The sequence below is a fragment of the Microbacterium sp. genome (assembly GCF_017305435.1).
Lineage (GTDB): Bacteria > Actinomycetota > Actinomycetes > Actinomycetales > Microbacteriaceae > Microbacterium.
Window position 1 is genome coordinate 1 of record NZ_JAFKIP010000009.1, and the last position, 56,939, is coordinate 56,939.

57 protein-coding genes, 1 tRNA gene and 1 pseudogene (1 of these 59 running past the window's edge) are annotated in these 56,939 nt (G+C 68.9%); 39 read left to right on the plus strand and 20 right to left on the minus strand.

Translation table 11 applies throughout. The features are described from left to right. Positions 1–570: 570 nt before the first annotated feature. The 3 genes from J0I43_RS15560 to J0I43_RS15570 form a co-directional block, all read right to left on the minus strand. Positions 571–1,023, minus strand: a complete 453-nt coding sequence (locus tag J0I43_RS15560) for a DUF2269 family protein (protein ID WP_292865981.1) — start codon at positions 1,021–1,023, stop codon at positions 571–573. A 51-nt stretch (positions 1,024–1,074) separates the two neighbouring features. Then, positions 1,075–1,818 (minus strand): VIT family protein, encoded by a 744-nt coding sequence (locus J0I43_RS15565; RefSeq protein WP_292865984.1) that lies wholly within the window; start codon positions 1,816–1,818, stop codon positions 1,075–1,077. Between the two features lie 126 nt (positions 1,819–1,944). Beyond that, positions 1,945–3,792, minus strand: a complete 1,848-nt coding sequence (locus J0I43_RS15570) for a heavy metal translocating P-type ATPase (RefSeq protein WP_292865987.1) — start codon at positions 3,790–3,792, stop codon at positions 1,945–1,947. 308 nt (positions 3,793–4,100) lie between these two features. Here J0I43_RS15570 and J0I43_RS15575 point away from each other — a divergent pair, with 308 nt between their 5' ends. The 3 genes from J0I43_RS15575 to J0I43_RS15585 are packed head-to-tail and all read left to right on the plus strand — an operon-like array spanning position 4,101 to position 6,908. Then, the gene (locus tag J0I43_RS15575; RefSeq protein ID WP_292865990.1) at positions 4,101–5,519 is read left to right on the plus strand and encodes a ferredoxin reductase family protein; all 1,419 of its coding nucleotides are present in this window, start codon (positions 4,101–4,103) and stop codon (positions 5,517–5,519) included. Positions 5,520–5,529: 10 nt separating this feature from the next. Continuing rightward, a complete protein-coding gene (locus J0I43_RS15580; RefSeq protein ID WP_292865993.1) occupies positions 5,530–6,054 on the plus strand; it encodes an FMN-binding protein in 525 nt (174 codons plus the stop codon). A 5-nt stretch (positions 6,055–6,059) separates the two neighbouring features. After that, positions 6,060–6,908, plus strand: coding sequence for an FAD:protein FMN transferase (locus J0I43_RS15585; RefSeq protein ID WP_292865995.1), 849 nt, complete (start codon positions 6,060–6,062; stop codon positions 6,906–6,908). 7 nt (positions 6,909–6,915) lie between these two features. Here J0I43_RS15585 and J0I43_RS15590 read toward each other — a convergent pair whose 3' ends face one another. The 4 genes from J0I43_RS15590 to J0I43_RS15605 form a co-directional block, all read right to left on the minus strand. Further along, positions 6,916–7,896, minus strand: coding sequence for a sensor histidine kinase KdpD (locus J0I43_RS15590; protein WP_292865998.1), 981 nt, complete (start codon positions 7,894–7,896; stop codon positions 6,916–6,918). Then, positions 7,893–8,561: a response regulator transcription factor gene (locus tag J0I43_RS15595; protein ID WP_292866382.1), complete on the minus strand. Its 669-nt coding sequence runs from the start codon at positions 8,559–8,561 to the stop codon at positions 7,893–7,895. The genes J0I43_RS15590 and J0I43_RS15595 overlap by 4 nt, the downstream gene beginning before the upstream one ends. Before the next feature lie 382 nt (positions 8,562–8,943). After that, positions 8,944–10,209, minus strand: a complete 1,266-nt coding sequence (locus tag J0I43_RS15600; protein WP_292866001.1) for an APC family permease — start codon at positions 10,207–10,209, stop codon at positions 8,944–8,946. Beyond that, positions 10,199–10,531 carry a PadR family transcriptional regulator gene (locus tag J0I43_RS15605; RefSeq protein ID WP_292866004.1) on the minus strand — a complete coding sequence of 111 codons (333 nt, stop codon included), beginning with the start codon at positions 10,529–10,531 and terminating at the stop codon, positions 10,199–10,201. The genes J0I43_RS15600 and J0I43_RS15605 overlap by 11 nt, the downstream gene beginning before the upstream one ends. Positions 10,532–10,755: 224 nt before the next feature. Between J0I43_RS15605 and J0I43_RS15610 the strand changes: the two genes are divergently transcribed. From J0I43_RS15610 to J0I43_RS15690, 18 genes are all read left to right on the plus strand, one after another. Then, entirely contained in the window at positions 10,756–11,607 is an 852-nt protein-coding gene (locus tag J0I43_RS15610) for an undecaprenyl-diphosphate phosphatase (RefSeq protein WP_292866385.1), read from the plus strand. Positions 11,608–11,684: 77 nt separating this feature from the next. Next, a complete protein-coding gene (locus J0I43_RS15615) occupies positions 11,685–12,170 on the plus strand; it encodes a hypothetical protein (protein ID WP_292866007.1) in 486 nt (161 codons plus the stop codon). A gap of 188 nt (positions 12,171–12,358) precedes the next feature. After that, a complete protein-coding gene (locus J0I43_RS15620; RefSeq protein ID WP_292866010.1) occupies positions 12,359–12,529 on the plus strand; it encodes a hypothetical protein in 171 nt (56 codons plus the stop codon). Positions 12,530–13,235: 706 nt separating this feature from the next. After that, entirely contained in the window at positions 13,236–13,640 is a 405-nt protein-coding gene (locus J0I43_RS16460) for a helix-turn-helix transcriptional regulator (protein ID WP_367267560.1), read from the plus strand. Between the two features lie 172 nt (positions 13,641–13,812). Further along, entirely contained in the window at positions 13,813–14,886 is a 1,074-nt protein-coding gene (locus J0I43_RS15625; protein WP_292866012.1) for an ImmA/IrrE family metallo-endopeptidase, read from the plus strand. Then, positions 14,886–15,797 carry a bifunctional DNA primase/polymerase gene (locus J0I43_RS15630; RefSeq protein WP_292866014.1) on the plus strand — a complete coding sequence of 304 codons (912 nt, stop codon included), beginning with the start codon at positions 14,886–14,888 and terminating at the stop codon, positions 15,795–15,797. The genes J0I43_RS15625 and J0I43_RS15630 overlap by 1 nt, the downstream gene beginning before the upstream one ends. A gap of 32 nt (positions 15,798–15,829) precedes the next feature. Then, positions 15,830–16,483, plus strand: a complete 654-nt coding sequence (locus J0I43_RS15635; RefSeq protein ID WP_292866017.1) for a DUF2637 domain-containing protein — start codon at positions 15,830–15,832, stop codon at positions 16,481–16,483. Continuing rightward, entirely contained in the window at positions 16,480–16,641 is a 162-nt protein-coding gene (locus J0I43_RS15640) for a hypothetical protein (RefSeq protein WP_292866020.1), read from the plus strand. Before J0I43_RS15635 ends, J0I43_RS15640 begins: the two co-directional genes overlap by 4 nt. 318 nt (positions 16,642–16,959) lie before the next feature. Then, positions 16,960–17,805: a hypothetical protein gene (locus J0I43_RS15645; protein ID WP_292866023.1), complete on the plus strand. Its 846-nt coding sequence runs from the start codon at positions 16,960–16,962 to the stop codon at positions 17,803–17,805. Then, positions 17,798–18,865 (plus strand): ParB N-terminal domain-containing protein, encoded by a 1,068-nt coding sequence (locus tag J0I43_RS15650; protein WP_292866026.1) that lies wholly within the window; start codon positions 17,798–17,800, stop codon positions 18,863–18,865. Before J0I43_RS15645 ends, J0I43_RS15650 begins: the two co-directional genes overlap by 8 nt. 72 nt (positions 18,866–18,937) lie before the next feature. Next, positions 18,938–19,624: a hypothetical protein gene (locus tag J0I43_RS15655; protein WP_292866388.1), complete on the plus strand. Its 687-nt coding sequence runs from the start codon at positions 18,938–18,940 to the stop codon at positions 19,622–19,624. Between the two features lie 12 nt (positions 19,625–19,636). Next, complete coding sequence (locus J0I43_RS15660) at positions 19,637–20,830, plus strand: M23 family metallopeptidase (RefSeq protein ID WP_292866028.1); 1,194 nt, start codon at positions 19,637–19,639, stop codon at positions 20,828–20,830. Next, positions 20,830–21,096 carry a DUF6112 family protein gene (locus J0I43_RS15665; protein WP_292866031.1) on the plus strand — a complete coding sequence of 89 codons (267 nt, stop codon included), beginning with the start codon at positions 20,830–20,832 and terminating at the stop codon, positions 21,094–21,096. Before J0I43_RS15660 ends, J0I43_RS15665 begins: the two co-directional genes overlap by 1 nt. A gap of 68 nt (positions 21,097–21,164) precedes the next feature. Then, positions 21,165–21,434: a DUF6112 family protein gene (locus tag J0I43_RS15670; protein ID WP_292866033.1), complete on the plus strand. Its 270-nt coding sequence runs from the start codon at positions 21,165–21,167 to the stop codon at positions 21,432–21,434. A gap of 40 nt (positions 21,435–21,474) precedes the next feature. Next, entirely contained in the window at positions 21,475–22,878 is a 1,404-nt protein-coding gene (locus J0I43_RS15675) for a conjugal transfer protein TrbL (RefSeq protein WP_292866036.1), read from the plus strand. Between the two features lie 3 nt (positions 22,879–22,881). Continuing rightward, complete coding sequence (locus J0I43_RS15680; protein WP_292866039.1) at positions 22,882–24,345, plus strand: SCO6880 family protein; 1,464 nt, start codon at positions 22,882–22,884, stop codon at positions 24,343–24,345. A 70-nt stretch (positions 24,346–24,415) separates the two neighbouring features. Beyond that, positions 24,416–25,222: a hypothetical protein gene (locus J0I43_RS15685; RefSeq protein WP_292866042.1), complete on the plus strand. Its 807-nt coding sequence runs from the start codon at positions 24,416–24,418 to the stop codon at positions 25,220–25,222. Then, the gene (locus tag J0I43_RS15690; RefSeq protein ID WP_292866045.1) at positions 25,219–26,709 is read left to right on the plus strand and encodes an ATP-binding protein; all 1,491 of its coding nucleotides are present in this window, start codon (positions 25,219–25,221) and stop codon (positions 26,707–26,709) included. The genes J0I43_RS15685 and J0I43_RS15690 overlap by 4 nt, the downstream gene beginning before the upstream one ends. An 83-nt stretch (positions 26,710–26,792) precedes the next feature. Here J0I43_RS15690 and J0I43_RS15695 read toward each other — a convergent pair whose 3' ends face one another. Next, complete coding sequence (locus tag J0I43_RS15695) at positions 26,793–28,181, minus strand: FAD-dependent oxidoreductase (RefSeq protein WP_292866047.1); 1,389 nt, start codon at positions 28,179–28,181, stop codon at positions 26,793–26,795. Continuing rightward, positions 28,178–28,882, minus strand: coding sequence for an MIP/aquaporin family protein (locus J0I43_RS15700; protein ID WP_292866050.1), 705 nt, complete (start codon positions 28,880–28,882; stop codon positions 28,178–28,180). Before J0I43_RS15700 ends, J0I43_RS15695 begins: the two co-directional genes overlap by 4 nt. A 48-nt stretch (positions 28,883–28,930) precedes the next feature. On the opposite strand from J0I43_RS15700, the gene J0I43_RS15705 reads away from it, so the two are divergent. Both J0I43_RS15705 and J0I43_RS15710 read left to right on the plus strand, forming a co-directional pair. Next, positions 28,931–29,611 carry a helix-turn-helix domain-containing protein gene (locus J0I43_RS15705; protein WP_292866053.1) on the plus strand — a complete coding sequence of 227 codons (681 nt, stop codon included), beginning with the start codon at positions 28,931–28,933 and terminating at the stop codon, positions 29,609–29,611. Between the two features lie 5 nt (positions 29,612–29,616). Continuing rightward, positions 29,617–29,985: a three-helix bundle dimerization domain-containing protein gene (locus J0I43_RS15710; RefSeq protein ID WP_292866055.1), complete on the plus strand. Its 369-nt coding sequence runs from the start codon at positions 29,617–29,619 to the stop codon at positions 29,983–29,985. Here J0I43_RS15710 and J0I43_RS15715 read toward each other — a convergent pair. Beyond that, entirely contained in the window at positions 29,911–31,008 is a 1,098-nt protein-coding gene (locus J0I43_RS15715) for a cation diffusion facilitator family transporter (RefSeq protein ID WP_292866058.1), read from the minus strand. The two genes, J0I43_RS15710 and J0I43_RS15715, sit on opposite strands and share 75 nt — an antisense overlap. Then, a complete protein-coding gene (locus tag J0I43_RS15720; protein ID WP_292866061.1) occupies positions 31,005–31,370 on the minus strand; it encodes a metalloregulator ArsR/SmtB family transcription factor in 366 nt (121 codons plus the stop codon). The genes J0I43_RS15715 and J0I43_RS15720 overlap by 4 nt, the downstream gene beginning before the upstream one ends. Positions 31,371–31,659: 289 nt before the next feature. Here J0I43_RS15720 and J0I43_RS15725 point away from each other — a divergent pair, with 289 nt between their 5' ends. The 9 genes and pseudogenes from J0I43_RS15725 to J0I43_RS16465 form a co-directional block, all read left to right on the plus strand. Further along, on the plus strand, positions 31,660–31,935 hold the full coding sequence (locus J0I43_RS15725) for a hypothetical protein (RefSeq protein WP_292866064.1): 276 nt from the start codon (positions 31,660–31,662) through the stop codon (positions 31,933–31,935). Continuing rightward, entirely contained in the window at positions 31,932–33,230 is a 1,299-nt protein-coding gene (locus J0I43_RS15730) for a hypothetical protein (protein ID WP_292866067.1), read from the plus strand. The genes J0I43_RS15725 and J0I43_RS15730 overlap by 4 nt, the downstream gene beginning before the upstream one ends. A gap of 14 nt (positions 33,231–33,244) precedes the next feature. Further along, a complete protein-coding gene (locus J0I43_RS15735; RefSeq protein WP_292866069.1) occupies positions 33,245–34,555 on the plus strand; it encodes a hypothetical protein in 1,311 nt (436 codons plus the stop codon). A gap of 243 nt (positions 34,556–34,798) precedes the next feature. Continuing rightward, positions 34,799–35,353 (plus strand): hypothetical protein, encoded by a 555-nt coding sequence (locus tag J0I43_RS15740; RefSeq protein WP_292866072.1) that lies wholly within the window; start codon positions 34,799–34,801, stop codon positions 35,351–35,353. Next, positions 35,350–37,122, plus strand: coding sequence for a TraM recognition domain-containing protein (locus J0I43_RS15745; protein ID WP_292866075.1), 1,773 nt, complete (start codon positions 35,350–35,352; stop codon positions 37,120–37,122). The genes J0I43_RS15740 and J0I43_RS15745 overlap by 4 nt, the downstream gene beginning before the upstream one ends. A 75-nt stretch (positions 37,123–37,197) precedes the next feature. Further along, positions 37,198–37,629 (plus strand): single-stranded DNA-binding protein, encoded by a 432-nt coding sequence (locus tag J0I43_RS15750; protein ID WP_292866078.1) that lies wholly within the window; start codon positions 37,198–37,200, stop codon positions 37,627–37,629. 16 nt (positions 37,630–37,645) lie between these two features. After that, positions 37,646–38,218, plus strand: a complete 573-nt coding sequence (locus J0I43_RS15755) for a hypothetical protein (RefSeq protein WP_292866081.1) — start codon at positions 37,646–37,648, stop codon at positions 38,216–38,218. A gap of 53 nt (positions 38,219–38,271) precedes the next feature. Continuing rightward, entirely contained in the window at positions 38,272–38,424 is a 153-nt protein-coding gene (locus J0I43_RS15760) for a hypothetical protein (protein WP_292866084.1), read from the plus strand. 168 nt (positions 38,425–38,592) lie between these two features. Next, positions 38,593–39,636: pseudogene (locus J0I43_RS16465) on the plus strand (recombinase family protein); the annotation flags it as partial. A gap of 616 nt (positions 39,637–40,252) precedes the next feature. Here the strand turns inward: J0I43_RS16465 and J0I43_RS15775 are convergent. Together J0I43_RS15775 and J0I43_RS15780 are read right to left on the minus strand one after the other, a co-directional pair. Next, positions 40,253–40,325: transfer RNA gene (locus J0I43_RS15775), tRNA-Lys, on the minus strand. A 117-nt stretch (positions 40,326–40,442) separates the two neighbouring features. Then, a complete protein-coding gene (locus J0I43_RS15780; RefSeq protein WP_292866091.1) occupies positions 40,443–41,105 on the minus strand; it encodes a fasciclin domain-containing protein in 663 nt (220 codons plus the stop codon). Between the two features lie 198 nt (positions 41,106–41,303). Between J0I43_RS15780 and sigK the strand changes: the two genes are divergently transcribed. The 4 genes from sigK (at position 41,304) to J0I43_RS15800 (ending at position 44,547) form a co-directional block, all read left to right on the plus strand. Continuing rightward, positions 41,304–41,918: an ECF RNA polymerase sigma factor SigK gene (gene sigK / locus J0I43_RS15785; RefSeq protein WP_292866094.1), complete on the plus strand. Its 615-nt coding sequence runs from the start codon at positions 41,304–41,306 to the stop codon at positions 41,916–41,918. Further along, complete coding sequence (locus tag J0I43_RS15790; RefSeq protein ID WP_292866097.1) at positions 41,908–42,729, plus strand: anti-sigma factor; 822 nt, start codon at positions 41,908–41,910, stop codon at positions 42,727–42,729. Before sigK ends, J0I43_RS15790 begins: the two co-directional genes overlap by 11 nt. Before the next feature lie 75 nt (positions 42,730–42,804). Further along, positions 42,805–43,446: a DNA-directed RNA polymerase subunit beta gene (locus J0I43_RS15795; RefSeq protein ID WP_292866100.1), complete on the plus strand. Its 642-nt coding sequence runs from the start codon at positions 42,805–42,807 to the stop codon at positions 43,444–43,446. A gap of 216 nt (positions 43,447–43,662) precedes the next feature. After that, a complete protein-coding gene (locus J0I43_RS15800) occupies positions 43,663–44,547 on the plus strand; it encodes an aminodeoxychorismate lyase (RefSeq protein WP_292866103.1) in 885 nt (294 codons plus the stop codon). 144 nt (positions 44,548–44,691) lie between these two features. On the opposite strand, the gene pstB is transcribed toward J0I43_RS15800, so the two are convergent. The 4 genes from pstB to J0I43_RS15820 form a co-directional block, all read right to left on the minus strand. Continuing rightward, positions 44,692–45,471, minus strand: coding sequence for a phosphate ABC transporter ATP-binding protein PstB (gene pstB, locus J0I43_RS15805; RefSeq protein WP_292866106.1), 780 nt, complete (start codon positions 45,469–45,471; stop codon positions 44,692–44,694). 16 nt (positions 45,472–45,487) lie between these two features. Then, positions 45,488–46,585: a phosphate ABC transporter permease PstA gene (pstA, locus tag J0I43_RS15810; protein WP_292866109.1), complete on the minus strand. Its 1,098-nt coding sequence runs from the start codon at positions 46,583–46,585 to the stop codon at positions 45,488–45,490. Beyond that, complete coding sequence (pstC, locus tag J0I43_RS15815; RefSeq protein ID WP_292866112.1) at positions 46,582–47,580, minus strand: phosphate ABC transporter permease subunit PstC; 999 nt, start codon at positions 47,578–47,580, stop codon at positions 46,582–46,584. The genes pstA and pstC overlap by 4 nt, the downstream gene beginning before the upstream one ends. A 171-nt stretch (positions 47,581–47,751) precedes the next feature. Beyond that, positions 47,752–48,873 (minus strand): phosphate ABC transporter substrate-binding protein PstS, encoded by a 1,122-nt coding sequence (locus J0I43_RS15820; RefSeq protein ID WP_292866115.1) that lies wholly within the window; start codon positions 48,871–48,873, stop codon positions 47,752–47,754. Positions 48,874–49,066: 193 nt separating this feature from the next. On the opposite strand from J0I43_RS15820, the gene J0I43_RS15825 reads away from it, so the two are divergent. The 3 genes from J0I43_RS15825 to J0I43_RS15835 are packed head-to-tail and all read left to right on the plus strand — an operon-like array spanning position 49,067 to position 54,922. After that, the gene (locus J0I43_RS15825; protein WP_292866118.1) at positions 49,067–49,663 is read left to right on the plus strand and encodes a hypothetical protein; all 597 of its coding nucleotides are present in this window, start codon (positions 49,067–49,069) and stop codon (positions 49,661–49,663) included. 1 nt (position 49,664) lies between these two features. Continuing rightward, entirely contained in the window at positions 49,665–53,618 is a 3,954-nt protein-coding gene (locus J0I43_RS15830; protein ID WP_292866121.1) for a Pls/PosA family non-ribosomal peptide synthetase, read from the plus strand. Further along, on the plus strand, positions 53,615–54,922 hold the full coding sequence (locus J0I43_RS15835; RefSeq protein ID WP_292866124.1) for a M1 family metallopeptidase: 1,308 nt from the start codon (positions 53,615–53,617) through the stop codon (positions 54,920–54,922). Before J0I43_RS15830 ends, J0I43_RS15835 begins: the two co-directional genes overlap by 4 nt. On the opposite strand, the gene J0I43_RS15840 is transcribed toward J0I43_RS15835, so the two are convergent. The 3 genes from J0I43_RS15840 to J0I43_RS15850 form a co-directional block, all read right to left on the minus strand. Then, the gene (locus J0I43_RS15840) at positions 54,858–55,370 is read right to left on the minus strand and encodes a chemotaxis protein CheY (protein WP_292866127.1); all 513 of its coding nucleotides are present in this window, start codon (positions 55,368–55,370) and stop codon (positions 54,858–54,860) included. The genes J0I43_RS15835 and J0I43_RS15840 overlap by 65 nt on opposite strands. A 76-nt stretch (positions 55,371–55,446) precedes the next feature. Continuing rightward, positions 55,447–56,385 (minus strand): NUDIX domain-containing protein, encoded by a 939-nt coding sequence (locus J0I43_RS15845; protein ID WP_292866130.1) that lies wholly within the window; start codon positions 56,383–56,385, stop codon positions 55,447–55,449. Next, positions 56,382–56,939 carry the 3' end of an RNA degradosome polyphosphate kinase gene (locus J0I43_RS15850; protein ID WP_292866133.1) on the minus strand. Its footprint extends 1,626 nt past the window's final position, so only the last 558 of its 2,184 coding nucleotides appear in the window; its start codon lies beyond the right edge, outside the window; it ends in the stop codon at positions 56,382–56,384. Before J0I43_RS15850 ends, J0I43_RS15845 begins: the two co-directional genes overlap by 4 nt.

Genomic DNA, 56,939 nt, shown 5'->3' on the forward strand with positions numbered 1-56,939 from the left:
ACGCCGCTACTTCTCCGACATCTCCATGCGCAGACTCGTCCACATCCTCACCGAGCACACCGAACCCGCCCGCCCCGAGCTCCACCTCACCGCCTGACCACCACCCCCAGGAAGCAACCGGAGTGACACCACACCACGGGACTTGACCATTACGCTGAGCCATCAGGTGGTCGACTTGGTGAAGAGACGCGGACGCCAGCCCTCGCCGGACACGACATTCGCGTTGATCGAGGAGTTCTTCGACGCTGGGGACGCTACGCCGGAGCTATCGCCCGATGGGAACGAATCACCGGACGACCTGCACCCGCGCCCGCAGTCCTGAACGAGGCCGCTGGCCCCCGGCCTGCGGCCTTGTTTGTCGAATGGCTAATGGGTATCGAGGAAGGCTGGGTAACGGCATCCAGCTATGGGCTATCCCAAAGTCAGCAGTTGACTGCGCTGGGAAACGGGGTTCTTCCTAGCCAAGCTGTTGCGGCCCTACGTGCACTGCTGTGAGGTGCCGCAACGATCACGTTCATCTGCGGTCGAAGCGCACGAACGAACATGGTCGGTGCATGTCGTCCGGTCGGCTCACGGTTTCCAGACCATTAGCACGACTACGAGCACCAAGAGGAGACTCACTGCGCCTGATCCGGCGCCGATCATGCCGTAGCCGGTCATGGGTACTGCGACGGCGTCTGCGGAATTCTCTCCGGCTGCCCGCGCGCCGGCCCTACGCAGAGTCGGCACAACGATCACGAGGCTGAGGATGACAGCGACCACATAGGCGACGATCGACCAAAGCACCCAGGGCGTCGTCACCGACAGGTGGTACTTCGGGTCTGCCATTCCGACAAGCGCGAACCCGAGGACGAAGACGACCAGCGACAAGTAGCTGAAGACTGCAGTCGACTTTGCCAAAGTGGACACCTGAGCGGTGTTGCCCGCACGCAGCGCGCGCAGGGCGGTCATCGGCAGGATCGCCATCGGACCGACGACGAATACAGCGCCGACGACGTGCAATGTGGAAAGCACAACGTCCATGGAGACCAATCTATCGAGCGCGGCGGGAGCCCGTCGGAATGTCTGTCCCGGTCACACGACTCCGGTGACGCCGAGCAGCAACCCGACGCCGTATGTCGCGGCCAGGGCGAGCGCGCCGCCGATGACGACTCTGAGGGCGGCACGCGATCGGGAGCTGCCGCCGATGTGCGCCGCCGTGGTTCCGGTGATCGCCAGAGCCACGAGCACCACCGCGAAGGTCACCGGCACTCTCCACTCCGTTGGCGGGAGCAGAATTGCCACCAGGGGCAGGACGGCGCCGATGATGAAGGCGATCGCCGAAGCGAACGCGGCGTGCCACGGGCTGACAAGATCCTTCTCGCTGATGTTCAGCTCGGCGGAAAGGTGAGCGGCGAGGGCGTCATGCGCAGTGAGCTCAACTGCGACCTGGTGAGCGGTCTCTGGGGTCAGGCCTCTGGCTTGGTAGATGCCAGCGAGTTCGGCGAGCTCCTCGTCCGGCATCTCGGCGAGTTCGCGGGTCTCCTTCGCGATCAGCGCCTTCTCGCTGTCGCTCTGGCTGCTGACGGATACGTATTCGCCAAGTGCCATCGAGATCGCGCCGCCAACGAGGGCCGCGACCCCTGCGATGAGGATCGGGGCTGACCCAGTGCTGGCGCCGGCGACGCCAACCACCACCGCTGCCGTTGATACGATGCCATCGTTGGCACCCAGCACTCCTGCCCGCAGCCAGTTCAAACGCTTCGCGACACCGCCCTTGTGGGGCTCCCCAGGATGCTGATCCGGTGGGCCAAGGGCGGGTTCGACTGCACTGCTCATGTTGACAAGGGAAACACTCCCACGCGCTCTCCGCCAGCGAGGCGAGGCTTTCCTACTTCGTGCTAATAGTGCTTACCAAAGCTGGTTCAGGTCAGGCTCAAATGAGAGTCCGGAGAGCCTGTCTTGTCAGGACGCCGCAACGGGGGACGCCTCGGCAGGCGTCGCGACAATGGGGGGCTGTGTCTCCTTGCTGCCGGTTGAGGCACGCAGGGCCCAGAGGATGGAGATGACGTCGACGCCTTCTTGAAGCCAGGCTCCGACGAGTGCAGGGAGTACCCCGGACGCGGCGATGATCATCAGGATCATGCTGAGGGCGATGCCGACCCAGATGCTCTGCAGGGCGACGTTGACCGTCTCGCGTCCCACGGTGAGTGCTCGTGCGACGCGGGAGATGTCGTCGCGGAGGATAACGACGTCGGCGGATTCGCTGGCCGCGGTCGATCCGCGTGCTCCCATGGCGATGCCGATGTCGGCGGCGGCGAGGACGGGTGCGTCGTTGACGCCGTCGCCGACCATGACGACGGGACGTTCGGTGATGGCTGTGACGGCGTTGACTTTATCGATGGGTAGGCAGTTCGCCCTCACGTCGTCGATGCCGAGTGTTGATGCGACGTGCTCTGCGGTGGGCCTGTCATCGCCGGTGAGCATCACGACCTGACGGATGCCTTGTGCGCGCAGGCTGTCGATGGTCGTGCGAGCGTTCGCGCGGACTTCATCCCGAAACACCAACGCGCCCGCCGAGGCGCCGTCGACAGCGACATACACTGCCAGCTCTCCACTATTCAGCAGCGCGTGCCGGACTTCCTGACCGACCGTTGCAGAGATGAATGAGCGCTTGCCGACCACAACAGTGTGGCCGTCGATTCTCGCGGTGACGCCGTTCGCGGTCGACTCCTCGGCGTCCGTGGAACCGGAGAGCGGGAGTCGCCGCGCGGTGGCGGCTTTGATGACCGCCGCGGCCAGGACGTGCGCGGAGAACTGTTCAGCGGATGCCGCCAGCCTCACCAGTTCGTCAGGCGTGATGTCGCCGGCTGCCCGCACGTCGACGAGGCTGGGTTCGCCCTGGGTGAGCGTGCCGGTCTTGTCGAACGCGAAGGTCCGGGCACGGTGGAACTTCTCCAGTGTGGCGCTGCTCTTGACGATCGCGCCCTCCCTCGCGGAGCGGCTCATCCCCGCCATGAACGCCACCGGCGCGGCGATGATCAGCGGGCACGGGGTTGCGACCACCAGCACCTCCGCGAAGCGCACCGGGTCGCCCGAAACCAGCCACGCCACTCCGGCGATCACGAAGGCCACCGCGGTGAACGGCAGCGCGATGCGGTCTGCCAGGCGCACCATCGGGGAGGTGCTGGCGGCCGCCGACTCGACCAACGCGACGATCTGCTGATACTGGCTGTCTTTGGCCGCCCGGGTGACCTCAAGCACGACGGCCGTCTGTCCATTGACGCCACCGGAGAGCACTTCCTGACCGGCCGATAGCTCGACCGGCAGGCTCTCGCCGGTGAGGGAGGACTCGTCGAACACACCGAGTTCGCTCACAAGGGTGCCATCGACGGGGACAACCTCGTTGGCGCGGACCACAACGCGATCCCCAGGGATGATCGCTTCGATCGGCACGTCTTCGGTCGTACTGTCCGCTGACAGACGGTGCCCGAGCTGGGGGGCGCGGGAGAGCAGTGCGGTGAGATCCCGCTTGGCGCGGTTGGCCGCATAGTCTTCGAGTGCTTCTCCGCCGGTGAGCATCAGCACGATCACGAGCGCAGCCCAATACTCGCCGACGACCACGGATGCCACGATCGCTGTGACTGCCAGAATGTCGATTCCGAACGTTCCGGCGCGTAGCTCGCGCACCATCGTCCACGCCGACCTGGCCGCCATCAGCAGGGCGAAGCCGGCCAGCAGCCGCGGGGTGAATGCGCTCCAGGGGGTGACGGTGAGGACCCCAGCCGCGGTCGCGACCAAGAGCGTTGCCACCACGAAGGGGTACCTGCGAGCGGCGGCAACTAGTCGAGCCATCGTCCCGGTCTACCCACAATATGCTGCCCCTGCCAGCGAGGCTAGGCACTCCTTATGTGCTTGCGCGAGTGCACGGAATGGTCCGACAATCAGGTGTTATTGTGCAGGCTTGCGATGCCAGTGATGTCACTGGGATCTTGACCGGCCCCGGTTCTTCTACACCCAAGCTGAACGCCATCCGAGTATTCGCTTAGTGGTTTGTAGGAACCAATGTGGAAGCCGGATTTCTTGGCCGAGCCTTATAGACCGCCGCCGAGCATGATGCCATGTCCACGCGTCGTCTCACCGGTTCGCGATCGCGTTCCTCCGCGTCACCGTCCGGTGCCGCCCGGCGACGCACGGATGTGCGGCATGCGATCGGGGTTTCGGCGATCTGGTTGACCAGCCTCGTCATCGTCGCGCTCTGGGTCTCCGGCGGCGGGATCCAGACCACACTGGCGGGGGGCGCTGATGCGCTGACCTCGTTGAGCCGACTGACCGGGCTGGTGTCCGCCAACTTGCTGCTGTACCAGGTGCTGCTGATGGCGCGGGTGCCCCTGTTCGAGCACGCGTTCGGGCACGATGTCATCACTCGGATGCACCGGCTGACCGGGTTCTGGTCGTTCTGGCTGTTCCTCGCCCACATCGTGCTGATCGTTCTCGGGTACGCGGGTGCGGCTGGTATCGATGTCATCCGGCAGGCCTGGGAGCTGATCTGGGACTACCCGGGGATGCTGCTGGCCACAGCCGGCACCCTGCTTCTTGTCGGGGTCGTCATCCTGTCGATCCGAAGCGCCAGGCGGAAGATGCGCTACGAATCCTGGCACCTGCTGCACCTGTACTCGTACCTTGGCGTCGGCCTGGCACTGCCGCACCAGCTGTGGACCGGCGCCGACTTCCTTGCCTCACCCCTGGCGACCTTCTATTGGTGGACGGTGTGGGTCGGTGCGGCAGGCTGCACCCTGATCTACCGGGTGGCGCTGCCGCTGGTGCGTTCGGCCAGGTCCCGGGTCACGGTCACGCAGGTCGTCGCGGACGGGTCCGATGGGGTGACGGTGGTGATGACCGGCAATCGGCTGAACCGGCTGCGCACCAAGGCCGGCCAGTTCTTCATCTGGCGTTTCCTCGACGGACCGGGCTGGTCACGCGGGCATCCCTTCTCGATCTCCACCCGTCCCTACGCCGACCGGCTCACCATCACCGCCAAGATCACCGGGGACGGTACCCAGAAGCTCACCGAGCTGAAGGCGGGAACCCGGGTACTAATCGAGGGCCCATACGGGCACCTCACCGGTGACCAGCGACGCGGCACGAAGTTGCTCATGCTCGGCGCCGGTGCAGGCGTCGCTCCGCTGGTCTCGCTGCTGCAGGAGCAGCCCTACGCGCCCGGCGAGGCGACCCTGGTCACTCGGGACAGCACCCCCGACGCGGCGGTGATGTCCTGGGCGATTCGGCGCCTCGTCGAGAAACGCGGGGTGCGCCATGTGCCCCTCGACGGGCCACGCAGCCGGATGGGCTCGCCGTGGATTCCGAAAGAGTACGAGCAGTGGGCCGGCTCGCAACTGATCCGCCACCTCGCCCCGGACCTGGCGAACTACGACATCTATCTCTGCGGCCCCACCCGGTGGATGGACAGTGTGCGCTCCGATCTCGACCAGCTTGGCGTCAAGCGCACGCGCATTCACTCCGAGGCATTCGACATCTAGGCAGGAACCCGTGAAGAAGATCGTGATCGCGCTGCTGGCAACCATCAGCGGCGTAGTGCTGCTGTTCAGCTACCGCACCTCCACCGAGGCCATCCCGCCGACCTCACTCGCCGCCGGCACCGGAGCTGAGCCATCCACAAGCGCTGGATCAACAAGGTCCGGGAGCACACCCTCCGCCAGCTCCGCACCAGAGGCTGGCCAGAGTACGGCACAACCGGTGCCGTCCGCCCGGCAACCGGTCACATCGACGGGGCTCGTGGACGGCACCTACCAAGGCCCGTCCACCTCGACCCGGTGGGGACCCGTGCAGGTGCAGATCACCGTGGGCGAAGGTAAGGTCACCGACGTTCAAGCCATCGACTACCCCACCGAGAGCGGCCGGGACCAGCAGATCAACAGCTATGCCATTCCCAGACTCGCCACGGAGGCGCTGGCCGCGCAGAGCGCCAAGATCGACATGGTGTCCGGCGCTACGGTTACCAGCCGCGGGTACATCACCTCGCTGCAGGGCGCCCTCGACCAGGCAAAAGGTTGACCCTCGTGGCCGCCGCGCGTTCCGCTGCGTTCCACTGGCTGGTCGATGTCGAGCAGATCATGGGAATGCCCATCAGCATCCACACCCTCATCGAAGGCCCGGCCACCACTGATTCTGTCGTCCAGGACGCCGCCCGGCGCTGCTTCGACGACCTTCGGCAGGTTGACCGTGTCTTCTCGCCCTTCGATCCGCGATCCGATATTCGTCGGATCGCGCGCGGTGAACTGCGAGACTCCGACGCGGCACCGATGCTCGCGGAGGTCAGGGAACTGTGCGATCAAGCGCGGGACGCGACGGGCGGACTGTTCGACGCAGGCTGGAAGGGTTGGTTCGACCCCACTGGTCTGGTCAAGGGCTGGGCGGTCGAGCAGGTCGCCCGCCGTCACCTGGAACCGCTCATGACCGATCGACGAGTCGCTGCCGTCGGCATCAACGCCGGAGGAGACGTGCAGCTGTTCACGCACCCGGATTCATCCTGGATCTGGAACGTCGGCATCGCCGACCCCCGCGCTTCAGGAGAGATCATCGCGACCCTGCCTGTGTCGACCGGCGCGATCGCCACGTCCGGTACGGCCGAACGCGGCCCCCACATCATCGACCCCCGCACCGGGAAGCACACCACTGGCATCCTCTCCGCCACGGTCGAGGCAGACAGCCTCACCCGCGCAGACCTGTGGGCAACGACCGCCATGATCGCCGGATTCGACGATCTGAGCTGGCTGGATAGCGCCGGCACATCCACGGGGCTTCTCGTGGCAGCAGACGGACGCACCCGACGGTGGCTCGGAGCCACCGAGATCATGGTCACCGCGCACGACCCAGACTTCATCACAGGTGTCATCGGCGGCGCGTGAGTCGCGGCTAATCGACCGATCGGGCTATCGGGAACACGAGCAGCATCGTCGTGCCCGCCTCAGACGTCTCCTCCACCGACACGCTGCCGCGGTATCGCACTGCAACGTCGCGCACCAAGGCGAGCCCGAGCCCGAAGCTACGATGCTGACCGGTCTCCCGCGAGCGGGAGAACCTCTCGAATATCTGGTCGGTGCTGATATCCAGGATGCCTGGCCCGGCGTCGCTGACCCGGATCGTCGCCCGATCGCCATCCAACCCTTCTGTGACCACAACGGACGATCCGGGCGGCGAATGGTGGATCGCATTGTCCAGTAGCGCCACCACACATCGGATCAGGGTGACCCTCGGTACAGCCACCGCGGTGGAGGCAGCGGTTCGAACCTGGATGCGGACATCGGCCTCGTCGGCGAGCACCTCGAGAGTCGCTGCCGCCGCTCGCACCGCTTCCTCCACAGTCGGTGCAGTGTCCGTCGGCGGCTCGGCGCCCTCGGCGCTCAACAGCAGATCATTCAGCACTTCCGCCATCGACGTCGCATCTCGACGCAGCGCCGCGACCACGTCATCGACCGGCTCACCTCGACCCAGTCGGCGCTCCAGCACCTGCACTCGACTGCTCAACACCGTCAGCGGGGTACGCAGTTCATGGCTGGCATCGGCCACGAAGTCGCGCTGCACCCGCAGCGCTTCGGCCAGAGGCGCCACTGCACGCCGAGCGCCCAGCCAGCCGACGAGACCGATCAGCACGATCCCGATCAGGGCGAGCACGACGATCAGCAGGATGACCCGGCTACTGTCGATCACCCACGCATCGTCCCGTCCTGGCAACGCCCCCGGATGCTCGGCCTGTTCATGGCGCGAGTTCAGGGTGATCGCCGTAATCAGCACGGCAACGCCGACCGTCATCAGCACGGCCGCGGTGACACCCACAAAGAGGCCGACCGAGACCGCCGCGCGGCGCACGCGCGCCCGATCGGGCCCCATACTCATGGCCGGTCTCCGAGCCGGTAGCCGTGTGCGCGCACCGTCTCGACCATGTCACGGCTGGTCTTCTTCCGCAGGTAGTGCACATAGGTGTCGACAGTCCCGGGCGAGTCATCCGAATTGAACGCGGCATGCAGGATCTCCTCCCGCGAGAACACGCGCTCGGGGCTGGTACTGATCAGATCGAGCAGCGCATTCTCCGCCACTGTTAGTAAGATCCGACCCCCGGTGGGAGAGTAGACGGTCTTGTTGTCCGGAGTGTAGATCCACTCGCCCAGATAACGGCGCCTGCCCTCCGCAGTGAAAGCACGCCGCAACGCTCGCAGGCGCGCCAGCAGCTCATCGAACTCGAACGGCTTGACCAGATAGTCGTTCGCGCCCCCGTCCAGACCCGACACTTTGTCTTCGAGAGTGCCCAACGCCGTCAGCATCAACACTGGGGTCGTGATGTTGGCCCGGCGTATCGCCTGAATTAGCGCGACACCGTCCATCCCCGGCAGACGTCGATCGACCACGATCACGTCGAAGTGGCGACGCAGAGCCACGGCAAGCGCTCGCTCCGCGTCGGGGACATGATCAACCTCGTACAGATCGGCCAGCACTTCCGAAAGCATCCCCGCAATGTCCTGATCGTCCTCAACCAGCAATAAGCCCGGTCGGCGCGTCTCCATCTCCACTTCGAACTCCTCCGACTCACGTTCCCTCATTGTCGCTCGTGTCTCCAAGAACTCTCTAAGAATGCGGCCGAGTGAAGCGATCACACGAGGTCATACGCACCGGGCTTCCACACCTCACTCACCTCGGGCTCGCGCCATCGTTCACAATCAAGACATAGCCGGAGTGAAGGTCCTCGGCTGCGCGGACCCATTCGCTGGAAGCCTAGACACGCAATCAGTAAGGTCTTCGACTTCGGCTACACGCTTCCGCTCGGCTCGGCTCGGCGTGGGACGCTGCCTAGATGTACCTGGAACGACATGTCAGGAACCGGCCGACAAGCTCAGGCGGCTAAGAGGCACCCTAGTCCGCTCCAGGGCACGGGAGAGAAGGGGTGGGCTAGATCCGGTTCGCCGTCCTCTGGACCCGCAGCCGGATCAGCCGGTAGCCGACGCCGACAGCGAGGACGATCAGCCCGACGACGATCGAGGTGAGCGGCAGGGTGGCGACGAGAACCAGGCAACCGACAGTGCCGAGGATCTGGAGGGCCCTGGGGTAGCGGCGTTGCTCCTTGGCCTGGGTGAAGGCGGAGATGTTGGCTATGAAGTAGTACAGCAGCACCCCGAACGAGGAGAACCCGATCGCGCCTCGTAGGTCGACGGTCAAGACCAGGATGCTGACGACGACCGCCAGGGCGATCTCGGCGTGGTGCGGGACCTTGTACTTCGGATGCACCCCGGCCAGCCAGGCGGGCAGGTCGCGGTTGCGGGCCATCGCCAGGCTGGTCCGTCCGACACCGGCGACCAGGGCGAGCAGGGCGCCGAGTGCTGCGGCGGCGGCCCCGACCCGAACGATCGGGGCCGCCCATCCTGCGTTCGCGGCGGTGACCACCTCGACCAGGGGCGCGGTCGAGGTGGCGAGCTTTTCCGGCCCGACGACCAGCAGCACCGTGGCGGCGATGAGGGCGTAGACGACCAGGACGATGAACAGGGCGGTGATGATCGCCCGCGGGATGGTGCGCTGCGGGTCCTTGACCTCCTCACCCATCGTCGCGATCCGGGCATAGCCGGCGAACGCGAAGAACAACAGGCCCGCTGACTGGAGGATCCCGTAGGGTCCATCGGCGAACAGGGCCTTGCCGAGGTCGTTTCCAGCCGGGTCGCCTGCCGAGATCCCGACGACCACCACCAAGGCGAGCACGAGCAGCGCCACCGCGACGATGATCCGGGTCAGCCCCGCGGTGCGGGTGACTCCGAAGTAGTTCACCGCGGCAAGTACCAGCACTGCAGCGACCGCGATCGGTTTCTCCCACCCGGCCGGGGCGGCATACGCGGCGAACGTGAGCGCCATCGCCGCACAGCTCGCGGTCTTGCCGATCACGAAGCTCCACCCGGCCAGAAACCCCGGCCACTCGCCGAGCCGCTCCCGGCCATAGACGTAGGTGCCGCCCGAGGTCGGATACTGAGCGGCCAGCTGCGCGGACGCCGTCGCATTGCAGTAGGCCACGATCGCGGCGACCGCCAGACCGAGCAACAGTCCGGCGCCCGCGGCAGCAGCGGCCGGCGCGAACGAGGCGAAGATGCCCGCGCCGATCATCGAGCCCAGACCGATCACCACCGCGTCGGTGGTTCCGAGCTTGCGGGCCAAGGCCGGGCTAGGGGTCATGGTCGTTCTCCGTTCGGGTGCCGGGCTCGGGTGGGAGGACTTCGGCAGCGAGCTCGCGCACCGCACGACGACCCTCGGCGAGAGCCTCGACGCCGGCCGGAGTCGCCCGATAGACGCGCAAGACCCGGCCGTCGACCGTCTCCTTCGTGGAGACCAGCAGGCCGTCCGCTTCCATCCGATGCAGCGTCGGATACAAGGTCCCGGCGGAGATGTCGTAGCCGTGGTTGGACAGCTCCGCGCTCATCCACGCACCATGAATCGGCTCCTCGGCCGCGTGGTGCAGGATGTGCAGGAACACCGCCCCCCGAAACAGCTCCCTCATCAGTCCTCCGCCTCGAATCGTATCCCGATATCGGGTTCCGATAACGGTGACGGAGATGACGTGCAGGTGAACAGATCGGACAACGCTCCGGCGCGCAGCCCCGCGCGGAGGTCAGCGCGTCTGCGGATTCTTGGACCGTGCGTTCCTCTGAGATTTCTTAGCCGGTTCTTGGCCCGCTCCTGTCAGGGTTGGCGCGCACGCTCGCCGCCGGACTCGAGGACACTGTGGACTTTCTCAACGCAATTCTGCTGGGCTTCGTCCAGGGACTCACGGAGTTCCTGCCCATCTCCAGCAGCGCCCACATCCGTATCGTCGGTGAACTCATCGGCACCGGCGCCGACCCGGGCGCCGCATTCACGGCGATCACCCAACTGGGCACCGAAACCGCCGTGATCCTGTACTTCTGGCGGGACATCGTCCGGATCGTGTCCGCATGGTTCAATTCCCTCGTCGGTCGGCTACCTCGCAGCAATGTGGACGCCCGGCTCGGGTGGTACATCATTCTCGGCAGCCTGCCGATCGTGGTGCTCGGCATCCTGTTCCAGACCCAGATCGAGACCACCCTGCGTTCGCTGTGGATCGTGGCCGGCACCATGATCGTCTTCGGAATCCTGCTCGGCATTGCCGACCGAGTCGGTGCGAAACAGCGCCGACTCGGCCAGCTGACCACACCCCATGCCGTCGTGTATGGGCTCGCCCAAGCGCTTGCGCTGGTACCCGGGGTATCCCGCTCCGGAGGCACAATCACCGCCGGACTGTTCCTGGGGTACGAGCGCGCCGCAGCCGCCCGATACGCGTTCCTGCTCGCGATTCCTGCGGTCTTCGGCAGCGGACTCTACGAGCTCTACAAGACGCTCACCCGCACATGCACCACGACAACGTCCTGTACTCCCGAGGTCTTCACCGGCCTCGAAACCGCCGTCGCGACCGTAGTCGCCTTCGGGGTTGGCCTCGCTGTGATCTCGTTCTTCATGCGCTACATCGCCCACCGCAGCTTCCTGCCGTTCGTGATCTATCGCCTGGCCGTCGGTGTTGTCCTGATCGTCCTGCTGTCGACCGGTGTGCTCGCGGCCTAGTTTGCCGCCATTTGGGTTGTGCCGCACTCCGATTCCCACCCCCTTGAACCTGTGAAAGCGAAATTGAGGAGTGTCTCTTGTCCTGGCTGTTCGATGGTCTTCCGCTACATCCTCTCTTCGTCCACGCTGCGGTCATTGCGGTACCGGTTGTAGCACTTCTCGCTATCGCTGCCGCATGGGTCCCCAAGGTGCGCGACTGGCTCGGCATCGTCTTCCCCATCCTCGCCACCCCCGCCTTCATTGCGGCGTTCCTCACCAAGCAGTCAGGTGAGGCTCTAGCTACCCAGGTCAGTCAGACAGCGGCAGTGACCGCGCACACGGAGATCGCGGACATCGCGACCGTTGGCGCCTTCTTGCTGTTCGCTGGAGCCTGGGCGCAATGGGTATGGCTCCGCTTCTTCGTTCTTCCCCGCCCGGGTCGACCCGAAGCGAGAGTGACCCATCCGCGCCTCGTGCGCGCGGTGTCAATGGGCGTTTCGGTCCTGCTCACGTTGGTCGGGGTGTTCGCGATCGTCGCCATCGTGATCGTCGGCGACACAGGGGCCCGCGCCGTATGGGAGTGATCACGCCCTCCAGTGTCCGGCTGTGGCTACATGTCGACGCCATCAAGTCCTGGAGGCGACGGTCATGGGTCTTCTCGATCTTGGAGCCTCGCCGGGAATCGGATTGCGTCGGGCCTTGGCTGCCCCTCGCGTCCGCATCCGCCAGCAGTTTCCTCACCGAAGCTGTACTGCTCTCCCCTCTTGGAGGCATGGCCGGCGCGCTTCTTGGCGTGGCCGTGACCGTGGTGTTCACGCTCGGCAACGGCAGGGTTCTCTCGACGCCGTCGCTTGTCGTTGCTGCAGTCATCATCGGCGGGGTCTCCGGCCTCTGCCGTTCGATCCGCGTCGCATGCACCCCCGCCGCGGCACTGAATGCGTGATCGTGGGAGTCAGCAGCGACCCGCGCGCAAGACGTCCTCGGGCGCGCTGCGCTGGGACGGGGGACACTCGACGACAAGCCGATCGTTGGAGTTGATCGCCGAGCGGTCATGCGGTCTACCCCTGTTCGCCGTCGAGAGTGCAAGGACGGCGCCGGTCCGTCGAGCGGTGTTTGCGCACGCGAAGATCGTGCACGTCCTGGAAGGGCGCGCTCGCGTGCATACGGCAACGGGATCGCACGAGGTGGTAGCCGGAACCGTGCTGGCGCTCGGCGCAGGCCAATGGTGCTCGATGCGCCCAATGCCATCGGTCCGCGTGTGGACGCTCTACGTGGACGAAGCATTCTTGCGGGCGCAGATGAGCTGGGTTCTGCTCGACGCGAGACGAGTGGTTCGAGGCGCCCACCCGGACGAGTGGGACGGGAGCGCTCTCGTCCTGACGCCCGGGATCGAAGCCTTGCAGTGCTGCGAACCGTTGTGGCGGCAGATCAGCCTCATGGATCAGACAACGACACCTGAGCTGACCGCGACGCGCATGATCAGGCTGTTCTCTCGTGCGATTGAGTACACACTGCCCGCCCTTCTCGTTGAGCCGAACGGCGAGACGACGTCGGCGTATCCGCGAGGCTCCTTCCCCGTCAAGGGCACGCTTACTCAGCCGCCGCTCGCGCCGCAAGTACGTCGATCCACCGACCTTCTGCGCGTCAAAATGGCGGAGCCGTGGACAGTGCATCGGCTCGCGGCCGAGGTCGCAATGTCGAGAACGCACTTAACGCGCCTGTTCAGCATGCAGGTCGGCGTGGCTCCTATGCGGTTCCTCACTGAGGTACGTCTTACTGAGTTCACTCGGTTGATCGAGGAGACCAGGATGTCGGTTGCCTCGGCGGCGCAGTCCGTCGGGTGGGCTGACTCTCGCGTCGCTGCAGGGTGGTTCCGACGTCGCTTCGGGATCGGGCCTTCCGAGTACCGGCGGCACCCCCATCCAACTTGCATCGGTGATATGCCTTGCGACTGGTGTCACGGTGACTGCCCGAAACCGGGGCAACCGGTGCGGCCAATGCGTCCTACGACACGGGTCTTGCAGCGCGACGCCCAGATACGCCCCAACCCCTAGACCGATCCCGGCCAAGTCCCGTAGGCCAGTTCAGACACGTTGGGTTCATCGGAGAACCTGACGGTCGCAGCCTCATTTCGCCGTCCGTCCCGCCTCCTGATCCTCCCGGCGTACCTAATGGTCGCAAGGAGCACCGACACATGCTGTCGGTTTCGCCGGGAGGAGGTCAGGGATGGTGACAGGCGAAGAGGTACGAGCGGCGCGCGACGCGAAGCTTGACGAACTGCACGAACGGCTGGCAGGCGCAGTCGAGCGCTTGGTGTCCGGGGACAACTGGCGGCGCGCGCTTGAGTTCGGGGCACGATTCCGGTCGCGATCATTCGGGAACACGCTGCTGATCTTCGTACAGCATCTCGATGCTTTCGAGCAGGGCCGTGTGCCGGTGTCTGAGCCGTCGTATGTGGCCGGGTACAAGCAATGGCAGATGCTCGGACGGCAGGTGGAGAGGGGCCAGGCGGGCTATCAGATTCTCGCGCCGGTCACGGGCCGGTTCGCGTCCTCGACGCCGCAGGATGGCGAGTCGTGGCGCCGGCTCGGCCAGTACGAGAAGCCCAAGCCGGGCGAGGCGGTGCGTTCCCGCCTGGTTGGCGCGCGGCCGGCCTACGTGTGGGATGTCTCGCAGACAACGGGCGACCCGATTCCCGAGCGGCCGGCGCCGAGGCTGTTGGAAGGCGAGGCTCCTGCGGGGCTCTGGGATGGCCTGTCTGGACTGATCGAATCCGAGGGCTTCGCCGTGCTGCGGGTGGAGCACGAGGGCATGATCCGCGGCGCGAATGGCCTGACCGATTTTCGGGCGCGGACGGTGGCGGTGCGGTCGAACATGGAGCCGGCGGCGCAGGTGAAGACCCTCGCGCACGAGCTCGCGCATGTGAAGTTGCACGGCCCCGAGAACGCGAACGCGGTGCGGCATCGCGGGATTGGCGAGGTCGAGGCGGAGTCGGTGGCCCTGATGATCGGCGCCGCTCACGGCATGGACACCAGCTCCTACTCCGTCTCCTACGTCTCCGGTTGGGCTGGCGCGGTGAAGGACAAGGGGCCGGCCGAGGTCGTGCAGGCCACCGGCGAGCGGGTGCGCAAGGCGGCCGGTGTGATCCTCGATGCTCTGCCGACCGTGCAGATCGGCGCCGGCGACCCGCCCGGTCTTGTACGCGACGCGCAACGCCTCGACCGGGCCGAGCGGGGGCCATCCGCCGCGGATCTCGCACGGTCGGCGCGTCCGCCGGAGTCTGCGGTCAGGAGCCTGTGATGGACACGGTGGAGTTATTCGCCTCCGTCTCGGACCTGTCGTTGCCGGAGGCGGCGGCCTGGTTCGCGGCGGTGGGGGTTCCGGTGTTCCCGTGTGTGCCGGACGGGAAGCGCCCGCTGGTGGAGCACGGCTTCCACGACGCGGCAACCGATGCCGGGCAGGTCGCCGCGTGGTGGCGGCGCTGGCCGACCGCGAACATCGGGGTGCCAACCGGTGCGGCCTCCGGAGTGGAGGTCGTCGACGTTGACCGGAAGGCGGCCGGTTCCGGCTTCGCGGCGTTCGGTCGCGCCCGGCAGGCCGGTCTCGTGGGCGCGTGGCTGGCGGTGGTGCGGACCCCTTCGGGCGGGATGCACGCCTACTTCCCGACCGATCCCGACCGCCCGCAGGCGTCCTGGCAGGCGGCTCGCGCGCACGTGGACTTCCGGGGTGCCGGCGGCTACATCATCGCGCCGCCATCCGTGGTGAATATGCCGGGCGGTCCTCGCCCTCGTGCCCGTTACGAGCTGATCGGCGGGGCACAGCCCGGTGCGGCTCCCTTGGATGCGATGGCGCTGCGGGACTTCCTCGACCCGCGTCCCCCGCTGGTCGTTCGGCGAAGCATCACGACCCGAGTCGAGGATGCCGAGCGGCTGGCGGCCTGGGTTTCGGCGCTTGGGGAAGGCGAGCGGAACCGTGGCCTGTTCTGGGCTGCGTGCAGGATGGCGGAGGCCGGCGCGTCACCTGCCGCCACGCTGGACACGCTGTCTCCGGCGGCCGAGCGCGCGGGCCTGCCTCCGCGCGAGGTCGCCGTGACCATCCGCTCGGCCTACCGCACGATCCGCACGGCCCCAACGCGGACGGCTTCTCACGCGCCAGGGCACGACGAAGCGCCGCACCGAGCGGCACGGGTCGACAGTCAGGTGCTGTCGTGATCCCCGCGCGTCTGCCGAACGGTCGGCTCGCGGTGAGCACGGCGATCATCGGGACCGTGCTGATCGCTGCGGCCGCATTCTGGCTGTCTTTCACCGCCCTGACCGATCTGGCCCGCCGTTCCGGGGTGGACGAGGGGCAGGCGTGGGCGTGGCCCCTGATTGTGGATGGGCTGATCGTCGTGGCGACCGTCGCGGTCGTCGCTCTCGATGGGCAGCGGGCGGCCTGGTACCCGTGGCTGTTGCTCATGGCGGGAACGGCCGTCTCGGTGACGGCGAACGCGCTGCACGCGACGGTCGCCGCCGACGCCGATGTGCCCGCCTTGCTGGCCGCGTGTGTTGCGGCGGTGCCGCCGCTGGTGCTGCTGGCCTCCACCCATCTGACGGTCGTTCTCGTCCGCTCTCACCGCATCGTCCCGGAGCCGACCGTCGAGGCGGAGGCCACGGAGGTCCAGGCATCCGCACAGGCCGTCGTTTCCGCGGGTACCGTGCCGGGGCCGGTGGGCCGGCGAGAGCTCGCGGCCCGCCTGCGTGAGGAGCGCTGGTCGAACAAGTCGATTGCCAGGCATCTGCATGTGGCCCCGTCCACGGTGGGCCGGTGGTTCGCCAAGACCGAGGCGTTGGGCGCACCTGCCGTGCAGGACACCGCACCCGACCCGCGGGAGACACCGAAGGAGCTGACCGCATGAACGACATCGACCCGAGCCCGGAGACACGACCGGACCGCCCGACCAAGACGGTGCCCGAGGCGGAGGAGGTCTCGGCGCTGGCACGCCACGGCGACCCGTCGCAGACCACGACGACCACCTCGAAGAGGGTGGAGAAGGCCAAGCGCGGCATCGTGTGAGTGCGCCCGTCCGAGCTGATGAGCCAGACCACGGCGCGGGTCGCCGGGCGGGGCATCGACTTTCAGGCCGAGCTCGCTCGCCGCGCCCGCCGCCTTCCCGGTGAGGTGACCCGCAGGACACGGCGTGGCATCCGCTCGAGTAGTGAGCGGGCTCGCCGGCTGCCACCGGTCACGGCGTTCGGCCGCCGCGAACAGTCGTCCACCGGGGCGACTCGCTCGGGGATCGGGCTGCGGTGAGCTGAGATGCGCACCCCCGGCAGCACACCGACGTGGGCTGCTGGGGCGTGCGTGCGCACCTTCCCTCCAGGAGGTGCCGCAATGCGCGAACAGGACACCGGGCTCCGGCAGGGGTTCGAGGATTCGGAGGGGCTGCGCGCCCTGTTGAACCGGCTGTACGAGGCTGGCCGGGGAGCCTGGCGGGAGGACCCGGAGGCGGCGGCATTGATGCGGCACGCGGCCGAGAAGTATGCCGCGCTGGCGAAGAAGCATGGTCTGGACCCGTGGGAGGCGGCGGGGGCCGCATTCGACGCGATGCGCAACGCTTCCGTCAGGAATGCCGACGACCCGTGGGCGATGGTCACCCACGCCGTCCGGATCACCTGCGTTGCCGAGGAACGCGGCCAAGGGCTGCTGTGCTCGACCGGCCGCGCCCGCCGACCGCACTACTCGGTGTTCCACGATGCCGAGCGGTTCTCCGACCGGGAGAACGTGCTGACCGACTACCACCCCGCCTTCCAGACACCGCCGCCCGACGACGAACCCGAGCCAGATGCCGGAGGGCAGACGACCAGTGTCGGATCGGCCGTCGAGGACACGATCGCCCTGTTCACGCTGCTGGGCTGGCCGGCAGCCACCGCCCGCGCCGGGATCGAGTATGTCTGCGCCCGCCTGGCCGAGGCGTCCTCTCGTGCGGCGGCGTTCGAGGCACTGCGCCGCGACTACCACGCCCGCGTTCTGCTGGGCGTCCCCGGTCCGTCGTGGGTGGCGATGCTGCGCACGGTGCTCGGCAACCCCGATCCGGATCTCGCTCATATCGGCGCCGGCCGTGGCGTGCTGCTGCGTCTGCTGATCGGCGAACCGCTGCGCGCTCTCCTGGCCGACGACCGTCTCCTGGCGGAGGTGGTTCTTTCCACACCCGGAAGCCCGGGGAGGCGTCGTGAGTAGCGGCCTCGGGCACATCGAGCTGGAACGCACTCTCGATTCGATCAACGTCGGGCGCCGTCACCGGCAGGACCTGGGCGACATCGACGCCCTCGCGACGTCCATTGATGAGAACGGAGTCTTGCAGATCATCACGATCGACCCGGACGGCAATCTCGTGTGCGGGCAGCGCCGCTACGCCGCGATGCGCAAGCTCGGCTGGAAGACGACCGATGTGTGGGTGCGGCCCGGGATCACCGACCGGCTCGGAGAGCTGCTGGCCGAGCAGGACGACAACGCGCTGCACAAGCCGCTCACCCTCACCGAATCCGCCGCCCTCTACCGCGAATACAAGGCGCTGCTGGCTGAGGACGCCACCAGGAGGCAGGAATCGACCCGCTTCGCCGCCGGCGGCCAGAACCCTAGAGCGAACGGTGGGGCCACCGTGGCCCCACCGTGGAACGAGCCGGCGGGGAAGAGCCGCGAGCAGGCTGCCCTCATGGTCACCGGCCGCAACTCCTACACGAGCCTGGAACGCATCGGCGAGCTGCAGCGCCTCGCCGCCGACGACACCCAGCCCGCCACCGTCCGGGAGCGCGCCGCCGCCGAACTGGAAGGCATCGACGCAGGCGGGTCGATCACCGCCGCCCACCAGCGCACCCGTATGGAACGGTCCCTCGCCGAGCTCGACGAGCTCGCCGCCGACCTCTCCGCACCCGACGCGATCCGCGCTCGTGCCGCGCAGGACGCGACCGCGTTGCGGGCTGCGGACACGCAGATGCGAGCGGCGGACCTGGAACGCCTCGCCGCCGACGCGCTGGCCCGGATACGCGGGAGCAAGAAGCGCGGCAAGAGCACCCGTCCGGCCGCAATCCCGATCTTGCCGGGAACGATGACGCTGCGGGCATTCGTGCTCACCTGGGATGAGCTGGCCGGATGGTGGGAGCGCGCCGACCCGGCAGAGGTCGGCCCGGCACTGACCGAGGAGCAATGGGAACGGTTCGCCGCGACCGTGGCCGGTACGGTCGCGTTCGCCGAGGCGGCCGACGCCGCACGCCGACAGGGCGAACTCCGTAGCGCCTGACCCGCGGCTGGTCTCGCGTCGCGCACCTTCCTGGCGAGATTCGTTCGCCCACTCTGGAAGGCATCCCCCGTGATGGACCCTGCCGCCGACCGTCGCCGTCGCCGCCTGCTCTTCGCCGCCATCGCCGGCGGTCTCGCCCTGCTCCTCCTTGTCGGCCTCGGCATGTACGGCCTGCTGCGGGGCCCGGCCACCAATGGGCCCGACCCGGAAGAATCGGCCTCACCTGCCGCCGCGACGCCCGCCCCATCGGCGGCCGCGCCGAGCTCGCCCGAGCCGATCCCGGCCCTATCCGACCCGGAGGGGTTCGCGCGGCAGGTCGCGCAGGCGCTGTTCACCTGGGACACGAGTTCGGGTCTGGAACCATCGGACTACGCGCAGGTGCTCGCGGACGCGGCCGACACCACGGAGGCCAACGCACTCGCGACCGACGTGCGCACCTACCTCCCCAGCCCCGAGGCGTGGGCGCAACTGCGGACCTATCAGACCCGGCAACGGCTCACCATCGACAGCGTCGTGGTACCGGAGGCGTGGGCGACCGCCGAGGCGCAGGCCGCGCCGGGCCAGATTCCACGCGGCGCCACCGCCTACACGATCGAGGGCACACGGCACAGGACCGGCATCTGGAGCACGGAGCCCGTCGAAGCGTCGCGGCCGGTGTCGTTCACCGTGTTCATCGTCTGCACGCCACCCGCACCCGAGTTCCGCGCGGACATGTGCCGGCTGCTGCGACTATCCGCACTCGCCAACCCCCTCCGCTGAGCCAGGGTCGTCATGGTGAAGAAACTGCTCGCGCTCGCCGCCGCCCTGCTGTGCTTCGGCCCCTCGGCCGGGCTGATCGGCGTCGGGGTACTGATGAACCCGGCCGCCACCGCTTCCTGCCTTCCTGGCTCGCTCATCGTTGGCCCGATCCCGGACTCGTTGACCGCGACCACCAAAGACGGCACGACGATCACGCTGAACAAAGTCCAGCTCACCCACGCGGCCACGATCATCACGGTCGGCGGCCAGACCGCCGGCATCGGCCGCTCCGGTGTGGTCGTCGCGCTCATGGCCGGCCTCACCGAGACGAGCTTGCGGATGCTCGCCAACACCGGCTCCTACCCCGAGTCCGCGAACTACCCCAACGACGGCAACGGATCGGACCATGACTCGTTGGGCTTGTTCCAGATGCGGCCGGCCTCGAGCTGGGGCACCGTCGCCGAGCTCATGGACCCGAACTATCAGGCCCGCGCGTTCTACGGCGGACAGACCGGCCCGAACTACCCCTCACCGCGGGGCCTGCTGGACATCCCCGGCTGGCAGCAGATGGACCCCGGCGAAGCTGCCCAGGCCGTCGAGGTATCGGCCTACCCGGACAGATACCAGAACTACCAGCCCGTCGCCGAGGCCATCCTGACCACTCTCACCCACCCTGCCGCCAGCGGCAGCAGCGGCAGCAGCGACGGCAACACCGCACCGCTGGTCGTGCCGGAGACCCGCCGCATCGTCTTTCCACTGCCGGAAGGCACCTGGGTGCGCACCGACCCATTCGGGTGGCGCACCGACCCGATCAACGGGGAACGGGCCTTCCACTCCGGCAGTGACTTCGCCGCCCCGGACGGCACCCCCATCTATGCGATCGCGGACGGCGTCGTGGTCCGCGCCGACTACAGCGACTCCGGCGGCGGCGTGATCGTCATCGAGCACACCGTCCAAGGTCAGCGCGTCGCCTCTTACTACATCCATATGTGGCAGACCGGCATCCATGTAGCGGTCGGCGAGACGGTCAGCGCCGGACAGCACATCGGCGACGTCGGCTCCTCCGGCCACTCGACCGGGCCGCACCTCCACGTAGAGATCCATCCTGGCGGCGCGAACGAGCCCGCCGTCGACGCCGACGCCTGGCTCACCGAACACGGCGCCGAACGCATCCAGGCCGGCGACACCGCCCCGGCCGCCTGCACCCTGGCAGGAGGTTCCCACTGATGGACGTGTTCCCCAACTTCGGCGGCGTCGGCGGCTCCGGCGAGCTGCGCTCCATCGTCGGCGCGCTGCTGATGTTCGTCCTCATCATCGCTGTGCTCATGCTCATCGTCTGCGCGATCGTGTGGGCGGTCGCCTCCGCACATGGCAACTACCAAGCCGCCACGAAAGCCCGTACCGGCCTCTGGGTCGCCGTCGGCGCCGCAGCGCTGGCCGGTGCCGGGGTGGCCTGGCTCAACTTCCTCCTCGACGTCGGCACCCAGCTTTAGAACGATGCGCGGAGTCGTCGGGCGCACCTGACCGCCGAGAACCCTCTCGCAACTGTCAAGGAGCAACCGTGATCAACATCGACCCCAACGGCACCGGCCTTCCCGGCATCGAGCAACTGCGCACCATCGTCGGCGCGGTGATGACCGTGGGCCTGATCCTCTCCGTCCTCGCGCTCATCATCAGTGCGATCATCTGGGGTTTCGGCGCCAACTCCTCCAACCCGCACCTCGCCTCGCGTGGCAAGGTCGGCGTCCTCGTGTCCTGCGGGGCCGCGATCATCTGCGGCGCGTCGGTGACGTTGGTGAACTTCTTCTGGGGCGTGGGGCAGTCGGTATGAGCCCGCGTGCCGCGGGCCCGGTCGACCGGGAGCCGGACCGATGAGCGTCTGCGATGTCCCGGTGATCGCCTCGGTCTGCGACGCCGTGGGCGAAGGGACCGCGTCGTTGATCGCGGCCCCGTTCGACTGGCTCGCGCAGGCGATGGGACAGGCGGCCGGCTGGTTGTTCACCGCGGTGTGGGGCGTGTTCGACAGCACGACCCTGGTGGATGTCACCAAGCCCGAGTACGTCGGGGTCTACAACATCCTGTTCGGCATCGCGATCTTCCTCTTCCTGATCTTCTTCTGCCTCCAGCTCATCACCGGGCTCATCCACCGCGACCCGACCGCCCTGTCCCGCGCGGCGCTCGGCCTGGCGAAATCGGTGCTGGGCTCGTTCCTGCTCCTCACCCTCACCGGACTGCTGCTGGAAGTCACCGACCAGCTCTGCGTCGGCATCGTGCAGGCCACCGGAAACACCATGTCCGGGATGGGCGACCGGATCGCGCTGCTCGCGGCCGGGCTGACGACCATCAACATCAGCGCCCCCGGCGTCGGCGCGATCATCACGATCTTCCTCGGCGGGCTCGCCATCTCCGCGGCAGCGATCGTGTGGTTCTCCCTGCTCATCCGCAAGGCCCTGCTGCTGGTCGCCATCGTGTTCGGCCCCATTGCCCTCGCCGGGGCGACGTGGGATGCGACCAAGGGATGGTTCGCCAAGTGGGCGACATTCGTGATCGCCCTGATCTTCAGCAAGCTGGTCCTGGTCGTGATCTTCCTGGTCGCGATCGCCCAGGTGTCGGCGCCGATCGAGGCGGACCTGGCTTCTATCTCCGACCCCATCGCCGGGGTCGTCCTGATGGCGATCGCGGCGTTCGCGCCATACATCACCTACAAGTTCCTGTCGTTCGTGGGCATCGACATGTACCACGCGATGAGCTCGGAGCAGGAGGCGAAGCAGGCGCTCAACCGGCCCGTCCCGGTTCCTTCCGCCCCGTCCGCGGACAGCGCGAAGAAGGTGCTCGACGGTGGCGGATCACCGGCAGGCGGCAGCTCGGGTGCGACCCCGCCAGGCGGCCCGTCCTCAGCAGGCGGGGGCGCGTCCGCATCCGCCGGAGCGGGCTCGAGCTCGGCCGCCGGGAGCGGCGCTGCGGCCTCCGGTGCCGGAGGCGGAGCCGCCGGAGCAGGAGCAGGGGCGGCGGGCGCGGGTGCTGCTGCCGGGCCGATCGGTGTCGCCGCAGTCGCGGGAGCCGCAGTCATGAAGGCCGCGGCGACCGCCGGACCCAAAGCAGGGGCCGCGGTCGGCGGCGCCGCCGAAGGCCACGCCGGTGCCGCCACGGAGCAGGCGCCACCACCCCAGATGCCGCCCTCGCAGCCAATTCCGCCCTCATCGAGCACGCCCGCCTCTGCCACTCCCCGGCAGGCCGACCCGCCGCCGACCACGACCGCCTCCGGGAAGGAATAGCCGATGACCACCCACGACCAGGGCACCGGGTATGCGCTTGCGCCGGTGCAGTTCTCCCGCCTCACCCGCCGTGGTGTTCTGCTCGGCCTGTCGCTGCCGCAGCTCATCGTCCTCGGCTTCGCGATCCTCACCGTCGTCGCCGCCCTCTACACGGCAGGCGGCATGGGATTGGCGTGGACCTCGCCGCTGTGGGGCGCCTCGGCGCTGCTCGCGGTGGTCCCGGCTGGCGGGCGCAAGGTGGTCGAGTGGGTACCGATCATGGCCCGCTGGGTCTGGCGGGCCTACCTCGGCCAGCTCCTCTTCCGCCGCCGCATCGTGCGACCCCGCCCTGCGGGCACGCTCGCCCTGCCCGGCGACGCGGCCGCCTTGCGGGAATGGGAGGACCCCGAGACCGGGGCCGCGATGATCCACGACCCGCGCGCGCAGACCCTCACCGCCATCCTCGGCGTCTCCCATCCCGCCTTCGTCCTGCTGGACCCCGGCGAGCAACAGCGCCGCGTCTCCGGCTGGGGCCGCGTCCTGGCCTCCGCGTGCCGTTCCGGGCGCATCGCCCGCATCCAGGTATCCGAGCGCACCCTGCCCGACTCCGGCACAGGGCTTGCGGAGTGGTGGCGCACCCACGGCACCGACGACGGCTCGTGGGCTGCGACCACCTACAAGGAACTGATCGACCGGGCCGGCCCCGCCGGTGAGCGGCACGCCACGACCATCAGCCTCGCCTTGGACATGAAGGCCGCCGCCCGGCAGATCCGCACCGCCGGCGGCGGGATGCGCGGTGCCGCCGCGGTGCTGAGACAGGAGATGACGACGCTGACGACCGCGCTGCGCGCCGCGGAGCTCACATCGACCGGGTGGCTCACGCCCGGCGAGGTCGCGGTCATCCTCCGCTCGGCCTACGACCCTGCCGCAGCTCCCGCGCTGGAACGCCACGGTGCGCTGGGCCGTGACCTCGCCACGGCCGGGCCGGTTGCGGTCACCGAGACCTGGGAGCGGCTGCGCTCCGATTCTGCGTTCCACGCGGTGCTGTGGGTGACGGAGTGGCCGAGGTCGCAGGTCTATCCCGGCTTCCTGGCCCCGCTGGTGCTGTCCAACGGCATCCTGCGAGTCCTCGCCCTGCACTACACCCCGGTACGTGCCGACCAGGCCGCACGGGACCTGCGGAAGAAGAAGACCGAGCTCATCTCCGATGCCGCCCAGCGCCGCCGCATCGGGCAGGTCGAGGACGCCTCCGCCTCCGCTGAGCTCGGCGATGTGCTCCAGCAGGAGGCCGACCTGACCGCCGGGCACGGCGTCCTGCGCGTCACCGGTCTCGTCTCCGTCTCCGCGCCGACCGCAGAGGAGCTCGACGCGGCCGTGGCTGCGATCGAGCAGGCCGCCATCCAAGCGTCCTGCGAGACCCGCCGGCTCGTCGGCCAGCAAGCCCAGGCGTTCACCGCCGCGGCGCTGCCGCTGTGCCGGAACGTCTGAGCTGCACCGTTTGAACCCGGCGGCGCACCTTCCAGGCAAACCCGTCCCGGATGTGTGAGGAGCCCTGACCATGCCGACCTTCGATGACCCGGTGAAGGACGCCGCCGAGGCGTCGGCCGCGCTGCGCGGCCTCGCCCACGCGACCCGCGTTTTTGACAGCCCGGCCGACACCTACCCGGTGATCGGCGATCTGCTTTACGGGGTCCGGTCGCTGCGGCAGGTGCTCGACCAGGTCGCCGCCGTTCACCTCGGCCACAGCGCCCAGGCTCGCGACGACGCCGGCAGCCGGGCCGCCGGCGCGACATCGGCTCTCGCCGCCGCGGACGAGCTGCACCAGGCCGCCTCGCTGCTGGACACCGTGGAACGGCGGCTCGACGCCGCCTCCCAGCACTCCGGCCGCATCGCCCGGCACCCGGCCGGACCCGGCAACGCACTCCCGCCGAGCACGGCGGCTCAGGTCGGCACGCCGAGGCCGCGGTGGATCAGTGTCGTGTTCCTCCAGAGCGAGGAGGCCGACACGGTGCTGGACCTCATCGCCAAGGAGGGCACGGATGCCGCAATCGAGCATCTGGCCGGGCACGATTTCGGCGAGGAGACCACGCAGGCGGCCCTCGCCAACGGGTACGTCTACGACGCTCCGCCACGCGGAGCGCTGGACCGGGCGGCGAGCAAGGACGCCTACACGTTGACCTACAGCCCGTTCCTCGGGCACGTCTCCCTGCTTCGCGAGTACGACGCCCTGCCCGACCCTGCACTGATCGGCATCGAGAACCTGCACCCGATACCGGCCAATGCCCGGCAGCGGACGGATGCCCGCACCGGCTGGTTCGAGCGGGCTCCGGGCCTGCCCCGGCCGGGCAGGGGGCTGTCGCTGTGAGCGGCGAGGAAGGGCGCCTGCACACCAGTGTCCTGGTCGGCCCGGAGGGCGAACGTCGCCGTCACCGCAAGGCGCGCCGGAAGGCCGTCGCGCGGGTGGAGGCCGAGGCACGGCAAGCCCACCGGGACGCCGCGAAAGCCCGCTGGGACGCTGAGCAGGCCGAACGGCAGGCCGCGACCTACCTGCCCGCCGCCGGGGAGCCAGGGCCGGCGATGCTGCGCACGCCCGGCCGGTTCCGGCTGCCGAAGCATCAGGACACTTCCGCGACCCTCGCCGGCCAGTACCCGTTCCTGGCCGAAGCGGGCCTGGGAAGCCATGGCGTGTTCGTCGGGCAGGACCTGTTCAGCGGCGGATCGTTCGTCTACGACCCGTGGGAGCTCTACCGGCGCGGGGCGATCACCGCCCCGAACGTGGTGCTGGCCGGGATCGTCGGCTCGGGCAAGTCGAGCCTAGCGAAGTCGCTCTACACCCGGTCCCTGCCGTTCGGCCGCCGCGTCTACATCCCCGGCGACCCCAAGGGCGAGCACACCGCCGTCGCCGAAGCGGTAGGCGGGCGGGCAATCGTGCTCGGGCATGGCCTACGCAACCGGCTCAACCCCCTCGACGAAGGCCACCGACCTTCGTCCGTGTCGGATGCCGAATGGGCGTTGCAGGTCGCCGCACGCCGCCGCGACCTCATCGGCGCGCTCGCGGAGACCGTGCTGGACCGACCCCTCTCCCCGTTGGAGCACACCGCCATCGACCTCGCACTGCGCGACGCCGTGCGATCTTCAGAGGTGCCGATCCTGCCGATGGTCGTGGACCGGGTGCTCGCCCCGAACCCCGCCGATGACGAAGACGGCCGGCTCGCAGAGGATGGCCGCCTCGTCGGTCACGCGCTGCGCCGGCTCGTGGCCGGTGATCTACAGGGCTTGTTCGACGGGCCGAGCACGGTGCGGTTCGACCCCTCGCTGCCGATGGTCACTCTCGACCTGTCCCGAGTAGCCGAGAACTCCACGCTGATCTCCGTACTGATGACCTGCTCCTCTGCCTGGATGGAGTCGGCCCTGGCCGACCCCGACGGAGGCCAGCGATGGGTGATCTACGACGAGGCATGGAGACTGATGCAATACCCGTCCCTACTGCGGCGGATGGACGCCCAATGGCGCCTGGCCCGGCACTACGGCATCGCGAACATGCTGATCTTCCACAAGCTGTCCGATCTGGACAACGTCGGCGATCAGGGCTCGGCCATGCGCGCACTCGCGTCGTCGCTGCTCGCGAACGCGGAGACCAGGATCGTCTACCGGCAGGAACCGGACCAGTTGGGTTCGACCGCGACCGCACTCGGGCTGACCGGGACGGAGCAGAAGCTACTTCCGACACTCGGCACCGGGCAAGGGCTCTGGCGGATCAAGGACCGCAGCTTCGTCGTCCAGCACCAACTCCACCCCGCCGAGCTCGCCACCTTCGACACCACCAGCCGCATGACCGGGAAACTCCCGTAGGTTCACGAACTCTGAAGCCGGATAGGCCCGGAACCTACGGCGTCGGCACCTATTTCAGTGTGGGTGAGTTCGCGGGTCGCGTTTCATGCGCTTATCGGGCTGAGGCGTCGCGCGGCCTCCCACGCTTGGGCCGCGACTTGGACGGCGTCCCACGGGGAGCCGAGCGGAGGCGTGTAGGCGAGGTCGAGTTCGGAGAGCTGCGCCACGGTGAGGCCGGCGTAGATCGCGGTCGCGTAGGTGTCGACGCGCTTGGAGACCTCTGTGCCGTAGCGGCCGACGAGCTGGGCGCCCAAGAGCCGCCCATCGGTCGAGTCGCCGGTGATGCGGAAGTGGATCGGGTGCGCGCCCGGGTAGTAGCGCTTGTGGTCGTCCGCGGCCGACTGCACGGTTGCAGCTGTGAGTCCGGCGTGCTCGGCTTCGCTCTGCTTGAGGCCGGTGCGTCCGGCGACGAGGTCGAAGACTTTGACGGCCTGGGTGCCGATGGAGCCGGCGAAGCGGGCGGTCCCGCCGAGGGCGTTCTCGCCGGCGATGCGGCCTTGCTTGTGTGAGGTCGTGCCGAGTGGGAGGTAGGTCTGGCCGAGGAGGCGGTGGTGGGTGATGATGCCGTCGCCGGCGGACCAGACGTGCGGCAGGCCGGTCGCCATGTGCTCGTCGACGACGACCGCACGGCCTGCACCGAGCGATGCGCCCGCGCGTTCGAGGAGCTCGGTGTTGGGGCGCACACCGACGACGACGAGCACGAGCTCGGCGATCGCCGAGTACGGCTGGCCGTCGCGGCGGCCGGTGACGGTGATACCGCCGGCGGTCTTCTCGCCGGCTGCGACGGTCGTGTTCAGCACGACCTCGACGCCGTGGGATTCCAGCTCGGCGCGCACGTGGCTGCCGAGTTCTGGGTCGAGGGTGGAGAGGACTTCGGGGCCGCGCTGAAGCTGGGTGACGGTCATGCCGCGGGCGATGAAGGCCTCGGCCATCTCCAGTCCAACGTAGCCGGCGCCGACGATGATCGCCGACTGCGGTTGCCGTGCAGTCAGGTCGTGGTCCAGGGCGAAGGTGTCGCCCATCGAGTGGATGACATGCACCCCGTCAGCGGCCGTGAGCTGTTCGAGGCCGGTGATGCCAGCGTGTGATGGGAGGGCGCCGGTGCCGACGATGAGCTCGTCATAGGCGATCTGCTCGGTGCTGCCATCCGGAGTGCGAACCTCCAGGCGCTGCCCGGCGACATCGATCGACGTGGCGAAGGTGTTCAACCGCAGGTTCATGCCCGTGGCCTCCAGATCAGCAGCGGTGCGGTGCGCTAGCGACTGCCAAGGGGCGACATCGCCGGTGAAGTAGTAGGGGATGCCGCAGATGGAGAAGTTCGGATACTCGTCCGCGACGACGACCGTGACATCGGTTGCGGGGTCGAGTTCGCGGGCGCGGAGGGCGGCGGATATGCCGGCGTCGGAGCCGCCGATGGCGATCAGGTGAGTCATGCGTGGACCTTTCGATTCGGGAAGAGCAGAAGAACGAGGACGATGCCGAAAGCGGCGCCGATGAGTTGCGCGGCGATGAACCACAGCGCGGAGGCCGGGGCGATGCCGGCGAAGGTGTCGGTGAAGACCCGGCCGAGCGTCACCGCGGGGTTGGCGAACGAGGTCGAGGACGTGAACCAGTAGGCGGCACCGATGTAGGCGCCGACGGCGGGGGCGACGATCGCGGACCGGCCGGTGCGGGCGAGGGCGAAGATCAGCAGCACCAGCCCCGCAGTGGCGACGACCTCACCGAGCGGATGCCCGGTCGAGAGGCGGTCGGTCGCAGAGATCGTCGTCGAGGTGTCGAACATGAGGTTCGCGAGGATCGCGCCGCCGATGCTGCCGACGATCTGGGCGAGCAGGTAGGCGGTGATCTCTGTCGGGCGGTGGCGGGTGCCGAGGAGACGGTCAGCGAGCGTGACGACGGGGTTGAAGTGTGCGCCGCTGAGGGTCTGGAAGATCAGGATGAGCACGGTCAGGCCAAGTGCTGTCGCCAGGGAGTTCTCCAGCAGTTGCAGACCCACGTCGCCCGGCGAGAGACGCTGCGCGGCGATGCCGGAGCCGACCACGACGGTCACGAGCAGGCCGGTGCCGATCAGCTCGGCGGCAGCACGCCGCCACAAGGGCGCAGCGTCAGGGTGGGGTGTCGGCGTGGTGTTCATTGCAGGATCATCTTGACGCGGATAGATCGCTCAGTCAAGATTGAGGTAATGAACTTTGAGAGAACTGACCTTGTAGGGCGGGCGGCGCGGTATGCGGCGCTGGCCGATCCGGTGCGGCTGCGGATCATCGACCTGCTCACCCTGGGCGACGTCGCCCCCGTTGAGCTGCAGACGGAGCTGGGTATCTCCTCCAGCCTGCTCGCGCACCATCTGAACCTGCTGGAGCGGGAGGGGATGCTGGTGCGCACCCGCTCGGAGGCCGATCGGCGCCGCACCTACCTGCATCTCGCTCCTGGCGCGTTCGACGGGCTTATTCCGTCGCCGGCGGTCGGGGTGCGCCGGGTGGTGTTCGTCTGCACCGGAAACTCTGCCCGCTCGCAGCTCGCCGCCGCGCTCTGGCACGATGCCAGCGAGATCCCGGTGGCCTCGGCGGGCACGCACCCGGCCGACGCGATCGAGCCTGGCGCGATCGCCGCCGCCGACCGGCACGGCCTTACCCTCCGCGCCTCCCAACCTCAGGGATTGGACCAGGTGCTGGAGGCAGACGACTACGTGATCACCGTCTGCGACACCGCCCACGAAGAACTTGGCCGTACCGGCCGGCTGCACTGGTCGGTGCCCGACCCGGTGCGCGACGGCAGCGAGGCGGCATTCGATGCCGCGTTCGAGGACATTGCCGCCCGCATCCAGAGCCTCGCCCCGAGGCTGACCACCACTGCGAAAGGATGACGAAGATGTCACAGCACGAGCCGCACGCCAGCATCACGATCGACCAGGAAGCGGCCCTCGCCTCGGGTGCCGATCGATTGACGCGGGAGTTCGAGGGCACGTTCGGGCGGGAGACGATCGACCGGTTTCTGCATTCCTCCTACGCCGAGCTCGCGGTGCGCGCGACGGTGGCGAACTACCTGCCGCTGCTGACCGAGAAGTTCGCCCGCCAACGCCTGCGCGCCCTGGCCAAGGTCGACGGCCTTCAGGTCGACGGGAAGCCGACGGTGCTGTTCCTGTGCGAGTGGTCTTGGTTCACTTCAGGTCGTGAGTTCTGCTGGACTCGTGTGGGATGTGGCGAGGGTGCGGATGTGCATCTCGTCCACGTTGGGTAAATGTCGTTTGACGGATTCCTCGGCTTCAGCGGCGATGGTGTTCGCCTTGGTCAAGGGGACGTCCGGGATGCGGATGGTGGCGTCGCCGTGGAGGCGGTGGCCCACCCAGCGCAGGCGCACTTGTTCGATGCCGCGCACCTCGTGCACATGCTCCAGTGCGTGCGCGGCGCGTTCGACCAGCTCAGGCTCCACCCCGTCCATCAGGCGACGTCCGACGGATCGAATGGTGCCGATGAGCAGGACGAATATCATCAGCGAGATCACGAGCCCGACGATGGGGTCTGTCAGCGGGAAGCCGAGGAGCACCCCGATGCCGCCGAGGACGACGGCGAGGGAGGTGAACCCGTCGGTGCGGGCGTGGATGCCGTCTGCGACCAGGGCGGCGGAGCCGATCTTCCGTCCGACACGGATGCGGTAGACCGCCACCGCCTCGTTGCCGAGGAATCCGACGATGCCGGCGACGATGACCCAGCCGACATTCTCCAGCGGCTGGGGGTGGATGATGCGGTCAATGGACTGCCACGCGGCAACGACCGCGGACAGGACGACGACGAACACGATGAACAGGCCGGCAAGATCTTCGGCCCGGTTGAAACCGTAGGTGTAGCGCCGGGTCGCGACCCGACGTCCGAGGACGAACGCGATCCACAGCGGCACCGCGGTCAGGGCATCGGAGAAGTTGTGGATCGTGTCGGCCAGCAACGCCACCGAGCCGGAGAACATGACGATGATGCCCTGCAGGACAGTGGTGACCAGCAGAACGACGAGGCTGATCTTCAACGCCCTCACACCCGCCTTGCTGGCCTCCATCGCGTCGTCGATCGAGTCGGCCGCGTCGTGCGAGTGCGGCACGAAGATCCCGTAGAGGAGACCCCTGAATCCGGTCGGGTGCTCGTGTCCGTGGCCGCTGTGCTGATGCAGGTGTCCGTGAGCGCCATGCGAGTGCGAGTGGCCGTCAGGAGGATGAGGCTGCTCGTGGTCGTGACCAGCACCGTGGTCGTGGTCGTGGACCGTGGCGGTCATGCCTGCTCTTCCTGGCTGTGGTGGTGGCGAGGCGTGCCACCGAGGGAGTGCTCGGCCTGGAAGATCGCGTCCGAGACGAGCTGGGAGGCGTGCTCATTCTCCAGCCGGTAGAACACCCTCTGGCCCTCCTGTCGGGTCGCGACGATCCGCGCCAGGCGCAGCTTCGCCAGATGCTGCGAGACTGCGGCCGGAGTCTTTTCGACGGTTTCGGCGAGCTGGTTTACGGGCAGTTCTCCCGCCGCGCGCAACGCGAGGACAATCCGTACGCGCGTCGCGTCCGCGAGCATGGCGAAGACCTCGACGGCCAGCTCCACGAACTGACTGTCCGGATCAAGCCCGCATACTCGCTTATCTGCATCCATGCGCAGATTATTTCACAGGATTCTTGCCCGCGGGTTCACGAATCCAGACGCATCGACACGATTCCCGCGAATCGGTCACGAATTCCCGAAGAACGATCGGACGCCGCAAGACTGACGATAGGGCCCACGCACCTCCTGACATGGGCCAATGCGACGCGCACCTCCACCAACGAACTCACGGCAGTTGGGACAGGCCGTCAGTCCTCACTGCCGGCTGGGGGCGCCCGGCGCACCTCCTGGCTGGACGGCTCTACTGCCGTCCACTCGCACCGAGCCAGGAGGACATGCCATGTCTGCGACGACCGTCAGCCCGCCCCCGAACCAGATGCGCCCGCCGGGCAGGACATGGCGCCGTGCCGCGTCGGTTCTGATTGCGGTGCTCGTCGCGGTCAGCTCCCTCGTCTTCGGCGCCCTGCCCGCCCATGCGGGCAGCCACGGTGTCGGCTACGACGAGGGGCTGGGGTTCCTCGGCGCGTACAGCACCAACGTCGATGGACGGCAGGCGTACAGCATCGACCTCGGCGCCAACGCCCGTTCGGGCCGACCTCGGGACCGCAGACCGTGACCTCGCTGGATTCCCTCTCCCGCCAGGACCTCGCGCAGCTCAACTATGTCCTCGACCGCTGGGGGCAGTCGGGAGATCCGAACCTCACCTCCGCGGTCGCCCTGTTCGTGTGGTCGGTGGCCGATCCGGGCGTCTACAACAGCCACGGCATGTCGGGAGACGACTACTACGTGGGCCGCGCCCCGGCCGGCGCACGCGGCACGATCCTCGGCAACCTCGCGGTGATGCGGCAGGAAGCCTCCGTGAACGCAGTCACCGACCCTTCGCTGTCGGTCGCGCTGTCGATGGCCGACCAGTACGCGGGGACGCTGACCGTGCAGGCCAACCCGACGTCCTTGCAGGGCACCGCGACTCTCACCGGCGGCGTGTTCACCGGCGGCGGCTCCTCCCGCACCCTGGGCGCGGGCCAGTACGCCGTGACCGGCACCCCGCAGGACGGCACAGCCTCGTACCGCATCGAAGCGTCCATGAGCGTCGCCGCCGCCGGATACGGCGCGGCGGTCGACCTCTACACGACGCCGGACTCGCAGCGGACCATCGCCGCGGTCGCCGGCACCTCGACCGGCCTCTCAGCGCAGGCGCAGACCCCGATGATCGACCTGGACTTCCAGCCCGAGGCGACCACGCAGGTCTCCTCCCGATTCGTGGTGGAGGGCGACGCCTTCGCGGACGAGCTGGCCGTCACGGTGACCAAAGGCACCTGGATCAAGATCGGCGGGAGCCCGGTCCCGATCACCGCGACCGGAACCATGTACGGGCCGTTCGATGAGCAGCCGGCCGAGGCCGACGCCCCGCCGACCGGCGCGCCGGTCGCGGGGACCGAGACGGTCACGCTGACCGGTGCGGGCTCCTACATTTCGCCCGGCACGATCACCGCCCCGGAGTCGGGCTTCTACACCTGGGTGTGGGCGATCGACAAGAACGCCCAGGGCGAGACGGCCAAGTACCTGACCGATTCGTTCACCGACCGGTTCGGGCGGGTCGCGGAGACCAGCGTCGTGCCGTTCCAGCCCGAAGCGGTCTCCAAGGCCGACCAGCACCTGGCCGTGCCGGGCGAGACGCTGACCGACACGATCACGGTCACAAGCTCGAACGGGGCGTGGCTCAAGCGCGACGGGGCGTTCATCCCTGTCGTGTTCGAGGGCACCGCCTATCAGGTGCCCGGAACCCTCCCACCCGGCCGCGGTGCGGCCGTGCCATCCGGAGCGGTGCCGCTGGGCGCCGTCACGATCACGGCGGACGGCCGGGCGTCTACACCTCGCCCGAAGTCCTCGCCCCGACTGGCGGGTTCGTGACCTGGGTGTGGCAGATGCACAGGGCCACGCAGCCGGCGGATGTGCGCGACTACCTCGCCGCCGACTGGAGCGACCAGTACGGCGTCCCGGTCGAGACGAGCTCTGTGCGGTGGCCGCTCACGACGACCTCGCTGATGCGCGAGTACAACGTCCACGACGGCGGGCGCGCGTTCGACACCGTGACCGTCACCGGGTTCCCCGCGAACTACGGCGACTTCGCCGGCGACGGGTACTGGCAGGCCGACGCACCCGAGCTCACCCACACCGTCTACGGGCCGTTCACGGATGATGCGGTGCTCACCGACACCCTCGACCTGTCCGGCGCGCCGGTGCTGGCGACGATCACTACGCCCGCCCGGAACGGGGTCTACCGGCTCGGCTACACCGACGCCGACCGGATCACCCCGACCGAGCCCGGCTACTACGTCCTCGTCACCACCTTCCCCGGCGACGACCGGGTGCAGCCGTACCGCTCCTCGCCGGCGGACGTGCTCGAACGGTTCTTCGTCCCGCCGACCCCGGAGACCCCGCTGCCGGTCACGGTCATCGCGCAGGCGACCCCGGCCGCGCTGACCGGGCAGCCGTTCGCGGACACCGCGCTCGTGCAGGGCACGATCCCCGGCGGCGCGACCCTGGTGTTCCGCGCCTACGGCCCCGAACCCGCCGACACGACGCCGGTGTGCGAGACGCCCTTCTATGAGTCCGATCCGACCCCGGTCACCCAGGCCGGCGTGTACTCCTCCGGGCAGACGAGGACCGGCCAGGCCGGCACCGTCTACTGGATCGAGACCCTGTACGGCGAGGACGGCACCGTGCTCGCACAGGGCGCCTGCGGCGCGCCCGGTGAGACGACCGTCGTCACCGAGCAACCAACCGCGCTGACCCTCACCACCGTCGCCACGACGGCGGTCACCCTGGGCGGGCCCGCCCATGACACGGCGACCGTCACCGGGACCGTGCCCGAAGGGACGACGCTCGAGTTCGAGGCCTACCGGCAGGACGGCGACACGGCGACCTGCACCGCTGACGAGCTGGCGTTCACCTCCGATGCTCACTCTGTCACTGGACCTGGCGAGTACACCTCCGAGGATGTCGAGTTCGAGAAGGCCGGCACCTACTACTGGATCGAGACGCTGCACGGCCCGGATGGCACCGTGATCCACCGCGGCCTGTGTGGGGCGCCGAACGAGACCACCGCGGTCACGGCAGTCCCGGCCCCGACGCCGACTCCGGAGCTGCCTTCGACGCTGGCGTTCACCGGAACGGGTGACTGGCTGCTGCCGTTCGGCATCGGCGGCGGCATCCCCTCCTCGCCGGGGTGCTGACCCTCTGGTTCGGCCGCCGGCTGGCGATCTACCGGGAACGCAACGGCTACGTCCGCGAGGAGGACCAGGCGTTCCACGACCTCCTCAACAACGAGGAGGACTGACCACTCTGCCCCCGATCAGGGAAGGGCGCGCACCCCGGCCGGTGCGCGCCCTTCCCGTCTGTCACAGCTCCGTCCTCCCACCTCGGCAGGTTTGGCTGGGCGCACCTCTCCTCTGCCGCACGGAAGGAACAGCCGCATCATGAACCGCCCCCGCTACAAGCGCACCACTGACGAGGACGGCACCCCCGTGGCCTCGGAGGTGCCGGTCGTCCTGCCGCACGTCGTCATGGGCGTCGCTGAGGACGGCACGATGACCGTCACCATCGACGGCTTACCCCACCAGCCGCCGCCGTTCGCCCCGCCCTGGCGGCGGGATGCGTTCGCGCAGGTGCTCGACGAGATCACCGGCCGGCGCCGCTCACCCGTGCGGGTCGAGGTCCGGGAGGCGGACGGCACCGTGTTCACCGACATCGTCACGCCCGGCCGGCGGCGACGCCCCGAGCCAGATCCCACGCTGATGCCGATGGCGGAGGAGCGCGCGACTGGCATTCCCGAGCTCGTCATGCTGCACGGCGAGGGGTTCGTTCCTGGGGAGGACGTGGCGGTCGCCATCGTCGTCGCCCACGGCGACGCCGCCCCGGACGGCACGATGCGCGGCCTGCTCACCGCGGAACAAGCCGCGACCAGCCCGACCCGCGAGGTCATCCTGCTCGGCCGGGTCTCCGGGACGCTGGCGATCGGGCATCCCGAGTGAGCACCCCGCGCCCGGCCGGGCCGCTCGGAGACGAGCTGACCAACCTCGGCATCGGTCTCCTGATCGCGGCCGCGATCCTCGCCGGCATCCTCCGCGGCGCTGGGTCGCTCGCCGCCTGGATCACCGGCACGACCCAACCCGCCGGCGGCATCGAAGCCGGCCTCGGCGTCCTGCTCCACGCCGGCGACCCGGCAGTGCCACTCGCCGCGCCCGGGCTGAACGCCGCCGCCTACTGGATCACCGCCGCCGTCCTCATCGTCGGAACCGGCGCGCTCGGCTGGTGGGTGTGGGGCGCCGTCCATGAGCACGGCCGTCAGGTGAAGGCCGACCCATACCGCATCGCCGGGATCGCCACCCGGACCGAGGTCGCCGCGGCGGCGTCGGAGAAGGCGCTGCTGCGCCGCGCGCAACATCTGCGGCCCACACTCGACAAGCCGACCCCGAAGGACGTCGGATACTGGATCGGCACCTCCCGCGGGCACGGGGTCTGGGCGTCGGTCGAGGACTCGATACTCCTGCTCGGCCCGCCCCGCAGCGGCAAAGGTGTCGGCATCGTCATCAACATGATCCTCGACGCACCAGGCGCGGTCGTGACCACCAGCACCCGGCCCGACAACCTCACCGCGACCCTCCGCGCCCGGCAGAAGATCGGACCCGTCGCCGTCTTCGACCCACAACACCTGGCCGAAGGCGTACCCGCAGGGCTGCGCTGGTCACCCATCCGCGGATGCGAAGACCCGCTGACCGCGATGATCCGCGCGGCCGGCCTCGCTGCCGGCACCGGGCTCTCAGCAGGCGGGGTCGAGGGCGGCGGGTTCTGGGAAGGCAAGACCAGGAGCGCCCTTCAAGCCCTGCTCCACGCCGCAGCACTCGACCACCGCGGCCCAGCCGAGCTATTCCGGTGGACCCTCGACCCCTCCGTCGCCGCCGAGGCCGTGGCGATCCTCACCGCGAACCCCCACGCCGCAGTCGGGTGGGCCGACTCGCTGCAGGCGATGATCGAGTCCGACCCCAGGACCCGCGACTCCATCTGGCAAGGCGTGTCGCTCGCGCTCGCCGCACTCGCGGACCCCCGCGTGCTCGACGCGGTGAGCCCACGCGAGGGCGAGGACTTCGACCCCGAAGCGTTCCTGCGAGCCAAGGGAACCCTGTACCTGCTGGCGACCGGAGCGGGAGCGAACAACTCCGCCGCGCTGGTCGCCGCGTTCGTGGAAGACCTCGTGGAAGCCGCCCGGCACATCGCCGCAACCAGCCCTAGTGCCAGGCTCGACCCGCCGCTCCTCCTCGCATTGGATGAGGTCGGGAACCTCGCACCCTTGCCGTCGTTGCCGACGCTGATGTCCGAGGGAGGGGGCACCGGCATCACCACGATGCCTGTGCTCCAATCGCTCGCCCAAGCTAGGGAGAAGTGGTCGGAGAACGCCGCGGGAGCGATCTGGGACGCCTCAATCGTCAAGGTCATCCTGGGCGGCGCCTCGAACTCCAAGGACCTCCACGACCTCACCACTCTCATCGGCGAGCGCGATGAGCTGACCGACTCCACCACAGTCGGCGACCACGGCTCCCGCTCCGCACAGCGCTCGATCCGCCGGGTGCCGATCATGCCGCCCGACGCCATCCGAACCCTCCCGTTCGGCACCGCGCTCGTGCTGCTGCGCTCCGCCGCGCCCATTGTGACCCGTCTGAGGGCATGGACGGCCCGCCCGGACGCCGCGCTACTCCGCGCCAACCGTGCGGACATCGAGGCCCTGTTGGAGCGCCGACCGTAGGAGAACGCGGACGCACCTGTCTGGCAGGGCGACTTCACCGTGAGGCCGCCGTCGATGTCAGAAGGGGACAGTCCGATGGCTATCCACACGCAGGAGTCGGTCTCGGGGTTCATCGCGTCCGACCCGCAGCTCAGGTATACAGAGCAAGGCGACGCACGCTTCTACGCCAAGATCGGCCAGGAGCATTACCGCAAGGAATCCGACGGGTCGTTCACTCAGACCGAGACGACCTTCCACGACCTCGTGGCTTTCAAGAAGACCGCGGAGCGCGCCCACGCCAGGTTCGCCAAGGGCGACAAGTTCATCGCCGAGGGCTACATCCGCGAGTACGACCGCGTCGAGCCGGGTGGTCAGAACATCCGCGCGGAGGAGTTCGTCGCCAAGAAGCTCGGCCACGACCTCGCCCGTACCAGCTACGAAGTCGACCGAACCCGTCGTTCCCAAATCGCTGCTGTGCATGAAGCCCCTGTTGGGCAGACGAGGGCCGCACCGGCGCTCGGGATGTGACAAGGAGACGTCGATCGTGAGTGATTACGACTCCGTCCCCGAGCCGGACGAGCCCGAACCGGGCGACGAACCTGAGGACGCGGAAGGGTCACTGCTGCCCGAACCGCCTCACCCGATCAACTGGAACCTGCTCAACGCCGAGGAGGCCGAGGCCGAGTGGCTGGAGCTCAACAAGTGGGTCAACTGGCTGCGCCGAACCTACGGTCTCCCGGCTTCCGTGATCCCGCCGTTCTGGCACCGGCATCCCGAGGTCGTGTGGGAACTCAGCGCGCTGCACCTGCACTGGCTGTGCGCCTACGACCCCGAGCAGAATGGCTCGGCCCCGCTGGGCTGGCATCGCGATTTCGCTGACGCCCGCCAACGGCTGCGCGATTGGGTCGCCGCCTGCGGCACCCGCCTGGATCGCGATCGCCCCACCCGACAGACCGCGTGGCCGGGCGAGGACGCCACCCAGCCCGTTGAGGACCGGATCATCGCCAACCGCGACGAGGACTTCGTGCAGTTCGTCCTCGATGATGTCGCCGCACGCCGCCAGGCTGAGGACGAGTTCTACGCGGGCCTCGATCCGCGGACCGGCGAGCTGTCATGACCCGACAGCGGCGTAGTCGGCGGGCGCGAGAACGTGACTACCGAGTCGAGGCGGTGCCCCGGCAGTTGCCCGAGTTGCACAAGCTCGCGCAGGTCTTTCTCGGCATGGCCGTCGCACGGGCGGAACTCAACGGCAGACGCGGTGAAGAGCGATCGCCGGACGAACTCAACGAATCCGAGCCCGAAGGCGGTAGCGAGGTAGAATGAAAGCACATCGCCACAGTCCGTATAAGCGGGCTGGGTGCGCGGTCCTGTTGCCTTCGTGGCTTACCTGCGGCCCTTCCGGCTGCTGGTCGTGTTTCCGATTACGAGTCGCACTGCATGACGCTTCGCCGTCGTGCTGGCTCCCACCTTTGGTGAGAGGAAACACGACTCATGACCCTGGCACCTCCGGCACCGCCTACGAGCCTTGACCGCTTGGGCGAGACCACGACGCTCGCCGTCTCCTATCTGCGCGTCTCCACCAAGGAACAGGCAGAGCGCGGAGGCCGCAATGAGGGCTTCTCGATCCCAGCCCAGCGTGACGCGAATCTGCGCAAAGCCCGTGACCTCAACGCGATCGTCGTAGAGGAGTTCATCGACGCGGGCGAGTCCGCACGCAAGGCCGACCGGCCCGAGCTGATACGGATGATCGAGTACGTAAAGACCCACCATGTCGCATACTGCATCGTCCACAAGGTCGACCGGCTTGCCCGCAACCGCGCCGACGACGTAGCGATCCACCTCGCACTCAGGGAGGCCGGGGTGATGCTCGTCTCGGCCACGGAGAACATTGATGAGACGCCTTCGGGGATGCTATTGCACGGCATCATGTCCACGATCGCAGAGTTCTACTCTCGCAACCTCGCCAGTGAGGTCGCCAAAGGCATGACGCAGAAGGCGGCCACCGGTGGCACGGTTGCCCGCGCACCCCTCGGCTACCTCAACGTCCACAGACGCGACGAGCTGGGTCGCGACGTGCCCACCGTTGAGCCAGACCCTGACCGCGCCGCGCTCGTCAAGTGGGCGTTCGAGGCATACGCGAGTGGGAACTACTCGACCATCACCTTGCGGGAGGAGTTGATCGACCGCGGGCTGACGACCGTGCCGACTCCGAAGCGCCCCGCGAAGCCGCCCGCTCTCTCCACGATCCAACGGATGCTGTCGAACCCGTACTACAAAGGCGACGTGATCTTCCGTGGCGCCTCCTACGACGGTCTGCACGAGCCGCTCGTCAGCCCCGAGAGGTGGTACCGGGTGCAGAACGTACTCACCGCTCACCAGGTCTCCGGGGAGAAGACGCAGGCCCACGACCACTACCTGAAAGGCACGATCTACTGCGGCGACTGCGGCTCCCGGCTCATGGTTACCCATGCCAAGAACCGGCACGGCAACGTCTACCCGTACTTCATCTGCGCCGGGCGGCACTCCAAACGCACCAACTGCATCCGGCAGGCGATGCCCGTAGCCGACATCGAGCAGAAGATTGAGGACTACTACCGGCAAGTGCAGATCCCCGAACACATCGTCACCGCGCTCCGGCACATGCTCACTCGCCAGTTCGATGACCTGCGCACCGCGAGTAAGGCGGAGCGACGGACGCTGACGACCGAACGCGACCAACTCCGAGACGAACGCCGCAGCCTTCTGCACGCCCACCACGCCGGAGCCGTGCCGCTCGACTTGCTCAAAGAGGAACAAGACCGCCTCTCCCGGCGGCTCGCGTTCCTCGACTCGCGCATCGAGGCGGGGGAAGTCGAGTACGACCAGGCCAAAGCCCACCTGGAAGACTGCCTGGCCCTGGCCGGCAATGCTCACGCGATCTACATGAGCCTCGATGATTCGCTGCGCCGCATCGCCAACCAAGCGTTCTTCGAGCGCATCAACATCTACGAGGTCGAGAGCACCGACACCGTGGATGCAGAGCACGGCGAGCCCTTCGACACGCTGTTCGATCCCGCTCTCCACGCGGAGGCGCTGGCCTTCGATGCGCGGCTACAGGCAGGCGACGATGCTCAACCCGCTCGTGTCGCGGGTTTGAACATCGAACATTGGGTGGGCCCCGTGGGGCTCGAACCCACGACCCGCGGATTAAAAGTCCGATGCTCTACCGACTGAGCTAGAGGCCCGTGTCTCTAGCGTATCGGCAACGACGCGGTGCGGCCGCCGGCACCCCCGCGCCGACGGCCGCACCGTCTTCCTCCCCCTTGTCCCGAGGGGAAGAGTCCCCCGAAGGGGAGTCGTGATCAGTTGGTGGGCATAAGCACCGTGTCGATCAGGTAGACGGTCGCGTTGGCGGTCTTGACTCCGCCGCAGATGACCTTGGCGTCGTTGACCATCCAGTCATCGCCCGAGCCCGTGACGTTGACCTCGCCGCCTTCGACGGTCTTGTGCATGCCCGCGATGTCGGCCGGCGCGATCTGGCCGGGGACGACGTGGTACGTCAGGATCTTCGTGAGCGTCGCGCTGTCGGTCTTGAGCGACTCGATCGTCGCCGGGTCGATCTTCGCGAAGGCGTCATCCACCGGCGCGAACACCGTGAACTCGCTGCCGTTGAGCGTGTCGACCAGGTTGACGTCGGGGTTCAGCTGCCCGCTGACGGCCTGCGTGAGGGTCTTCAGCAAGGGGTTGTTGGATGCCGCGACCGCCACCGGATCCTGCGACATCCCCTCGACCGAACCGGCGCCCGAGGGCACAGCCTGCGCGTAGGCTGCGCATCCCGGCCCCACGAGGTCAGAGGCCGTGTCGTTCATCATGTCGTCGGGCGTCATCGACGGCGTCGACTGTTCCATCGCCGCGGGCGTCGTCGCCTCGGGCGTGGATGAACCCATGGAACACGCCGACAGGGCGAATGCCCCCGCGATCGTCAAGGTGAGAGCTGCGGTGATCTTCTTCTTGGTGCTGAGCATGATGCCTCCGGTGTTCGGGAGGTCGCGGGAGTGCGGCCTCGAGGGTGGTTCGGAGTCCGTGCGCAATCGGATGGGCCGATTTTCCGGTCAATCCGAAACCGCCCTCGCCGCGAACCACTTGCGATACAGCCGGGCGTCGAGGCTTACTCGCTCACGCTCGAGTGATGCAAGGGTGCGACAGGGGGTGCGCAATGCGGCATGCTGTGTGGGATGGTCATCGACGGAATGGATGTGACGGCAGGCGAGGGCGCCGACCGTCCGCGCGACCACGCCGCCGAACTCCTCGAACGCGTGGCGGCGCAGGACCAGGGGGCCTTCGCGCAGCTGTACGACCTGTTGTCGTCTCGCGTGTTCGGGCTCGTTCTGCGGGTGCTGGTCAACCGCGCCCACGCCGAAGAGGTGTTGCAGGAGGTCTTTCTCGAGATCTGGCAATCCGCCGCGCACTTCGCTCCGAACAAGGGGCAGGGGAGGGCGTGGATCATGACGATCGCGCATCGACGAGCGGTTGACCGGGTGCGGTCGGCGCAGTCGAGCGCCGACCGCGACGAGCGGGCGGGGCTGCGAGAGTTGCGTTCCGAGCCGGCCGGCGTCGACGAGCAGGTGGAGCTGCGGATCGAGAGTCGGCGGGTGGCGCGGGCGCTCGACGCACTGCCCGAACCCCAGCGCGAAGCGCTGACCCTCGCCTACTTCGGGGGCTACAGTCAGAGCGAGATCTCGGCCATGACCGGGACGGCACTGGGGACGATCAAGACGAGAATGCGTGACGGGCTGTCACGCCTGCGCCACGAGATGGGGGTGACCGATGAGCGATGAGATGACGGTGGGCGAGTTCGCCGAGCTCTCCGCCGGTCACGCCCTGAGCGCGCTGTCCGCCGAGGACGCTGAGCGCTTCCGCGCCGCACGCATCGCCCATCCCGAGTGGGAGGAGATCGCCGCGCAGGACGAGCTGACGGCCTCGACGCTCGCCGAGGGTGCCGCGCCGGTTGCGCCACCGCTCGACGTGCGCTCGCGCCTGCTCGCGGCGATCGTCCCGCCCCTCGCGGCCGACCCGGCAGCGGATCCGCAGGCCGCGGACGAGGGCCAGGCCGCGGACGACATCCCCGAGACGGTGCCCCCGGCATCCCCGCCGACGGCGCCGTCGACGGAGATCGTACAGACCGTGCAGCGCCGAAATTGGACGCGGGGGCTGTTCGCGCTCGTGGCCTCCTTCGTGCTGCTCGTCGGCATCGGCTGGGGCGTGGGGGCTGTCTCGCAGGTGTGGCAGACGCCCGCGTCGGTGACGGCGCTGCACGAGATCCAGGATGCCCCGGACGCGGCGTCCGCGCAGGCCGAGTTCGACGGAGGCACGGCGACGGCGCACTGGTCGGTGAGCCTCGGCAAGGTGGTCCTCGTCGCCGACGGGCTCCCGGAGATCCCCTCGGACCGGACGTTCGAGCTGTGGTACGTCCGCGGCGACGCGGCGATCGCCGCGGGTACCTTCTCCGCTGACGGCGGCACGAGCACGGCCCAGCTCAGCGGGCAGATGCAGCCGGGCGACGTCATCGCCGTGACCGTGGAGCAGGCGGGCGGTTCGCCGGACGGCACGCCGACGACGACCCCGGTGCTGACGGTGCCGACCGCCTGACCGCGCCCGGCGAGCTCCCCGCGGACGGCGAGCGCGGCCAGCGCGGCCCCACGGCCTCGCGGGTAGCCTGGTGGAGTGACAGACGACGCGCGACGTGAGTACCATCGGCCCGTCCACCGGCCCGCGGACACCTTCGATCGGCGCTTCGGGTCCACCGATCCCGCGGAGGTGTCGCGCGCAGCGCACGCCACGGCATCCGCCTTGCTCACCCGTGTCCGCGATGAACCGGAGGGCGAGGTCGTCGACCGCCTCGTGAGCTTCACCGACACGCACGGCATCGACACGCTCGCCGAACTCTGGTCGCATTCCCCGGCCCTGTCGCTGCCGGGCGCGCTGTGGCGGCTCTACCTCCTGCAGCTCATGGTGCGTCGTGATGCCCGCACGGCGGCGCTGCTCTACGAGCGCGGCCGATCGGCGCTTGGAACCGTGGACGACGTCGTCGCCGGTGCGCCGACCCCGGCCGGTCCCGAGGAGCTCATGGCCCTCGTCGATGAGATCCTGCGCGGCGTCTTCACGGGCGACTTCGCGGTCGCGCTCGAACGGGCGGCATCCTTCTGCCGTGTCGAGGCGGCGGGTTCGCTCGACCTCGCGGACGACCACGACGTCGCCGAACCCGACCGTGCGGCCGGCTTCACGACGCGTGCCCTGCGTCTCGACACCTATGCCGCCGAGCTCACCGCGTGCGCGGGCCTGTGGCGCCGCGACAGCCTCACCTGAGTCCGCGCCCATCCGCGCGCCCCCGCGCCCCCGCGCCCGGGCCGATCGCGCCGCTCATGCGGGCAGAGAAGTGCCGGGCCGCAGAACGCCTCTCGGCGCGAGGCCGCTCAGAGCGGCGAAAGATGGAGCCCGGGGTTACTGCGGCCCGGCTATAGGAGTCTAACAACGCCGCCGCGGTGGATCATTCCCGCGACTGCGCTCGCTTAGGCTCACACCATGGCCTGGCGCTTCGCACTCATGATCGATCCCATCGCCGCGGACACGTCCCGCGCCGATCTCGCCGACACCTTCACGCCGGTGGATCCCGCGGCCCCGGCGCTCACCGTCGGCGAGCTCAGCACGCAGCGCGGCGACGGCATCTTCGAGTCGATCGGCGTCGTGGACGGGCACGCGCAGGAGGTCGGCCCGCACCTCGAACGTCTCGCGCACTCCGCGCAGCTGTGCGAGCTGCCCGCACCGAACGCGGCGCAGTGGCGTGCGGCCGTCGAGCTCGCGGCGGCGCACTGCGGCGCGGGGGAGTCCGTCATCAAGCTCATCCTCAGCCGCGGCGTCGAGCACGGACCGGCTCCGACTGCGTGGGTGACGGCCGCCGAGGCATCCGACTTCTCGCGCGCGCGTCGCGACGGCATCTCGGTCGTGACGCTCGATCGCGGCTACCCGCTGGACGTGCCGGCGCGGGCGCCGTGGCTCCTGCTGGGGGCGAAGACGCTGTCGTACGCCGTCAACATGGCGGCGCTGCGCGAGGCGCGCCGCCGCGGCGCCGACGATGCGATCTTCACGACGACCGACGGCTACGTGCTCGAGGCGCCGACGGCCTCACTCATCCTGCGGCGCGGCGATACGTTCGTCACTCCCGCGCCCACCGCCGGCATCCTGCACGGCACGACCCAGCTGAGCCTGTTCGAGCACCTCGAGGCGCGGGGGTTCGCGGTCGCCTACGAGACGATCCCTGTCGACACGCTCCCCGTCGCGGATGCCGCCTGGCTCGTCTCGAGCGTGCGCCTCGCCGCGCCCGTCACCGCGATCGACGGGGCGGCGCTGCCGGTGGATGCCGAGTTCACGGCATCCCTGAACGCCTATCTGTTGAGCCCGCGCGACTGACGCACTCCCACCCTGCCTCTCTCCCTTTCACCATGTCCCACTTGTGGCTGTTTCAGCGCGCTGAAACCGACCACAACTGGGACAGGCCTCGCCCGAAGTGGGACGGCGGGTGAGGACGACGGAGGAGCGGGGAGAGTGTGCGGATCAGCCGAAGCGGCCGGAGACGTAGTCCTCGGTCGCCTGCACCGACGGCGTCGTGAAGATCGTGTTGGTGTCGTCGTACTCGATGAGCTTGCCGGGCTTGCCCGTGCCGGCGATGTTGAAGAACGCCGTCTTGTCCGAGACTCGCGACGCCTGCTGCATGTTGTGGGTGACGATGACGATCGTGTAGTCGCTCTTCAGCTCCTGGATGAGCTCCTCGATCGCGAAGGTCGAGATCGGGTCGAGCGCCGAGCAGGGCTCGTCCATGAGGAGGACATCGGGGGAGACGGCGATCGCCCGTGCGATGCAGAGGCGCTGCTGCTGACCACCCGACAGCCCCGCGCCGGGCTTGTCGAGCCGGTCCTTGACCTCGTTCCAGAGGTTGGCGCCCTGCAGCGAGCGCTCCACGAGGGCATCGCCGTCGGACTTCGAGATGCGCTTGTTGTTGAGCTTCACGCCCGCGAGGACGTTTTCCCGGATCGACATCGTGGGGAACGGGTTGGGCCGCTGGAAGACCATGCCCACGTGGCGACGCACGAGCACGGGGTCGACGCCCGGGCCGTACAGGTCGTCGCCGTCGACGAGGACCTTGCCCTTGACGTGGGCGCCGGGGATGACCTCGTGCATGCGGTTGAGTGTGCGGAGGAACGTCGACTTGCCGCAGCCCGATGGGCCGATGAACGCCGTCACGGCGCGCGGCGCGATGTCCATGGAGACGCCCTCGACAGCGAGGAATTCGCTGTAGTAGACGTTGAGGTCCTCGACTTCGATGCGCTTGGACACGGTTGCCTTTCCTTATTCAGCGCGCCTTCGGCGCGAAGACCATCGCGACGATCCGGGCGATCAGGTTGAAGATGACGACGATGATGACCAGGAGGAGCGCGGCGCCCCACGCCTGGGCCTGGGAGGCGTCGATGTCCTTCCCGGGGAAGCTGTAGGCCGTGTATGCCATGACCGGGAGGGTCTGCATGGGCCCGTTGAACGGGTCGGCGTTGAAGTTGTCGGTGAAGCTCGCCGCGATGAAGATCGGCGCCGTCTCGCCGACGACGCGGGCGACGGCGAGGACGACGCCCGTGATGATGCCGCTCGCCGCGGTGCGAAGGACGACCTTGATGATCGTGACCGAGCGCGGCACGCCGAGGGCGAAGGATGCCTCGCGCAGGTCGCTCGGCACGAGCCGGAGCATCTCCTCGGTCGAGCGGATGACGATGGGGATCATCAGCACGCTGAGCGCGATCGCCGCGGAGAATCCGCTGAACGCCTTCGGCCCGACGATCAGGGCGAAGAGCGAGAAGGCGAACAGACCGGCGACGATCGAGGGGATTCCGGTCATCACGTCCACGAGGAACGTGATCGACCGTCGCAGCGGGTTGTTCGGCTGTGCGTACTCGACGAGATAGACAGCGGCGAGGATGCCGATCGGCACGGAGATGAGGGCGGCGATCCCGGTCACGATGAGCGTTCCGACGACGGCCTGCAGCGCTCCGGGCGTCGAGACGACTTCGAGGGTGTTGGGGTCGAAGGTCGTACCGCCGACCTGTGTGATGAAGTTCCAGGACAGCACCGACACGCCCTTGGAGACGACCGTCCACAGCGTCGAGATGAGCGGGGCGACGGCGAGGACGAACGCGGCGGTGACCAGACCGCGCACGACACGGTCGGTGGCCTTGCGGCGACCCTCGACGATCGTCGAGAAGACGCCGATGCCGATGAGGTAGACGATGGCGCTGAAGATCAGCCAGGTGGCGAGGTTGAAGCCGCTCAGGACGAACTGGAGTGCGGCGACGAGCGCCAGTGCGGCGACGAGGGCGGCCGGTTCGACGAACCGGGGCAGCCGGCCGCTCGTCAGCGACAGTGCGGTCGACGGAGGGGTCGTCGGCGTGGTGATCTGGGTCACGAGCGCTTTCCTCTCTTGCGGCCCTTCGCGCCCGGACCGGTCGCGGCGATGATGTAGCGCGCCAGCATGTTGACGGCGAGGGAGACGACGAAGAGCATCAGACCGGTGCCGATGAGCGCCGAGCGCTGCAGATCGGTCGCGATGGGGAAGTTCAGGGCGATGTTCGCCGCGATGGTCTGCGAGTTGTAGCCGTCGGTGAGCAGGGCCACGGAGTAGATCAGGCTGGGTGAGACGATCAGCGCGATCGCCATCGTCTCGCCCAGCGCACGGCCGAGGCCGAGCAGGGTCGCGGAGACCATGCCGCTGCGGGCATAGGGGATGACGGCGAGCCGGACCATCTCCCAGCGGGTCGCGCCGAGCGCGAGGGCCGCCTCCTCGTGCAGGCGCGGTGTCTGCAGGAAGATCTCGCGCGTGATGGAGGTGACGATCGGGAGGATCATGACCGCGAGCACCACGCCACCGGCGAGCATGGTCGACCCGGTGCTGGACACCGGGCCCCGGAAGAGCGGGATCCAGCCCAGGTAGTCGTTGAGGAACTGCGCGAAGGGAATGAGCAACGGGCGCATCACGATGATGCCCCAGAGTCCGAAGACGATGGAGGGTACCGCAGCGAGCAGGTCGATGATGTACCCGAGGAAGCCCGCGATGCGGCGCGGTGCGTAGTGCGAGATGAACAGCGCGATGCCGATGGCGACGGGCGTGCCGAGGACCATCGCGATGAGGGCGGCCCAGACGCTTCCCCACAGGAGCGGTCCGACGTAGTCCCAGAAGTTCGCCCAGTCCTTGTTCTGGTATCCGGCGAGGTCGCCTTCGCCCCAGTTCGCGGTGATGGCCGGCAGGCCCTTGAGGATCAGGAAGATCGCGACGCCGGCCAGGATGACCATGATCGAGACCGCAGCCGTGGTGGACAGGCCGAGGAAGACCGAGTCGCCGGCGCGGCGCCCTCCTGTGATGGAAGAGCGCTTCTGGCTGGGCGCAGCGGTGACGTCAGTCACGACGGGCCCCCAGATCGAACGGGGTCATGTGTTCTCTCCTCGGGTCGGGAAGATCGCAGAGGCGGATGTTCGGAGGTCCGGCTCAGCAGAGTCGTCGACGCGGGGTCGAAGGCCCTGCTCAGCCCGTTCCGGCCTGCACGAGAGTGCGCAGGCCGGAACGGGACCGAGGTGTTACTTGATGCTGTTCAGCGTCTCCGCGGCGGCGGTGAGAACCGACTCGGGCAGCGGCGCGGAGCCGGCGTTCTTCTCGGCGACCGACTGACCGAGCGAGCTCGTGACGAAGCCGAGGTACGACTTCACGAGCTCCGCCTGAGCGGCATCCTTGAACGTCGTGCAGACGACGGCGTAGGACACCAGCGGGATCGGGTAGGCGTCAGCGGAGAGCTTGGCGTAGTCGAACTTCTTCGACAGGTCGCCCGGGACGCCGTTGGAGGCGTCCACCGCGGCCGACTCGAAGGCAGCGGCGGCGGCGTCGCCGCTGTAGGCGACGGCCTTGCCGTCCGTGAGGATCGATGCCGCGTTCAGCGTGCCGATGGCGGAGTGGTCGGCGTAGCCGATCGTGCCGGTGCCGGCCTTGACGGCCTCGACGACACCCGATCCGCCCTTCTGCTTGGACACGTTGCCCTCGACCGGCCAGTCCTTGCCCGCGGGGGAGGTCCAGACCGCGGACTGCGTCGCCGCGAGGTAGTTGGTGAAGTTCTGGGTCGTGCCCGAGCCGTCCGAGCGCGCGACGGTGGTGATGGGACCGGCGGCCAGCGCCGTCCCGTTGTCCTTCGTGATCGCCGGGTCGGACCAGTCGGTGATCTGGAGCGCGAAGATCTTCGCGATCGTCTCGCCGCTCAGGGTCAGCTCGGTGACGCCGGGGATGTTGAAGATGATCGCGACGCCATCGAGGTAGACGGGGATGTTGACGCCACCCTCGGTGCAGATGGCCTTCGACTGGGCGGTCTGGTCGGCGTTCAGGGGCGCGTCGGAGCCCGCGAAGTCGTACGCGCCGCTGAGGAAGTTCGTGACGCCTCCGCCCGAGCCCTGCGACTTGTCGTAGTTGATCGTGACGTTCTTCGCGGTGGCGTTGTAGGCGCTCGTCCACGCGGCCTGCGCGTTGGACTGGGCGCTCGAGCCGCCGGCGGTGATGGTGCCGGAGAGGCTGGGGTCGATCTCGAAGGCGACCGAGCTGGGGGTGGGGCTCGCGCTCTCCGACGGCGTGGCCGCGGGAGTCGACGAACATCCGGCGAGGGAGAGGGCCGCGACGGCGGCGACAGCGCCCAGCTGGGCGATGCGGGTGAGCTTCACTGTGAGTCCTTCAGGTAGTCAGGGTGGTGCTGCCCGGTGCAGGGCACGTTGGGGACGGTAGACGCCGACTCTTACGAGACGGCGCTGTGGTGGTGAACGGGAGGTGAACGAGCCGGGGGCAGTCGGCGCGACGGTGCACGCCGCAGATCAGGTGTTCGCGGGACGTTCACGTCGGCTGACTATTCTGTCGCGCATGGCGAAGACGACGAAGGACGAGCGCGCCGCTCTCGAGGCGATCGACGAGGCGGCCGATGCCGTCTCGCGGGCGAAGAAGCTGCGACGGTCTCTCCCCAAGAAGCAGGGGCGGAAACTCGATGACGCGATCGACGAGGCGCGGGACGCCGCGGACGTGACGAAGAAGCGCATCCGTCGCGCTCCGCGCGATGTCGCGCGGACGGCGGAACGCGCGGCCCGTCGCCTCGAGCGTGCCGTGGCGAAGGTCGTGGCCGCCGTGGAGCACAAGGAGCGTCTCCGGGCGGACGCGCGGGCCGCCGCAGAGGCGGCCGAGGCCGCGGAGCGCGCTGCTGCGCTGCGTGCCGAGGAGGCCAAGGCCGCCCGGAAAGCGGCACGGCGCGCGGAGAAGGACGCGGCGCGCGCGGAGCGGGCGGCCGAGCTGGCGAGCGACGCGCTCACAGTCCAGCTGGCAGCGCGTCCCGTGGAGCCGGACGCAGAGGCGGAAGGAGCGCTCGCCGCGATGACCGTCGCGCAGTTGCGCGCCAAGGCGCGTTCCGAGGGGCGCAGCGGATACTCCCGGCTGGCGAAGGCCGCCCTGATCGACCTGCTCAGCTGACGTGGAGTCGGATGTTCAGGCGGTTCTCGACCGCCGCGCGCAGGCCGCTCCGGCACGCACACTGGTCGATGTCCTTCGCGAGAGCACAGCGCGCTATCCCGAGGCCTCGGCGATCGATGACGGCTCCGGCGCGCTGAGCTACCGCGAGCTGACGGCCCGCGTGGGCGCGACGGCCGCGCGCCTCCACGCCGCAGGCGTGCGACGCGGAGACCGGGTCGGAGTGCGGATGCCGTCCGGCTCGAAGGAGCTCTACGTCGGAATTCTGGGCATCCTCGCCGCCGGTGCGGCTTACGTGCCCGTCGACGCCGACGACCCCGATGAACGGGCACGACTCGTCTTCGGCGAGGCGCGCGTGCGCGGAGTGATCACCGGGACGGGCGAGTTCACCGCTGCGGACGGAATCGCCGAGGAGCCCGATTCGGTGGAGCTCTTCGATGGCGACGCGCCGCATCCGTCGACGCACGCCGTCGTCACCGTCCCACCGCCCGATCCCGCCGATGACGCCTGGGTCATCTTCACCTCGGGGTCGACCGGTGTGCCCAAAGGGGTGGCGGTCTCGCATCGCTCGGCCGCGGCGTTCGTCGATGCCGAGGCGCGGCTCTTCCTGCAAGGGGCGCCGCTCGGCCCCGACGATCGGGTCCTGGCGGGGCTGTCGGTGGCCTTCGATGCCTCCTGCGAGGAGATGTGGCTCGCGTGGCGGCACGGTGCGTGCCTCGTGCCGGCACCACGGTCCCTCGTCCGGTCGGGTGAGGACCTCGGCCCGTGGCTGCTCCGCCAGGGGATCACCGTCGTCTCCACCGTGCCGACGCTGGCTGCGATGTGGGCCACCGCGGCGATCGAGAACGTCCGACTGCTGATCTTCGGCGGGGAGGCCTGCCCTCCGGAGCTCGCCTCCCGGCTGGCCGACGATGGACGCGAGGTCTGGAACACCTACGGTCCGACGGAGGCGACGGTCGTGGCGTGCGCGGCGCTCCTGGACGGCACCTCACCGGTGCGCATCGGTCTCCCGCTCGACGGCTGGGCGCTGGCGGTCGTGGACGGCGAGGGTCGGCCCGTGGCCGAAGGTGGCATCGGCGAGCTCATCATCGGAGGCATCGGGCTCGCACGCTACCTCGACTCCGAGAAGGATGCCGAGAAGTACGCCCCGATGCCGTCGCTCGGATGGGAACGCGCTTACCGATCCGGCGATCTCGTCCGCTTCGAGGCGGCGGGGCTCGTCTTCCAGGGGCGCGCCGACGATCAGGTCAAGGTCGGCGGTCGCCGGATCGAGCTGGGCGAGGTCGAGAACGCTCTGCAGGATCTCCCCGGCGTGACCGGTGCCGCGGCGGCAGTACGGACGACCGAGGCGGGCGTGCCCGTGCTCGTCGGCTACCTGGCCGCGGCATCCGACTTCGATCGTCTTGCCGCCCGCGCCGCGCTCGCCGAGCGTCTGCCCGCGCCGCTCGTTCCCCTGCTCGCGGTCGTGGACGAGCTCCCCGTGCGCACGTCGGGCAAGGTCGACCGGGCGGCGTTGCCGTGGCCGCTGCCGAACGTCGAGATCCCGGCCTCCGACATGTCGCCCGCAGAAGCCTGGCTGGCCGCGCAGTGGCAGGCCGTGCTGGGCCTGCCGGTCACCGACCGCAAGGCGGACTTCTTCGATCTGGGCGGCGGGTCGCTCGCCGCCGCGCAGCTCGTCTCGCGCATTCGCGCCCGCGTCCCCGACTTCTCGGTCGCCGACGTCTACGACATCCCGCGCCTGAGCGCGATGGCGAAGGCGGTCGGGCACGCGCTGCGCGACGAGGACATCGCCTTCCATCGCCCCGAGCCGACGCCACGCCGCATGCAGTGGCTCCAGACCCTCCTCGGAGCGCCGCTGTTCATCATCAGCGGCTTCCGCTGGATGCTCTACCTCCTCGCCGCGTCGGCGATCCTGCGACTTTTCCCCGGTTTCGACGTGCTGCCCGAGACGCCGGTGGCGCTTCTCGTGATCGGCCTGCTCCTGTTCGCCACCCCGTTCGGGCGGATGGCGGTGGCGGTTCTCGCGGCACGGACGCTCCTCGCGGGGCTGCGGCCCGGCGACTACCCGCGGGGCGGTGGGGTGCACATCCGTCTGTGGCTCGCGGAGCAGATCGCCGATCAGGTGGATGCCGTGGGACTCTCCGGCGCACCGTGGATCAGCTACTACGCGCGTGCGCTCGGCGCCCGTATCGGACGGGGCGTGGATCTGCACGCGCTCCCGCCGATCACCGGCATGCTCGAGATCGGGGACGGCGCCGCGATCGAACCCGAAGTCGACCTGTCCGGGTACTGGATCGACGGAGATGTCGTGCGCATCGGCGGCATCCGCATCGGCGCCGACGCGACGATCGGATCTCGGAGCACCCTCGCACCGGGCACCCGAATCGGCCGGCGCGCGGAGATCGCGCCGGGCTCAGCAGTCTTCGGTCGCGTCCGCGCAGATCAGACGTGGGCGGGCTCGCCCGCAGAGCGCGTCGGCGGCGCGGGTGAGCGACCGGGTTCGGGAGCCGATCCGTGGCCCGCCGAGCGGGCGCCGGCTCCCACCCGTTGGCTGTGGGCGTACGCGGCGTCGGCGCTGGGACTCGCCCTCCTGCCGCTCGTCGCCTTCGCCGCCGCCGGTGTCGTCGTCGCCTGCGGCATCGCGGGGGCGGAGACCCTGGGCGCCGCGTTCCTCGGCGCGCTGACGTGGCTCGTCCCCGCGGTCGTCGTGGCAGGCCTCGTCGTCGCCGTGACGGTGGTCGTGGCCGTCCGGCTGCTCTCGATCGGACTCGCCGAAGGCGTCCATCCCGTCCGCAGCCGCATCGGCTGGCAGGCATGGACGATCGAGCGGTTGCTCGACTCCGCACGCACCATCCTGTTCCCGCTCTACTCGAGCCTGTTCACGCCCGTGTGGCTGCGGATGCTCGGTGCGCGCGTGGGCCGGGACGTCGAGGCATCCACCGTCCTCCTTCTGCCCTCCATGACCCGCATCGAGGACGGCGCGTTCCTCGCCGACGACACCATGGTCGCCTCCTACGAGCTGCGCGGCGGGTGGATGCGCCTCGGTCGCGTGCAGATCGGCAAGCGCGCGTTCCTCGGCAATTCGGGTATGGCCGCCCCCGGTCACCGCGTGCCGCGCGACGGCCTCGTCGCCGTCCTCTCCTCGGCGCCGGCGAAAGCGAAGCCGGGCTCATCCTGGCTCGGTTCGCCAGCCGTGCGCCTGCGGCGTCTGTCCGCGGAGGGCGACGAGTCGCGCACCTACCAACCGCCGGCGGGCCTTCGAGTGGCGCGGACGCTGTGGGAGCTCTGCCGCTTCGTCCCGGTCGTCGTCACCTGCGCGATCGGCCTCGCGGTGCTCTTCACCCTGGCGGCCGCGATCGAGGCGTGGGGGCTCGGCATCGCCGTCCTCGTCTCGGGACTCGTCCTGCTGGCGGCGGGCGCCTTCGCCGCCGCGGTCTCCACGGCGGCGAAATGGCTGATCGTCGGCCCGATCCGTGCAGGCGAGCAGCCGCTGTGGTCGAGCTTCGTCTGGCGTACGGAGGTGTCGGACACCTTCACCGAGATGGTCGCGGCGCCGTGGTTCGCGCGGTCGGCGGCAGGCACTCCGGCGCTCGCCGTGTGGCTGCGCTCGCTCGGCTCGACGATCGGCCGCGGCGTCTGGTGCGACAGCTACTGGCTGCCCGAGCCCGACCTCGTGACGCTCGGCGACGGGGCGACGGTCAATCGCGGCTGCGTTGTGCAGACGCACCTGTTCCATGATCGAATCATGAGCATGGACACCGTCGAACTCGAAGCGGGAGCCACCCTCGGCCCGCACAGTGTCATTCTGCCCGCGGCATCCATCGGCGCGCACGCGACCGTGGGACCGGCCTCACTCGTCATGCGCGGCGAGTCCGTGCCGGTCGGATCGCGCTGGAGCGGAAACCCCATCGGCCCGTGGCGGGCAGTGAAGGTCCGCGCCTACCAGTCGACATCGTGAGCGGGCATGACCCCTACGCACCCGAGAGCGGCGATCCGTCGTACGACGTCGAGTCCTACGACCTCACGCTCGACTACCGTGTGCGGACCAATCGGCTCGAAGGGCGCGCGGTGCTCAACGCCGTCGCGGCGGTGCCGGTCTCTGCGGTGAGCATCGATCTCGTGCGCCTCCGCGCGACGCGCGTCCGGGTGGACGGCGAGCGACGGACCTCGTTCTCCCAGGGTCCGCGGAAGCTCCGCGTCACGCTGCCGCGCCGGATGGCGCCGGGCGAGCGCTTCTCGGTCGAGATCGTCTACGCAGGCGCGCCGGCGCCGCGACGGTCGAGATGGGGTGCGATCGGCTGGGAGGAGCTCGAGGACGGGGCGCTGGTGGCATCCCAGCCCACGGGGGCTCCGACCTGGTTCCCCTGCAACGACCGTCCGGACAACCGTGCGCGCATGCGCGTGTCGTTGACGACGGATGCCGATTACCTCCCCGTCGCCACAGGGCGCCTGCGGGGCGTGCGTACTGCCGCCGGCCGTGTGACCGCCGAGTCTGAGTCGACCGTCCCAGTCGCCACCTACCTCGCCGCGGCGCACATCGGCCGCTACGAATCCCGCACCCTGACGGGCGACGATCGTGTGCGCCTGGTGTCGCCGCCCACGTTGCGCTCCGCCGCCGACCGGGCTTTCGCCGACGTGCCCGCGATGCTCGCGCTGTTCGACGGAGCGTTCGGCGCATACCCGCAGGAGGATTGCACGCTCGTCGTGACGCCCGATGAGCTCGAGATCCCGCTCGAGGCGCAGGGGATGGCCGTCTTCGGGGCCAATCATCTCGTCGCCGCCGAGCAGCGCCTCATTGCGCACGAGCTGGCGCATCAGTGGTTCGGCAACAGCGTCGGCATCGCCCACTGGCGGGACATCTGGCTCAACGAGGGCTTTGCGTGCTTCGCGGAGTGGATGTGGTCAGAGCGCGCGGGCCGGGCCACGATCGCGCAGAAGGCGGCGAAGCACCACGCGCGGCTGAGCGCCCTGCCGCAGGACCTCCTCCTGTCCGATCCGGGCCCGGACCTCATGTTCGACGACCGTGTCTACAAGCGCGGAGCGCTGACTCTGTATGCGCTGAGGTGCGCGCTCGGTGAGAGTGTCTTCACCGAGATCCTGCGTGGGTGGGCGGAGCTCCATCGGCATCTGCTCGCGACGACGGCGGATTTCCGAGCCTTCGTGGCGGCGCGCACCCCCGTCGATGTCGAGCCGGTGTTCACGGCGTGGTTGGACAGTCTCGACCTGCCTCCCCTTCCGGAGTCCACGCCAGTGCGACGCTGAGCAGGACTCCCGGCGCGAGAGCGCGCTCCGCGGAAGGGGCGGGCTCCACTCCGGTGACGGGGCAGTCCCGACCCGGGACGCGGGCACGCCAGCCGTCGATGGTCTCGGCGATCTCCACGTGGGCCGGGTCGATCCGCAGTCCACGTCCGTCCGCCTTCAGCGCCGCCTCGGTACGCACCCAGCGCAAGAGGCCGCCCGGGGCGCCCCCCGCGGCGTTGCGCACTGCGTCTTCGAGAGGTTCCGCGTCGATTCCGAGGCCCGTCGGCACGAAGCCGGCGCGGTGGACACGCGGGTGCACGGCGACGACCGCGATCGTTCCCGCGTAACTGACCGACGCGAGCCATGGCGCGCCGGTGACCTGCACGGGTCCGTGCGGCCCGCCGCAGTACGGGCATCGAGCGGAGAGCGCGGCCTTCGGATGTCCCGCCGCCGCGAGGAGGTCACGCACAAGCGACCAGGCGACGTCCCGGCGTTCCGTGCGAGCGGCGGGTGCGGGCGCCCACGCAACCCGGAGGCCGTCCACGTCAGGGCTTGGGTTCGTGGGTCTCGATGCAGACGATGCCCGATCCGGGGTGCTCGCGGGAGAGGTGCACGACGGAGAACGACCCGGGTTCGAGCGCCGATGCGCTGCCCAGGTACGAGCCGCGCAATGTCCCGGTGGCGAGGGCGAGCTCCGCGAGGATGCCGGGCAGCACGGGCCCGTGACTGCACAGGACGGCGCTCTTGCGTGAGCGCACGCGCTTGCCGATGACGGCGCGCAGATCCGACGTGCCGTCCTCCCAGGCATCCTGGCTGATGAGCGGCGTCCGCTCGATCGTGCGCCCGAGCGCCGCCGCGAGCGGCGTCACGGTCGCGACGCAGCGCACGGCATCGCTCGAGATGACCCGTCGCACGCCGAACGCGCGCAGCGGGCCCACGAGCGCGTGGGCCTGGCGCGTGCCGCGCCCCGTCAGCGGGCGGGCGGCATCCGCGCCGTCCCACTCCTCGCGCGGCAATGCCTTGGCGTGGCGGAGCACGATGATCGGGAATGTCGAGAGGATGCCGTCGTCGACGTACCGCAAGAACTGGTCGAGGATCTCGACGTCGACGGGGTAGGAGAGGTAGCTGCGCGCCTTGCGGGGCGAGACCCATTCGATCGCGGCGATCTCCTTGTTGGGGACGAACGCCGACGCGCGGATCGCCTTCTCGGTCGCCTCCGCGGCCCAGTAGTGCACGATCTTCTGGCGGCCTTTGGCCATGCGGTAGCGCGAGACGCCGACGGGGATGCCGAGGTGCACCGCGATCCCGGTCTCCTCGAAGATCTCCCGCACCGCCGTCTCGGCGAGCGTCTCGCCCGGGTCGACCTTGCCCTTGGGGAGCGTGACGTCGGCGTACGCGGTGCGGTGGATCACGAGGATGCGGAGCTTCCCCTCGACGACGCGCCAGACGACCCCGCCCGCGGCGAAGACGGCGGTCTCGGTCATCGCACCGCCCGCGCCCGCCGCCGGCGCTGGATCTGCGTCATCGTGCGCTCCTGCAGGTCGACGAGCGGCGTGCCCGTCTCGGAGACGTGGTGGCGCACCCAGTCGCCCGCGGGCTCCAGATGCCACGAACTCGTCTCGTCGCTCATCGCGACGTCGAAGAGGTCGACGAGCTCCTTGACATGGGCGGGCGCCACGACGCGCACGAGCGCCTCGACACGGCGGTCGAGGTTCCGGTGCATCATGTCGGCGCTGCCGATGTAGACCTGGGGATCGCCGTCGTTCGCGAACGCGAAGATGCGGGAGTGCTCGAGGTAGCGCCCGAGGATCGAGCGCACGGTGATGTTGTCGCCGACGCCGTCGAGGCCCACCTTCAGCGAGCAGATGCCGCGCACCCAGACGTCGACGCGCACACCGGCTGCGCTCGCTCGGTAGAGCGCGTCGATGATCTGCTCGTCGACCATGGAGTTGACCTTGATGCGGATGTGCGCCGGCTTCCCGTCGAGCGCGTTGCGGCACTCCTTGTCGATGAGTCGGAGCAGGCCCTTGCGCAGGTG

Coding starts and splice junctions, on each gene's coding strand:
- J0I43_RS15560 (WP_292865981.1), bottom strand. CDS start 1,023: ATGGACGTTGTGCTTTCCACATTGCACGTCGTCGGCGCTGTATTCGTC.
- J0I43_RS15565 (WP_292865984.1), bottom strand. CDS start 1,818: ATGAGCAGTGCAGTCGAACCCGCCCTTGGCCCACCGGATCAGCATCCT.
- J0I43_RS15575 (WP_292865990.1), top strand. CDS start 4,101: ATGTCCACGCGTCGTCTCACCGGTTCGCGATCGCGTTCCTCCGCGTCA.
- J0I43_RS15590 (WP_292865998.1), bottom strand. CDS start 7,896: ATGAGTATGGGGCCCGATCGGGCGCGCGTGCGCCGCGCGGCGGTCTCG.
- J0I43_RS15595 (WP_292866382.1), bottom strand. CDS start 8,561: ATGGAGACGCGCCGACCGGGCTTATTGCTGGTTGAGGACGATCAGGAC.
- J0I43_RS15600 (WP_292866001.1), bottom strand. CDS start 10,209: ATGACCCCTAGCCCGGCCTTGGCCCGCAAGCTCGGAACCACCGACGCG.
- J0I43_RS15605 (WP_292866004.1), bottom strand. CDS start 10,531: ATGAGGGAGCTGTTTCGGGGGGCGGTGTTCCTGCACATCCTGCACCAC.
- J0I43_RS15620 (WP_292866010.1), top strand. CDS start 12,359: ATGGCCGGCGCGCTTCTTGGCGTGGCCGTGACCGTGGTGTTCACGCTC.
- J0I43_RS16460 (WP_367267560.1), top strand. CDS start 13,236: ATGGCGGAGCCGTGGACAGTGCATCGGCTCGCGGCCGAGGTCGCAATG.
- J0I43_RS15625 (WP_292866012.1), top strand. CDS start 13,813: ATGGTGACAGGCGAAGAGGTACGAGCGGCGCGCGACGCGAAGCTTGAC.
- J0I43_RS15630 (WP_292866014.1), top strand. CDS start 14,886: ATGGACACGGTGGAGTTATTCGCCTCCGTCTCGGACCTGTCGTTGCCG.
- J0I43_RS15640 (WP_292866020.1), top strand. CDS start 16,480: ATGAACGACATCGACCCGAGCCCGGAGACACGACCGGACCGCCCGACC.
- J0I43_RS15645 (WP_292866023.1), top strand. CDS start 16,960: ATGCGCGAACAGGACACCGGGCTCCGGCAGGGGTTCGAGGATTCGGAG.
- J0I43_RS15655 (WP_292866388.1), top strand. CDS start 18,938: ATGGACCCTGCCGCCGACCGTCGCCGTCGCCGCCTGCTCTTCGCCGCC.
- J0I43_RS15660 (WP_292866028.1), top strand. CDS start 19,637: ATGGTGAAGAAACTGCTCGCGCTCGCCGCCGCCCTGCTGTGCTTCGGC.
- J0I43_RS15665 (WP_292866031.1), top strand. CDS start 20,830: ATGGACGTGTTCCCCAACTTCGGCGGCGTCGGCGGCTCCGGCGAGCTG.
- J0I43_RS15675 (WP_292866036.1), top strand. CDS start 21,475: ATGAGCGTCTGCGATGTCCCGGTGATCGCCTCGGTCTGCGACGCCGTG.
- J0I43_RS15680 (WP_292866039.1), top strand. CDS start 22,882: ATGACCACCCACGACCAGGGCACCGGGTATGCGCTTGCGCCGGTGCAG.
- J0I43_RS15685 (WP_292866042.1), top strand. CDS start 24,416: ATGCCGACCTTCGATGACCCGGTGAAGGACGCCGCCGAGGCGTCGGCC.
- J0I43_RS15695 (WP_292866047.1), bottom strand. CDS start 28,181: ATGACTCACCTGATCGCCATCGGCGGCTCCGACGCCGGCATATCCGCC.
- J0I43_RS15700 (WP_292866050.1), bottom strand. CDS start 28,882: ATGAACACCACGCCGACACCCCACCCTGACGCTGCGCCCTTGTGGCGG.
- J0I43_RS15705 (WP_292866053.1), top strand. CDS start 28,931: ATGAACTTTGAGAGAACTGACCTTGTAGGGCGGGCGGCGCGGTATGCG.
- J0I43_RS15710 (WP_292866055.1), top strand. CDS start 29,617: ATGTCACAGCACGAGCCGCACGCCAGCATCACGATCGACCAGGAAGCG.
- J0I43_RS15715 (WP_292866058.1), bottom strand. CDS start 31,008: ATGACCGCCACGGTCCACGACCACGACCACGGTGCTGGTCACGACCAC.
- J0I43_RS15720 (WP_292866061.1), bottom strand. CDS start 31,370: ATGGATGCAGATAAGCGAGTATGCGGGCTTGATCCGGACAGTCAGTTC.
- J0I43_RS15725 (WP_292866064.1), top strand. CDS start 31,660: ATGTCTGCGACGACCGTCAGCCCGCCCCCGAACCAGATGCGCCCGCCG.
- J0I43_RS15735 (WP_292866069.1), top strand. CDS start 33,245: ATGCACAGGGCCACGCAGCCGGCGGATGTGCGCGACTACCTCGCCGCC.
- J0I43_RS15740 (WP_292866072.1), top strand. CDS start 34,799: ATGAACCGCCCCCGCTACAAGCGCACCACTGACGAGGACGGCACCCCC.
- J0I43_RS15750 (WP_292866078.1), top strand. CDS start 37,198: ATGGCTATCCACACGCAGGAGTCGGTCTCGGGGTTCATCGCGTCCGAC.
- J0I43_RS15780 (WP_292866091.1), bottom strand. CDS start 41,105: ATGCTCAGCACCAAGAAGAAGATCACCGCAGCTCTCACCTTGACGATC.
- sigK (WP_292866094.1), top strand. CDS start 41,304: ATGCTGTGTGGGATGGTCATCGACGGAATGGATGTGACGGCAGGCGAG.
- J0I43_RS15790 (WP_292866097.1), top strand. CDS start 41,908: ATGAGCGATGAGATGACGGTGGGCGAGTTCGCCGAGCTCTCCGCCGGT.
- J0I43_RS15800 (WP_292866103.1), top strand. CDS start 43,663: ATGGCCTGGCGCTTCGCACTCATGATCGATCCCATCGCCGCGGACACG.
- J0I43_RS15825 (WP_292866118.1), top strand. CDS start 49,067: ATGGCGAAGACGACGAAGGACGAGCGCGCCGCTCTCGAGGCGATCGAC.
- J0I43_RS15845 (WP_292866130.1), bottom strand. CDS start 56,385: ATGACCGAGACCGCCGTCTTCGCCGCGGGCGGGGTCGTCTGGCGCGTC.